Consider the following 55632-nt stretch of genomic DNA (forward strand, 5'->3'; position numbering starts at 1 on the left):
TGAACGCGGTTGCCGCCGCGCCGCTTCGCCGAGTACATGGCCGCGTCGGCCTCGCGGACCAGGCGGTGGAAGGTGGCTTTGGCCTCGTCGGCGCCGACGTCGTCGAGCGCCGCGGTCGCGGTGCCCACACTGGCCGTCACGCTGTAGGAGATCGACTCCACCGCGGCGCACAGGCACTGCGCCCACGCCGTCGGATCGGCGGATTTGACGACGTCGGCGACCAGGAACTCCTCACCACCCATGCGGCACACCAGCGCGGTCTCGGGGCAGGCGCCGGTCAGCGCGTGCGCCACCTCGACCAGCGCCTCATCACCGGCGGCATGGCCGTAGATGTCGTTGATCGACTTGAATCGGTCCAGGTCCACCAGGGCCAAGACCAGGTAGGCATCGCCTCGACGTGCCACCAGACGTCCGACGACCGCGTCGGTGAACGCCCGCCGGTTCAGCAGCCCGGTCAGCGGGTCGCGGTCCGAGCTCAACAGGTCGGAGCGCAACGCGCGCACCACCACCTGAATCGCGAACGGCACGCCCACGTTGAGTTCGAGCACCAGGAACAGTCCGGTCAGCGCGAGCACCGGTTCGCCGGCCTCGGCGACCCGGTAGGTCAGCACCGCGCCCACCGTCATCGCCAACAGGAAGTTGATCAGCATGTAGCGGGGCGTGTGGAAGAACGCGATGTAGCCCCCCGACACCGCCAGCGCGCTGCACGCCATCAACCCGATCAGCGGTTCGGCCTGCCAGAGACAACCGAGCGCGATCGTCATGCTGCCGATGGCGGCGAAGATGATCGACTCGATGCGGTTGGGCCACCGCGTCATCCACAAGACGGCCAGCGTCAGCCCGGCGATCGCCGAGAGCGCCGCGAGGATCCCGGCGAGTCGGTTGTCGACCGACGCCGGACCCCACACGGCGTTGACCGGAACCAGCGTCAGCGAGGCGGCGACCACCACCATCATGCGGCGCATCGGCCGGGCCATCCCGCGTGCCTGCAGATAGCCACTGAGCCACATGAAGTGGTCGGGTTCCCGCCACCACCTCACGATCCAGTGCATTCGCCACGTCTCCCGAATACGTTGCAACCGCAGGCCGCAAGTTCTTCTGCTGTTTGCTCACGGTACATGTGCGAGCGGCCCCGCGGAGAGCGCTCGGCGGACCGGTGCTCATTTGCGAAGCGTGAGCAACGATCGCGTGCTCGTCCCCGGGCCCCGGCCACCGCGCCGACCAGGTTTGCCGGGGCCGCCGTTTGTCAATATCCCCAGCCATGGCGGGCTTCGACGACGTGCTCGGATGGGTCAAGGAACAGGTGGCCGCGCGTGTGCCGAAAGCCGACCTCGACCAGCGCGACGCGGACTACATCCGGGAGCAGCTTCCGGGGCTGTGGCTGCTGGCCTCGTTGTATTTCCGCGCCGACGTCCGTGGGCTCGACCGCATCCCCGCCGACGGTCCGGTGCTGATGGTCGGCAACCACAGCGGCGGCAACGTCCCGCCGGACACGTTCGTGTTCACGTTGGCGTTCTGTTCCTACTTCGGTGTCGAGCGCCCGTTCTACCAACTCGCCCACAACCTCGTGGTGTCCGCGCCGCCGCTGGCGTCGCTGCGCAAATTCGGCACCGTGGCGGCCAACCCGGACAACGCGCGCCTGGCACTCGAGTCCGGGGCCGCGCTGCTGGTGTACCCGGGCGGCGACTACGAGGTCTTCCGCCCGTTCTGGGAACGCAACAAGGTCGACTTCGGCGGACGCAAAGGTTATGTGCGCCTGGCTCGCGAAGCCGGGGTGCCGATCGTGCCGATCGCCAGCGTCGGCGGCCAGGAGAGTGTGTTCTTCCTCAGCCGGGGGCAGGGATTGGCCAAGTTGCTCGGCGTCGACAGACTGTTGCGGCTCAAGAGCGTTCCGATCGCCATCGCCCCGCCGTGGGGCCTGGTGGTCGGCGACCTGACCGGACACATCCCGTTACCGTCGAAGATCGTCGTCGAAGCGCAGGAGCCGATCACCGCCGAGGAGATCGAGGCCGGCGACGACGATGCCGTCCATGACAAGGTCGAGGGCGCCTTGCAGGCCGCCGTCGACCGGCTCGCCGCCGAACGACGATTCCCGGTGCTCGGATGAGGCTGCAACGCAGCGTCGTCATCGACGCCGACCCCCACGCCGTCTGGAAGCACGTCAGCGATCCCGGCTGCTATCCGGAGTTCATGGCCAGCCTCGAGCGCTGGGAGGTCGTCACCTCCGGCGAGGTCGGGATCGGTTCGCGCTACACCGTGCACTGGAAGGTGGGCTCGGTACCGATCGGCGGTGTCGTCGAGGTCGTCGAGTTCGAGGAGGCGCGCGACCTGGCCTGGGTCGGGATCACCGGCGTCACCCTGCGCGGCCGGTTCCGGCTGCGCCCGGCTGAAGACGGCCGCACCAAGGTGACGTTCCGGCTCTCCTACGAGGCGCCCGGCGGTCTGCTCGGACTGATTGCCGACCGGGTCGCCGCCCGCCAGGTGGCCCACATCATGAACCAGACCCTCGACCGCCTGAAGGATCTGGTCGAAGGCTGAGGTGCGCGAAATCCGGCGCACGGGATAACCGAGCAAACTCGGCGATCCGCAGCGGCCGGGACGCGCCGCGCTGTCGTGCGAACCTGAGCGACCCTCCGGTAAGGGGTTCGGTATACCGTCTCGGTATGCAGAACGTGACGGTGATCACCGGAGGAGCCGGCGGCATGGGTGTCGCGACGGCCAACATCGTCGGCCGCGACCATGTCCTGGTCCTCGCCGACGTCCGCGGAGACCGTCTCGACGCCGCGACCGCGGACCTCGCCGACAAGGGCATCAGTGCGACACCGGTGCACTGCGACGTCACCGACCAGAAGGCCGTCGATGAGATGTTCGATCGCGCAGCCGCTCTGGGCCCGGTGCGCGCGGTCATCCACACCGCCGGGGTCAGTCCCAGCATGGGGGACGCCGACTACGTGATGCGCACCAACGCACTCGGCACGCTCTATGTCAACGAGGCGTTCTTCGCCCGCGCCGAACCGGGATCGGCCATCGTCAACGTGGCCTCGATGGCCGCGCACCTGGTGCCCGAAGAGATGATCCCCACGGCGAAGTTCGCGCTGGCGCTCGACGACGACGCAGCGTTTCTGGCCGAGATGCGCGCGGCATGCGAGATCGTGCCCGACGAGATGCGGTCGGGCATCGCGTATGCGTTCAGCAAGGCCTTCGTGAAGTGGTACAGCAGCTCGCAGGCCGAACGGTTCAACACCCGGACCCTGCGCATCGTGTCCGTCTCGCCCGGCTCCGTCGACACCGAGATGGGCCGGCTCGAGGAGCAGGCCGGCGCCGGTGCGCTGGTCGCCGACGCCGCCGTGCCCCGATGGGGGCGACCCGAGGAGATGGCGGAGTTGTTCGCATTCCTCGCCGGTGACAAGGCCGGCTACCTCACCGGCACCGACATCCTGAACGACGGCGGCGTCGTCGCCTCGGTGCGCGAACGTGCCCGCGTGGCCGCGCAGGGTTGACCCTTGACCGACTCGCATTACGTTACGTAACGTAATGGATATGACAGTCGGACGCCGCTGGTGACGTCACCCGAACCGGGCCGCGGTCGTCGCCGGAATCCTGCCACCGACGACGCCATTCTGGCCGCGGCGCGACGACTGCTGGTCAGCGACGGCTACGAAAGTCTGTCGATCGAAGCGGTCGCGCGCGCCGCCGACACCACGCGCCCGACGATCTACCGGCGCTGGCCGTCCAAGGTGCACCTCGTCTTCGACGCGGCCTTCGGCGACGTCGCTGCCCACGAGCCCTTCGTCGGCACCGGCCGGTTCGACGACGACCTGCGCCTGTTCGTGGAGCGGGTGGTCCGGTTCTGGACCGACCCGGTGGTCGAAGCCGCCGCCATGGGCATCCTGGCCGAGCGCCACCGGGACCCGGAACTGTCCATCCGCGCTCAGCAGCTGCTCGACGACTCCACCCGCGCAGAGTTCCTGACCCTGGTCGACGGCGGCGTCGCTGCGGGAGTTTTCCGGTCCGACGTGGACGGCGACATGCTCTACGACGTGCTGATCGGCAGCACCTTCTACGGGGTTCAGGTGCTCGGCCGCCGCGCCGACACCGACTTCGTCGACCGCATCTGTTCAGTGTTGTTGCGCGGCACCGCCGCCGGAATGGAGGACACGTGAAAACCAACGCAGGCCCGGAGCTTTCCGCAGCCTTCAATGAGCTGCTCGACGAACTGCGCGCCGTGGAACGCAAACTGCTCGACGCCGACCCGCCGCTGAGTGAACCCGACCTGCTCGACGGCTACCGCCTGACGTTCAGCCTGCTGCGGGTCACCGTCGACGCCTACGTGTGGGGCGACCGGGACAACCCCGTCCTGACCGACATCATCGGCCCGTATCTCAAATGGGGCGGCGACAATTCCGACGCCTTCTATCAACTTGCGCCGCTGGACCCGAAGCGCACCTACCGGGTCACCGGCAACCGCGGCGACGCGGTGTACCTGTCGATGACGGTGTACGGCGGACCGGGTGGTGGGCAGTACAGCAACCGCATCGTCGGGACCATGAACGACCGCACCCTGGACATCGACGACAACGGCGACTTCGAGTTCCTGCTCAGCCCCGACCCCCAGGCCGGCGCCTGGCTGCGGCTGGACCCGGACGCGGAGTTCGCGCTGACCCGCGACTACCTCACCGAGCCTCGTGCCGGCCGTCGGCCCACATGGAAGATCGAGGCGCTGGACCGGCCGTCGCGCCGGCGCGACAGCGCCGAAGACCTGACCCGCCGGCTACGTGCCGCCAAAGCCTGGCTGCGCGAACAGGTGTCGTTCCTGCCCAGCCGGATCGGACCGCCCAACGAGATCCACGAGCCGTTCCCGGTGCCCGAGCACGCCTACGGCTGGTCGGCCGCCGACGCCGCCTACGGCATGGGCGCCTACGAGCTGCAACCGGATCAGGCCCTGGTCGTCGAAGGCACCTCACCGGAGTGCGCGTTCTGGAACCTGTGCCTGTGGAATCCGTTCCTGCACACCTACGACTACACCTACGAACGCGTGACGATCAACGGTGCCCAGGTCTCCTACGAGCCCGACGGATCCTGGCGGATCGTGATCAGCGACCGCGACCCCGGCCACCCCAACTGGGTGTCCACCGCGGGTCGGAGCACCGGGCTGATCTGGCTGCGGTGGTTCCTGCCCGATCAGACACCGGCCCGTCCGCGGTGCACGGTCGTCCCGCTCGACGACGTGGCGTCATGACACGCCCGGCGCCGATCCGGTTCACCGACCTGGATGCCCCCGCGTATCCCGAAGCGGCACAACCGATGCGCGAGGCACTGGCCGCCTACGGCCGGACCCTCACCCTCACCCCGGCCGACTTGCTGGCGACGGCCGCCGCGCGCACCGGCCTCGACGACTGGGGTGACGACGGTTTCCGGGAACGTCTCGACGTGCTGTGCGCGGCGCTGCGGGACGAGGCCGGCCTGTCCGACGTCGGTGTCGCCGTAGTGTTCGAGCAGCTGGTGGGCAACCTGGTCAACCGGCTGCGTCTGGAGGCATTGATCGCCGAGCACCCGGAGATCACCAGCGTGCCGGTCGAGCGGCCGATCATCATCTGCGGGCTGCCCCGCACCGGAACCACCCACCTGCACAACCTGATCGCCGCGGATCCCGGTCTGCGGCACCTGCCGTACTGGGAGAGCCTGGAACCGTTCCCCGCGCCCGACGAGGAGACCGAAGCGCCGCGCCGCGAACGCTGTGCGGCCGGCCTCGAGCTGATCGACGCGTCGATGCCGGACTTCAAACGCATGCACGAGATGACCGTCGACCACGCACACGAGGAAATCCAGCTGCTGGCCAACGACATCTCCGGCATGCTGTTCGAAACCACCTACTACGTACCGAGTTTCGCTGCGCACTACAAGTCGCACGACCAACGACCGTCGTATGCCTACCTCAAACGCAGCCTGCAGGCGCTGCAGTGGCTGCGTGGCGGAAGCCGCTGGATCCTGAAGTCCCCGCAGCACCTCGAGCAGTTCCCCGCGCTGGCCGAGACGTTCCCGGATGCGACGTTCGTTGTCACCCACCGTGATCCGGTCGAGGTGACGCAGTCGATGGTCACGATGATCGCCTATGCCGCGCGCATGGCCACGCGTGACCCGGACCCGGAGAAGCTGGGCCGCTACTGGCTGGGTCGGGTCGAGGACCTGTTCGACGGTTGTCTGCGCGATCGCGACGTGCTGCCGGCCGACCAGTCGATCGACGTGCGGTTCGACGATTTCATGGCCGACGAGGAAGCCACCATCGCGCGGATCTACGACCTCGCGGGGCAGCCGTTCGGCGCGTCGACGCGCGAGGCGATGGCGCAGTTCCGCCGCGACCATCCCCGCGGCAGGCACGGCAGCGTCGCCTACGACGCGGCCGATGTCGGTCTGGACCCGAGCGAGATCGCCGAGCGGCTGGCGGGTTACCGTGCGCGGTTCGTCGACGACGCGTCGGTGCCGAACTCCAGCAGCGTGTAGGTACCGCGAATCTGCCTGGTGGGCTTGAACTGCCAGAACGCCGGGAAGATCTTCTCGAAGAAGAAACCCCGCCCGCGCGGCATCGGCAGGTCGTGCACCGCCTTGACCCCGGGCATCGTGTGGGTCAGATCGGCCAGCTGCGCGGGGGTCAAGCTGAACGGCATCGGAGGTATCCGGTAGCTCGCCGACGAACGCATGCCCTTCGGTGCGAACTTCTTCACCAGCACCGGAGGCAGGTCGAAGATCATCTGCGCCCCCGGGAATCGGCTGGCGCACGCGCTGATCAGGCTCATCGACTCGTCCGGCTGCAGATACATCAGCAGACCCTCGGCGGTGATGAACACTCCCTCTGCGGTGTCGACGTGGTCCATCCAGCTGTAGTCCAGCGCCGACTGGGCCAGGGTGGTGATCCGCTCCGAGGCCGGCAACAGGCGTTCGCGCAGCCGGATGACCGGTTCCAGATCGACGGTCAGCCAACGGAACTCAGGGTTGGTGATGCTGTCGCTGAGCCGCCAGAAACTGGTCTGGAAGCCCTCGGCCAGCGCGACGACCGTCGCGCGCGGATGCGCGGTCAGATACTCCCGGGCGGCGCGGTCGAAGGCCAGTGACCGCAGCGCCATCTCCTGACCCTTGCGGCGGCCGAACTTGCCGAAGTCGAAGTCGATGGAGTCGACCAGCCGGATCGCCATCGGGTCGTCGATGATCGCCTGCGGATGACGGGCCTGGAACACGCGGCCGTTGAGGGTCAGCAGCGCGGTCTCCGACACACCGGTCAGGGCGCTGGCGTCGATTCTGTCCTGCGGGTGCTTCACCCCATCGAACGTACCCGCGGCGTCAGGGGAGGGCGTCGCGGATCTGGTCGGCGACGTCGGTGGCCACCGTGCGGGTGTGCTCGTCGGTCGCCGGGAAATACCGGTCGACGGCGGCGTCGTAGCGGGCACCGGCGATCGCGCCGTGGTCGGTGGGTAACTCCACGACCCGCGCCGACCAGCCGGCGCGCTGCAGGTCGGCGCCGAACGAGCGGCTGGCCTGCGCGGGCACCACGTCGTCGTCGGTGCCGTGCAGCAGCGTGAAGCCACCGCCGACCGGCGCATCCGCCAGCAGCGTCGACAGCGGCTCCCCGGAGATCGGATCGGCCACCATGAACGCCCCGGCCAGGCAGACGGTGTGCGCAATCGGCACGCCGTACTCGCCGGCCCGGAAGGTCAGCCCGGCCGCGGCCACCGCGCCCAGCGACCACCCGAGCACCGACAGCCCGTCCCCGCCGGCCGACCAGGTGCGCGCGAACTCGGCCGAGGCCAGCAGGTCAGCGCGGCCGCGGTCGTCGGCGTGGGAGTTCCAGTCGGCGGCGACGACCCCGAACCCGCGCCCGGCGAGCAGTTCGCACAGCATGCCGACGGTGGCGCGGGCGTCGGTCTGGGTGCCGTGCCACACCAGGATCGTCGGGTCGGCCGGATCGCCGAACAGATCGGCCGAACGGTCGGGCGCATATTCCACGGTGTCCATGCCTCCAGACTGCCGAACCGGGTGCGGTTTTCGCCACGAGGGGCAGAATCGGGCCATGGGCTGCGCTCACGACCTCCTCACCGATGCTTCCGAGAGCTACGACACCGCGTTCACCGTCGACGCTTCGCGCGTCACGTTCGGCCGGGGTTGCCTGAACGAGGTGGGGGAGCGCGCCGCCGCACAAGGCATCACCCGGGCCGCGGTGTTCTCCGACCCCGGCGTGGCGCAACTGGCGATCTTCGACACCGTGGTGGCATCGCTGCGCGCGGCGGGCATCGACGCCGTCACCTACACCGAAGCCCGCATCGAGCCGACCGACGAATCCTTCCGGCAGGCAATCGAATTCGCGACCGAAACCAATGCCGACGGTTACGTGTCGGTCGGCGGCGGCTCCGTCATCGACACCGCCAAGGCCGCCAACCTCTACGCGACCCACCCCGCGGACTTCCTCGACTACGTCAACGCCCCGCTCGGCGCCGGGAAACCGGTCCCGGGGCCGCTGCGCCCCCACATCGCGTGCCCGACCACCTCGGGCACCGGCAGCGAAGTCACCGGCATCGCGATCTTCGACCTGCTCAGCGCCCACGCCAAGACCGGGATCGCCGCGCCGGCCCTACGCCCCACCGAGGCGCTCGTCGACCCCGACACCACCGACACCCTGCCGGGCCCGGTGGTGGCGTGCAGCGGGCTCGACGTGCTGTCGCATGCGCTGGAGTCCTACACCGCGCGGCCCTACCACCGGCGCAGCGCCCCGGCACAAACCGGCCGACGCCCGATGAGCCAGGGCGCCAACCCGTGGAGCGACATGGGCAGCCAGGAGGCGATGCACCTGCTCGGTGACTACCTGTTCCGCGCGGTCGCCGACGCGTCGGATCGCGAAGCGCGCGAACAGGTGATGTGGGCGGCCACGCTGGCCGGCATCGCGTTCGGCAACGCCGGGGTGCACCTGCCCCACGCGATGTCCTACGCGGTGGCCGGGCAGGTCCGTCGCTACCACCCGGACGGCTATCCCGGCACCGAACCGCTTGTGCCGCACGGAATGGCGGTCATCCTCAACGCACCCGCCGCGTTCAGCGCGACCGCGGTCAGCGACCCCGACCGTCACCTCGAGGCGGCCCGGATCCTCGGCGCCGACATCATCGACGCCGTCGCCGCAGACGACGCCGGTGACATCCTGTCCGACCGTCTGGTCGAGATCATGCGGGCGGTCAAGATGCCCAACGGTCTGGCCGGGGTCGGCTACAGCAGCGCCGATGTCGCGGCGCTGACCGAGGGCGCGCTGCCGCAACAGCGGCTGCTGAGCAACGCGCCGCTGTCGGTCGACGAGACGCTGCTGACCGACACGTTCCGCCATGCGATGCGGTACTGGTGATGGACGCAGCGCACACCGCGGCCGACTACCACTACTTCCTGCCGATCACGACACGCTGGATGGACAACGACGTCTACGGCCACGTCAACAACGTCACCTACTACAGCTACTTCGACACCGTCGCCAACCACTTCCTGATCACCGAGGGCGGTCTCGACATCCACAACGGACCGGTGATCGGGCTGGTCGTCGAATCGGCCTGCAGCTACCGGGCGCCGGTCGCCTACCCCGACGAACTGCGCGCCGGGTTGCGGGTGGACAAACTCGGCAACCGGTCGGTCACCTATGGCATCGCGATCTTCCGGGGTGCCGACGACACCGCGGTCGCCCACGGCCACTTCGTGCACGTGTTCGTCGGCCGAGACGACCGCAGGGCGGTGCCGATCCCTGACCCCGTCCGCGCCGCGCTGGCGCGTATCACGGTGGGTGCCTAGCTCTTCCACTCGGTGCCCGGCGGTCGGGGTGCGTGCAGGTTGAACCGCACCCCGAGCATCCGGATGACGAAGCACGCCCCCGCAGCCGCCAAAGCCACCGGAAGGCTGTAGACGTCAAGGGATATCGCCGCCACCGTCGCGATGGCCGCCACCATGGCCGGGATCGCGTACAACTCGGTGCGCAACACGGTCGGGACCTGCCCGACCAGCGCATCGCGGATCGTGCCGCCGCCCACCGCCGTGATGACGCCCAGCAGCACCGCCGGCGCGACACCCAGGCCGTACTCGATGGCCTTGGCGGCGCCGATGACCGCGAACACGCTCAACCCGACCGCGTCGAGCACCACGATCGGCGTCTCCAAGCGGTCCAGTCGCTGGCCGAGCAGAAACGCGATCACCCCGCCGGCGACCGCCAGCGCGAAATAACGCCAGTCCACGAAGGTGGCCGGCGGGATCGCGCCGATCAGCACGTCGCGGATCACCCCGCCGCCGAGGGCGGTCATCATGCCCAGCGTGACCACGCCGACCACGTCGAGGTGCGTGGCGCGCACCGCGGTCAGCGCGCCGTTGAGCCCGAACGCGAAGGTGCCGGTCAGGTCCAGCACGAACAGCAGCGGCGGCGGATCAGTCACAGGTGTGTGCCTACCACGCGCGGAGGTGACGCACCCTCAGTTCGCCTTCGGCAGTGGAATGCCCTCACTGGCGGCGAAATTCGCGTCCTCACTGGTCGAGAGCCCCATCGACACCACCGACCGGTCGAACACCGCGTCGGTCAGATAGGCCAGCGACACGGCCCACCGGTTGACGAACCGGGGAATCGCGTACAGATGGTAGGCGCGGGTGACCACCTTGGCTGGCAGGCCGGACAACGAGATGTTCAGCGGGTTGGCCACCGCGTACCGCGGGCCCAGGTCGACCACCAGGCCCATGTCGCGATGCTTGTAATGCTTGCGGGTGCCGTAGCCCAGGCTGGCAGCGACATTGCGCGCCAAGACTTTTCCCTGACGGGTGGCGTGTTGCGCCGTGGGCGGGGTGATCTTGCCCGGCTTGGTCAGGTCGGGCACCGCGGCGGCGTCCCCGCCGGCGAACACGTCCGGATGCCCGGGCACCGCCAGGTCCGCACCGACCTTGAGGCGGCCGCGTTCGGTGTCCAGTCCGAGGCCGTCGATCAGCGGCGCGCCGGTCACCCCGGTCACCCACGCCACGGTATGGGTGTCGATCCGGCTGTCGTCGCTGAGCACGACGTGGTCGTCGTGCACCGCTTTGAGCGTCATCCCCAACCGCACGTCGATGCCCCGTTGCCGCAACACCCGCATGGCGGCGGCACCGAGCTTCTCACCGACCTCGGGCATGACCTGCTCGGCCATGTCGAGCAGCACGAACCGGACGTCCGAGCCGTCGAAGCCCAGCTGCCGTGCCGCCGAGTCGGCCAACGCCCGCAACTGCACCGCCAGCTCGGTACCGGAGTAGGACGCGCCGACGATCACGACGGTGCGGCGGGCACGGATTCGGCGTGCGTCGTCGTCGACGTGGGCCAGCTCGAGTTGCTCGAGCACGTGATCGCGCAGGTACAGCGCTTCCGCGGTCGATTTCAGGCCGCGCGCGTGAGCGGCCAGCCCGGGGATGTCGAACAACCGCGTCACCGATCCCGGTGCCAGCACCAGCCGGTCCCAGCTCAACTGCCGGGTACGGTCCTCCGGATCGGTGTAGGTCAGCGTCCGGCCGTCGAAGTCGACGTCGGTGGCGCGGCCGCGCACCTGCGTGACCCCGCGCAGCGTGTTGGCCAGCGGGATGGTGACGAACCGACCGTCGACCACGCCGCCCGCGACGTCGGGCAGCAGCGGCGTGTAGAGCATGTAGTCCACCGGCGACACCAGGGTCACCTCGACCTCCGCGCCATCCTTGCTGTGCTTGCGCAGAATCCGGGTCAACCGGCGCGCGCACTCGAAACCGGTGAACCCGCTGCCGACGATCACGACAGACATCATCGCCCCCATCCCTTCGACGTAGGTGTCCCAGGGGTCATGAGCCCTGGCTGACGTAGCTCGCGAGCGCGGACAGCGTCTCGGCCGCCGTGAACTTCGGCCGCCACCCGAGCTGCTCGCGGGCCTTGGTGGTGTCCATCACCACCGAGGTGCGCCCCGCGTGCAGCCATTCCAGGCTCGACGGCACGAACGGCAGCCGCGCCATCACCTCCGAGGTGGCCACCGCCGCGGCGCGCGGTACCTTCAGCGGGCGGGCGCCGAGCGCGTCCCCGACCGCCGACATCGACAGCACACCGTCACCGGCAATGTTGTACGCGCCCGGCGGCGCGCTGTCGGTGGTGACGGCCAGCGTGATCGCCGAGGCGACGTCGTCGTGGTGCACCAGTTGCAGCGGGGTACCGGGGTCCGGGAACGGCGGCTTGAGCAGCGGCAACGCCTGCGACACCCGACGCACCGGGCCGGGCAGCTGGTTCCACGGCATGGCGTCGGCCAGAGCGGTGGCCTTCGGGCCGGCGACGATGCACGGCCGCAGGACGAACACCTCGAGCGCGCTGCCCGCCGTGATGTCGGCCAGCGCGGCCTCGCAGGCGGCCTTCTGCTCGGAGTAGTAGTGCTCGGGGGAGCCGCGCGGCGGGACGTCCTCGGTGATCGGGATGGGATTGTCGGAGTGGTAGCCGTAGGCGGCGACCGAGGAGGTGTAGACCAGGCGGCGCGGCCGGGCCGCTGCCACGGTCGCCTCGAACACGTTGCGGGTGCCGGCGAGGTTGACCCGCGCGCTCTCCTCGCGCGAACCCAGCACGATGAACGCCAGATGGACCACCACGTCGACGTCGGCGACCAGCGCGTCCACCGCGGCGCGGTCGAGGATGTCGCCTTGCCGGTAGGTGGTTTTCGTCCAGCCGTGGGCGGACGGATCGAACGGTCGCCGCGCCATCCCCACGATCTCGGTGACGTCGGGGTGACTCTCCAGCGCGCCGATGGTCGACAGCCCGATCTCCCCGGTGGGACCCGTGACGGCGACGCGCATGGACATACGCGTGCTGTTCCCCGTCTTCCCGACGCGAAAACGGTCGGCTGTTCCCGGGATCACGTGACGAGCAGGCGCAACCCGGGTACCGAAAGAGGATCAGACGAACGCGTGACGGCCCGTCGCGCCGCGGCGGATCGCAGAGCAGAGTGGGTGGCATGGGCGAGGGACGGTTGCTGGTCGCCGGACGAACCTGCTGGCGCACCGAGACCGCGGACCGGTTCGCCGTCATCGTCGACGCCGCGGACTACTTCCGTCAGGTCAAGGCGGCGATGTTGCGTGCGCGTCGCCGCATCATCCTGGTCGGGTGGGACTTCGATTACCGGATGACCTTCGAGAACGACGGCAAGACGCTGGCCGGGCCGAACAACCTGGACGCTCTGCTGCGGTGGTTGGTGCGGCGCCGGTCGGGTCTGGAGATCTGCATGCTCAAGTCCAACCTCCGTCTGGTGCCGACGCTGCAGGTCATCTGGCGGGGTGTGATCCCGGTGTCGTTGCTCAACCGGGTCAGCAGTGAGCGGTTGCAGTTCGCCGTGGACGGCGCGCATCCGACCGGGGCCGTGCACCACCAGAAGATCGTGGTGGTCGACGACGCCGTGGCCTTCTGCGGCGGCATCGACCTGACCATCGAGCGGTGGGACACCCCGGATCATCCCGACGACAACACTTTTCGTCGCACCGGTGACGAGCGCTACGGGCCGCGCCACGAAGTCGCCGTCGCGGTGGACGGCGCCGCGGCCCGCGTCCTGGCCGAACAGGCCCGCAACCGGTGGCGGGCAGCCACCGGCCAGTACCTGGCGCCGGTCGCCGCTCCCGGCACGGTGTGGCCACGCAGCCTGGAACCGACGCTGACCCCCGTCCGGGTCGGCGTCGCGCGCACCCTGCCCGCACTGCCGCCGGCACACGAGGCGCGCGAGGTGGAGGCGCTGAACTTCGCCGCCATCGGCGCGGCCCGCGACCTGCTCTACCTGGAGAACCAGTACCTGGCGTCGCGGGCGATCGCCGAGGCACTCGCAGAACGGCTGCGCGAACCGGACGGCCCCGAGGTCGTGGTGGTGCTGCCGCGCTGCTCGGAGAGCCCACTGGAACGCACCGCCATGGACACCGCGCGTTACGAGATGCTGCACCTGCTGTGGGACGCCGACCGCCACGGCCGGTTCGCGGCGTTCTGGCCGGTGACCGCGGGAGGGACGCCGATCTACGTGCACTCCAAGGTGCTGACCGCCGACGACCGGCTGCTGCGGATCGGATCGTCGAACCTGAACAACCGGTCCATGGGCTTCGACAGCGAGTGCGATGTGGCGATCGAGGCCGCGCCGGGCGATCCCGATGAGCAGCGGGTGCGGCGCACGGTCGCCGGTGTGCGGGACCGGCTGATCGCCGAACACCTCGGGGTACCGGTCGAGGAGTTCGCCGCGGCGGCGACGCGCACCGGGTCGGTGCTGCAGACGATCCGCGACCTCGCCGGGCACGGACGCACCGTCTGCGAGTTCACCGCCGACACCATCGCCGGCGAGGCCGGGCCGCTGGCCGAGAACGACCTGATGGACCCCGACCGCGTGCCGCCGTCGTTGGGCCGCAGCGTGCAACGCCTGTTGACCGACCTGGCGAATAGGTCCCCGTGGAACGGGTACGCCGAAACCATGTCACCCGAGGATCGAGTTCCTGACCCCGACAGCGACGACCAGCAGACCGACGTGCCTCCCGCCAACCCGGCGTATGCCACCCCGCCGCCGGAAGGCATCCCCGACGCCGACGGGTGAGAATCAGTCCGCGGCGAGCTTGCCGACGACGTAGTCGGCGGCCTGGTCGGTCAGACCGCGCACCGTGTAGGCCCCGTGCGCCCCGTTGTCACCGCCGGTGGGAGAACACACCGGATCCTCGGGGATGCAGGCGTCGAGGGTCTTGTCGACATACCGCGACCCCACGTTGATGGGCGGAGCGCCGGTGTAGATGGCCTGCAGGAAGCCGCTGGAGGGCTTGCCGAACAACGTCACCGCCGCGACCCGCTCGGCCACCTCGGGCGGCATCGGCCCGGTCATCCCCGGCGGGGGCACATAGCCGTCGGGGATCTTGTCCGCGGTGATGTAGGCCGCGACCGCGGCGCCCTGAGAGAACCCGCCGATCACCACGTCGGTCTCCGGGCACCGCGCGGCGGTGTCCATCACGCGGTTGCTGGCGTCGATGACACCTGTTGCCGCGGTGGCGAAGTCGAACGACGCGGGATAGTTCACCGGGTACACCTCGACCGACCGGGGGCCGGTGCGCGCGCGCAGCGCGTCGACGAACGCCTGGCCGGTGGCGCCGACACCGGGTGGTTCGAACGTGCCGCGCGCGAACACCACCTCGACATCCGGGCACGGCGCCGCGTAGGCCGGCGCGGCGGCGGCCACCGGTCCTCCCGCCAGCGCCACCACAGGCGCGAGCACCGCACACCAACGACGAATTCTGTTCACTGTCGACTGCCTGCTCCTCGAAGGGACCCCTGCCTGCGTGCGTCACCCATGTTGACGGAAAACGGTCCGATTTTCGACCCGCTGTCGATATTCGCCTCGGTGTCGTGCGTGCGGCGGGTGTGGTTCGAATCACCAATGGACGCAACCTGTTTGCGACCGTCCCTGCGAGCAAAGAGGCGAACCGGTTCGGCGTGGCCTGTCGCGTGGTTCAGCGAATTTCGCAGGCACGCCAGGCTTTCCGGGCACCCGTCGGCGTAACGAGGCCGCGGGTGGGCGCCGATAGACTCGTCGAGAGGTTCTCACGGCCCACCCGCCTGGTACGTCCGCATCGACGACCCCGGGGTTGAGGCCGATTCCCCACCGAGCAAAGGATTGTTGTTCTCGATGCGTGAGCCCATGGGTCGGCGCACCGCTCTGAAACTGCCGCTGCTGGCCACCGCCGGTATCGCGCTGTCCGCACCGGCGCACGGGGCGGCGCAGCGGTGGTCGGCCGAGCGGGTCCACCGCTGGTACGACGCGCAGGGTTGGCTGGTCGGGGCGAACTTCATCACCTCCAACGCCGTCAACCAGCTCGAGATGTTCCAACCGGGAACCTTCGATCCGCGGCGCATCGACAGCGAGCTGCACATGGCCAAGTGGCTCGGCTTCAACACCGTGCGCGTATTCCTGCACGACCAGCTGTGGCTGCAGGACCGCACCGGTTTCCAGCGGCGGCTGGGCCAGTTCGTCGACATCGCGGCCCGCCACCGCATCAAACCGCTGCTGGTGCTCTTCGATTCGTGCTGGGACCCCGAGCCGCGCCTGGGCCGCCAACGCGCACCGCGTCCGGGGGTGCACAACTCCGGATGGGTGCAGAGCCCCGGCGCGCACTTCCTCGACGATCGCCGCTACCGCACGCTGCTGCGCGACTACGTGACGGGCGTGCTGCGGCAGTTCCGCACCGACGAGCGGGTGCTCGGGTGGGACCTGTGGAACGAGCCGGACAACCCGGCCGACGTGTACTCCGACGTCGAGCGCGCCGACAAGGTCGACGTCGTGGCCGACCTGTTGCCCCAGGTGTTCGGGTGGGCCCGTGCCGTCGATCCGATCCAGCCGTTGACCAGCGGCGTCTGGGACGGGGAATGGGGCGACCCGGCCCGGCGCGGCGTCATCAACACCATCCAGCTCGACAACTCCGACGTCGTCACCTTCCACAGCTACGCTGGACCGCGCGAGTTCGAGGCCCGGATCGCCGAGCTGACCCCGCTGGGCCGGCCGATGATGTGCACCGAGTACATGGCGCGATCACTGGACAGCACCGTGGAGACGATCCTGCCGATCACCAAGCGACGCCGGATCGGCGCCTACACCTGGGGTCTGGTGGCCGGCAAGACGCAGACGTACCTGCCCTGGGATTCGTGGGAGAGGCCGGTGACCGGACCGCCCGGGCTGTGGTTCCACGATCTGCTGCAGCCGAGTGGCCGACCGTACCGGCCGGGCGAGGTGCACACCATCCAGGAGCTGACGGGTCGCCGCCGGCTCGGCTAGACCGACGGACGCGGACCGCGCAGCCGCCGCGGCAGGCACAGCACCGCCATGATCACCGTCAGCGCGGCGGCGACGCCGAAACCGGCCAGCACCCCGAGCAGGTCGGCGGTACCGCCGAGCACCGCGGCGGCGATGGGCCGGGACCCGAGGAACCCGACCAGCCACAGCGCCATGATCCGGCCGCGCAGTTCCTCGGGGGCTCGTTCCTGCACCAGGGTGCTCAAACCCGTCATGGCACAGCCGAATCCGAAGCCGGCGATCGCCAGGCCGGTCATCGCCAGCGGCACCGTGTATCCGACGGTGAGTGTCGCGAGTCCCGCGGCGAGCACCACGAGCCCGATCGAGGACACCATCGCCGAGGCGATCCGGCCGCGCAGCAGGGCCAGAGCGCCCATGCCGAGCGCGGCGCCCACCCCGAACACCGCCGAGAGCGTGCCGACCAGTCCGGCGCCGCCGCCCAGGTGGTCGGCCAGCGACGGCGTCAACGTGATCGACGAATCCGAGGCGATACCGACGACGGTGACCGCGGCGAGCGACAGCAACAGGGGACGGTCGCGCAGCACGTAGCGCACGGCGACGCGGACCCGGTAGTCGGCACCGGCCCGCCGCTGCGGCGGCGCCGGGAAGCGGACCACGACCAGGAGCGCGGCGAACACCAGATGCAGCACCGCGCTGACCGCGAACGCCACCTCCGGACCCAGGTGCGCGGCCAGGTACGCGCCGGTCGCCGGGCCCACGACGCGGCCGATGGTCATGGGGATGCTGTTGAGCGCCATCGCGGTGGGCAGTTCCCCGTCGCGGATCAGGTTCGGCACGATGGCCTGCATCGCGGGCCCGCCGACGACGAACCCGAAGCCCACCAGCGCCGAACCGAGCAGGATGGGCACGGCCGCGGACATCCCGGCGATGTCGGGCACCGCGAAGAACCAGGCGGCCGTGGCGCCCGAACCGGCCACGCACAGGACTCGGCCGAGCAGGATCTGGCGTGCCGGGTTGCCGGTGTCGGCCCACTTGCCGCTCATCGGGCTCAGGATCAGCTGGGGAGCGAACTGCACCACGCCGACCAGCCCGACCATCAACGCCGAACCGGTGGCCTCGTACATCACGATCGCGGCGACGATGCCGTGCGTCCAGACCGCGGCGACGGAGAAGATCTTGCCCCAGAACAGGGCCCCGAACACCGGGTCGAACATCAGGCCCAGTGCGCCGCGGCTGTGCAGCACCGGCGGTGCCGGTGTGGTCTCGGCGGTCATCGGCTCTCCGCTGACTCGAAGCGTTCGGTCAACCGGTCGAGCAGCGACACCAGCGACTCCACGTCATCCTCGGGCCAGTCGGCCACGGCCTCGGCGACCAGCTTGCGCCGCCGCCGGGTCACCGCGGACAGCGCGGCGCGCCCCTCGTCGGTGAGCAACAGCACGCAGCGGCGCTGGTCTCCGGGATCAACGGTCTTGGTCAGCAGGCCGGCGGCGACGACCGCGGCCACGGTGCGGCTGGCGGTGGACTGCTCGACGGCGAGGTAGTCGGCGACGTCGCGCACGCTGGCCCCGGCACCTTCGCACTCTTCGACCGCGCGCAGCACCCGCAGCGTGGACACCGACCGCAGCGGCCCGGCCGAGTCCAGCAGACGACGACGCCACGTCGGCCGCTGCCGCGCGATGTGGATGCGCGTCAACAGATCGTCGAGATCGTCGTACGGGGACTTCGGCACCAAATATGCATAGCACACATATCTGTTGGCTCAAATTCGTCGAACCCCGGTTTCGACCGGCCCGCAACGGCTATCACCGTCGCATGGCCACTCCAGGAACCCAGGGCAGTCCGGTCGCCGCCCCGACGGCGCTGCGCGCGCCGATCCAGCACGCGTCGGTCGCCGTTGGAGCGCTCTTCCTCGTCGTGGGTGTGCTCGGCTTCGTACCCGGTGTCACCACCGATTACGACCAGTTGACCTTCGCCGGGCACCACTCGGGCGCCGCACTGTTCGGCGTCTTCGCCGTCTCGGCGCTGCACAATGCGCTCCACCTGCTCTTCGGGGTACTCGGCGTCGCGCTGTCGGGCACCTACAACGGGGCCCGGGGTTACCTGCTGTTCGGTGCGGTGGTCTATGGGCTGCTGGCGCTGTACGGCTTCGTCGTCCCGCACGACTCGGCGGCCAATGTGGTCCCGGTCAACACCGCCGACAACTGGCTGCACGTCGTGCTGGCCCTGGGCATGTTGACGGTGCTGCTCATCTGGGGGCGTACCGCGGGCCTGACCCACGACCGCCGCCACACCTGACCGTTTGCACGGCGACACCGGGGGTATCGCGGGCGGGTGCCCGGAACAACGTCGCAGGTCGTGGTGATCACCGGCGCGAGTGACGGCATCGGCCGACACGTCGCGCTGCGCTTCGCCGCCGACGGCGCCCGGCTGGTCCTGGCCGCTCGGGACGCCGACGCGCTGGCCGCCGTGGCGGCCGAGTGCCTCGACCGCGGCGCCCGGGCCGCGCTGCCCGAGCCGACGGACATCGGTGACAGTGCCCAGGTGGCGCGACTGTTCGACCACGTCACCGAGGTATTCGGGCCGCCGGACGTCGTGGTGCAGAACGCCTCGGTGGCGGCGATCGGGGCACTCACCGAGATCCCGCTGGACGTGGTCGACGCGGTGGTACGCACCGACGTCCTCGGCGCGGTCTACGTCTCCCGCGCCGCGGTGAGCCAGTTCCGGGCCCGCGGGTCGGGCACGTTGATCGTCGTCGGATCGCTGTTCGGGCACGTGGCCGTGCCGCTGCTGGGCCCCTATGTGATCAGCAAGTTCGCGGTCACGGCGCTGATCCGGGTGCTGCGCCAGGAACTGAGGGGCGACCCCGGGATCACGGTGACCGGTATCTACCCGGGGGCCGTCGATACCGGGATCTACCGGCACGCGGCGAACCACCTGGGGCGGGTCCCGCGGGTCCCGCCGCTGGCCGACCCTCCCGAGAAGATCGCCGCGGCCGTCGTCGACGCAGCCCAGCACCGCCGCTCCGGGGAGCGGCAGATCGGGGTGGTGAACACACCGCTGCTGCTGGGCTACCGCCTGCTGCCGCGGGTGTTCGACCGGTTGGCTGCGCCCCTGGTGAAGCTGATCGGCTTCACCGGGCAACCGGAGCCACCGAACGCCGGGAACACCGGCGCCGGGTGACTCAGGTGTGCGCCGGGGTGTTGCCGAACTGATCGGTGATCGCCTGGCAGAACGCCGGAAGGTCCTTCGGGGAGCGGCTGGTGATCAGGTTGCCGTCGATGCACACCTGCTGGTCGACCACCGTGGCGCCGGCGTTGCGCAGATCGGTGCGCAGGCTGGGATAGGACGTCACCGTGCGGTCCCGGACGACGTCGGCCTCCACCAGCACCCACGGTCCGTGGCAGATCGCCGCGACGGGCTTGCCGGAGTTGACGAAGTCGCGGACGAACGACACCGCCGACTCGTCGAGACGCAGCTTGTCGCCGTTGACGGTGCCGCCGGGAACCACGAGACCGTTGAACTCGTCGACCCGGGCGTCCTTGACCTCGCGGTCGACGGCGAAGGTGCCCGCCGGTTCGAGATCGTGGTTGCGGGCGTCGATCTCACCGGAATTCACCGACAGCAGTTCGACCTGACCGCCGGCATTTCGGACGGCCTCCCGAGGTTGTTCCAGTTCCACCTTCTCGACGCCGTCGGCGGCGAGAAAGGCGATCTTGCGGCCCTGCAGTTCGTTCGGCATGGCGGCTCCTTTCCGTCGGCCCATCGAGGGACCGTTCGAGGCTCCGCTGCCGGTTACCCGCTGCGCTCCGATCGAACCTCGCCGACGCTAACCGTCGGTGTTCGGGGTCGGGCTCTGCGTGGACTCCCACTTGGACTCCAGGGACCGGGTCACCCGGGTGCCGGGTTCCAGGTCGAGCTGGAACGTCTCGGCGTTCTCGTCTTCGAAGGTGACCCGGAAGGCGGGCGCCTCGGCACCCGCTGAGTCCACGCGGTCGATGTGCACCACCTTGCAGGTGCGCGGGCCGGAACCGCGGTCGACGGCGATGAGGTCTCCGGGGGCAACGTCTTCGATGCGGTCGTCGGGCGAAACGTTGGACATCGTTGCACCGTAGCCGAACCCCGCCGGGGTCTCGCGCTGCCGGGGTGCGCCGTTTGGGCGATGGCCCGCCGGGTATTTCGAGTGCTGCGCGTTCGGTGCGCGCCGGATGCGAAGAGGAGCAGTCGATGACAGACCGGAAGACGGCGCGTACCGCCACCGCGGTGGTGTTCGGCGTGTGCGCGGCACTGATGACGGTGGCAGCGCCGAGCGCGAGTGCGCAACAGCCCTGCCCTGACGTCGAGGTGGTGTTCGCCCGCGGCACCAACGAGGCGCCCGGTGTGGGCGGGGTGGGCCAGGCGTTCGTCGACGCGGTCCGCACCGAGGCGGCGCCCCGCAGCGTCGGGGTGTACGCGGTGAATTATCCTGCCGCGGACAACTTCTCGGCGCGCGACGAGTTCGCCCGCACGGTGATCGACGGGATCCGCGACACCACCGAGCACGTGCAGGCGATGGCTGCGGCCTGTCCGGACACCCGGATGATCCTCGGGGGCTTCTCGCAGGGCCGGCGGTGACCGGCTTCGCGACCTCCGATTCCGCGCCGACGACCCGCTGGGCCGACATGGTTCCGCCTCCCATGCCCGCGGAGGTCGCCGATCACGTTGCGGCGGTGGTCCTGTTCGGCGCGCCGTCGGGTCCGTTCCTGGCACGGTACGAGGCACCCGAGATCACCGTCGGGTCCGCCTACGCCGGCAAGACCCTGCAGGTGTGCGCGGCCGGCGACACGATCTGCTCGGGCGTCCCCGACGGCGGGCCGACCCTCGCGCACTCGCTCTACCCGTTCAACGGCCAGGCCGTCGAGGGTGCCCGCTACGCCGTCGAGCGCCTCTGACGGTCAAGCGCCGGCGGGCACCGGATAGCGGTCGTTGACGTCGGCGTTGGTGTCCTTGCGCGCGCAGTGGGCGCAGCAGAAGATGCCCTCGTCGGTCTCGATGCCGTGGCCGAGAATCCGGCAGCCGCAGTGCCGGCATTCGGGAGCCAGCTGCACCGCGGCGCACTCGACGCTGTCGAACGTGGCCTCCCGGCCGTCGTGCCACGTGACGGTGAACGCCTTGTCGTAGTCGTTGCCGCACGTATCGCAGATGGCCATCAGAAGTTCCTTTCACCTCGGTTGTCGCTCTTCGGTTTCCCGTCCGGTCCGGTGACAAACGTCGTCGATCGCCCCGCTTTTCCCCGATCGAGGGTTTGACCTGCACCGAACGGGGCACAAAGGAAGGGCGACGCCGCGACGGCGTCGCGCAGACTTTCAGCGAGGAGCACCCGTGACGACCGCATACACCGATTTCGACGCCGTTGCGACACCGGTCGACGTCTATCCGCCGCAGGAGGATTCGTACCTGCTCGTGGATGCACTCGAACAGGCCGGACTGGCGCCGGGTGCCCGGGTGGCCGATCTGTGTACCGGCTCCGGCGTCGTCGCCATCGCGGCCGCGCAGGCGGGTGCGGCGGAGGTTACGGCGTTCGACATCTGTCCGAAGGCGGTACAGCACGCCCGGGCCAGCGCGGCATCGGCAGGCGCGCAGGTCTCGGTGCATCGCGGATCCTGGGCCCGCGCAGTCGAATTCGGGCCGTTCGATGTGATCCTGGCCAACCCGCCGTATGTGCCGCAGGGCCCGGCCGACGATACCTCCGACATCCCGCCCGTCGCGGGTCCCGCGCAGGCCTGGAACGCCGGCGCCGACGGCCGTCTGGTGCTCGACCCGCTGTGCGCGGCCGCCCCGCTGCTGCTCGACGAGGGCGGCACGATGCTGATCGTGCACTCGGAGTGCTCGAACGTCCGGAAGACCCTGGGCCAGTTGCGTGCTCACGGTATGCGCGCCGAAGTCGTTGCCCAGCAGATCATTCCGTTCGGTCCGGTGATGAGCGCCCGGGCGCAGTGGTTGATCCAGTCCGGGTTGCTGGCACCCGGCGCCCGATGCGAGCGGATCGTCGTGGTCCGCGCGGACGCGCCATGACCGACGAACCTGCCCGCCTGGTACGCGTCGTGCCGGGCGGGCCGGTGCTCGTCGAGGGACCGGTGTGCGTCGAACTCCCCGACGGCACGACGGTGAAGTCGGACCGGTTCATGGTGGCGATCTGCGCGTGCCGCCGGTCCAAGACCTACCCGCTGTGCGACACCAGCCACCGTCGCCGTCAGCGCAGCGACACCGAGAGCCACGACCAGACGGCGAACGCGGGCGGCGCCTGAGCGCAGCCCGCGTTTGTCGCGGCACACTGCAGCGAATCAGTCCAGCGGCCGGCGCAGCGAGGACTGACCGTCCACCCAGCACTTCATCAGGTGCTCGGCCAACCGGTCCTCCAGCAGGCCGAACGCCCGGATCCCGAACACGACGTCTGCGTTGAGTTCCGGTTCACGCGCCACGAGATCACCCACGACGTCGGTGCGCACCACCTGCTCGTGCACGGCGTCGGCCTCGACATGCTCCCGGTAGAAGCCCGCGCACTCGTCGGGGGCGCCCAGCCGCTCCAGCGCCTGCACCATGCGGCGCGAGCCGGGAGGCGAGGTCACCTCGGTGGCGGCGAAGTGGCCGACGGCCGCGCCGCGCCACCGGCGGTGCAGCCCGAACATCGACATCACGTTGACCAACGCCAGGGATTCGGCGGTCACCGCGTTCAGGTAGCCCAAATAGGTGGTGTCCAGGTCGGCGGCGGCCATCAGGTCGGCGAACAACTGCTGATGCAGTCGGGGACCCTTCCCCGCGCCGAACTCGTCGAACTCAACGGCGACGAACGACGCCTTGGCCTGGCCGGTCAGACGCGGGATCGCGAAGGCATGCGGATCGCCCTCTTTGAGGTGGTACACCGACCGGTGCACGAAGTACTCGCGCATCTGCTCCCACGTGCCCTCGTCGCGCAGGAAATAGGACGGCCCGTTGCCCTGAACCGGTTCGACGCACAGGGCGTCGAGTTCGGCGAGAGCGCTGACATCGGGGTCGATGTCGCCGACGCCGCGGCGCAGTTCGCGCAGGAACAGCTCCTCCAGTCGCCCCCGCAGATGCAGCAGACCCGGATTCCACTCCCACCCGTGATCGACACCGGCGAAGCCGCGGTAGTGCAGCTCGTAGCAGACGTAGAGCGCCAGCTGGACGTCGATGCCGACGGGGTCGGCGTCGGCCAGCGAGGTCTCCACCCGGGTCAGATAACGCAGCGGCGCGCGCTCGGCCAGCAGCTCCACCACGGACATCGAAATGGGCCCACGGGGCTCCGGCAGCGCAGGCTGAACCAAGGTCGGCATCACGATGGGCTAAGTACCCCACCGTGCCGAAGGCAAACACAGTTTCGAAGAGCCGCACCGCGGTACCCACTTCTGCGGTGGTCCTACACATCTTGCCGGGAATCTCACATGTGGCCATATCGCTCGTCAGACGGCGGCGGGACGGGTAACCGCTAGGCAGGCGCAGACGACAAATGTGCTCACCGAATCTGGTGACTAATCGCTTCGAAGGGGTGAAACACATGGCCACTACGGCCAAGAACGACAGCATCAAGAACGATCAGGCTCGAACCAACGAGACCGCGACCTTGATCACGCAGTTGCGCACTCTGCTCGATCTCACGCACACCGAGATCCAGGTCGCCGAAACGCGCGTCACGCAGGCGCGCACCGACGCGGTCCGGCGGGAGCTCACGGAGAACGCCGAGAACGCGCGTCTCCGCGCGGAGGCCATCGAAGAGGCGATCCGCAACCTGGGCGGCTTCCCCGACGTGTTCGGACCGATCCGGGGCCGCGCGGCTGCGGCGGTCAAGGCGCTGACCGAGCAGGCCGAACCGTTCGACGAGGCGCTGCTGGGCGACCTCGCGCTGGAGGGCCAGCTGCTCGACCGCTCGCGCTACCTCAAGGCGCTCGCGGTCGGCGCCAAGAACGCCGAGGTCGAGGACCTCGCGACCAAGCTGATCACCGCGCACTCGGCGACCGTCGAGTGGCTGACCACGGTGCTGGCCGAGGACGCCCTGGGTGGCCCGGCGGCACTGCGCCGGACCCCGATGCAGGCCGCGGCCGGCCTGGCGATCAAGGTCGTCAACCTGCCGCTGACCCTGTCCACGCGCGGCGCGGACCGTGCGGCCGAGGCCCTGCGTTCGGTGCGCCCGGCCCTCAGCGAGTTCGCCGACCGCAGCTCGCGCACCGGTGAGATCGCCGCCAAGGCGCTCTCCGGGGCCCGCGACTCGGCTCTGGAAGCCGCCGAGCGGATCACCCGCGAGCAGGGCGCCGAGGACGCTGCCGCCGCGATCCACGCGGCCCGCGGCGCAAGCGGCATCCTCGAAGCCGACGAGCTGCCGATCAGCGACTACGACGAGTTGACCGTCACCGAGGCCGGCAACGCGGTCAAGGAACTGACCGACCCCGCTGACATCCGGGTCATCATCGCCTACGAGGAGGCCCACAAGAACCGTCAGCGGGTCGTCTCGGCCGCGCAGACGCGCCTCGCCGCGATCGCCCAGGAGGTCGTCGGCATCAGCTGACCCTCGACCGCCGCGAACCGGTGTGAGCCTCTGGCTCGCACCGGTTCGTGCGTTTTCACCGCCCTCACCTCGGGTATCCCGCTGACCTCGACCGGCGCGCAGGCCGGTCCGCAGCACGAGGAGGCGTCGTGACGGTAGCGCGGTCGAACACTCCCGAACACGGGTGGTCTGGTGCCCTCGGTGCGATGCGCAGCCATCTGCGTCACCTCACCCATTCTTTGCGGCGCGACCCCGCGCCGGCGGCGCGCGGTTGGCAGGACCAGCCGTCGACGCCGGTCGGCTGGTGGAAAGCGCTCTGAAGCCGACCCTCGTCGCCGTACGCAGCAACGTTGCCCACTGGGAGATCCCTTGACGAAGTGTCAAACTGCCGATTAGAGAGGTTCCGTGGTGGACTGATCGAGGAGCAGGCACAGGGAGGGACCAAGGTGGGCAGACCCAGCGGTGCGCGGCCCGCGGTCGTTGTGACAGCAGTCGCGTCCACGACGTCGTTGGCGACCGACGCGGAGAACACCTGGTCGGCTCTGCTGGCCGGGAAGAGCGGTATCGGCCACATCGGTGAGTACCTGCCGGGCGACGTCGAGCTGCCGGTGCGCATCGGCGGTCGCGTCACCGAGGACTTCGACGCCGAACTCACCAAAGTCGAGAACCGCCGAAACTCCTACTTGCAGAAGATGTCGCTGGTGCTCAACCGTCGGCTGTGGGAGAGCGCCGGAAACCCGGAGGTCGACACGCGGCGACTGCTGGTCTCGATCAGCCACGCGTACGGCAGCACCCGCGACCTGTGGACGGCCTACGAGGACTTCAAGTCTCGCGGTATGCGCGCGGTGTCACCGCTGGCCGTGCAGATGCACATGCCCAACGCTCCGGCGGCGGCCGTCGGGCTGGACCGCCAGGCCAAGGCGGGTGTCATCTCGCCGACCACCGGAGACGCGTCCGGCGCGTCGGCGGTCGCCGAGGCGTGGCGGCTGATCACCCTCGGTGAAGCCGACATCGCCATCTGCGGCGGGGTGGAGTCGAAGATCGAACCGGTGCCGATCGTGGCCTTCAACAACATGGGCGCGCTGTCCACCAACAACGACGACCCCGAAGGTGCCTGCCGACCGTTCGACAAGGACCGCGACGGCATGGTGTTCGGGGAAGCCGGCGCGTTGCTGCTGATCGAGGCCGAGGAGCACGCGCTGGCCCGCGGCGCGAAACCGCTGGCCCGTCTGCTCGGTGCGGGGACCACCGCCGACGCGCACGACCTGCTGGAGCCGGACTCGTCCGGCGAGCTGGCCGCCGCGGCGATGCGCCGGGCGCTGGAGTTGGCCGACGTCGCCCCCGACGACATCGACCACGTCAACGCGCACGCCGCCGGAACGAAGGTCGGCGATCTCACCGAGGCGCATGCCCTGAACCAGGTCTTCGGGGGGCACCGGCCCGCCGTCACGGCACCGAAGGCGGCGCTGGGGCATTCGATGGGCGCGGCGGGCGCCGTCGAGGCGATCCTGACCGCGCAGGCGTTGCGCGACGGGGTCGTGCCGCCGACCCGCAACCTGGTGACCCTGGACCCCGAGATCGACCTCGACGTGGTGACGCGGGAACCGCGCCCCGGCGACTACCGGTACGCGCTGAGCAACACCCTGGGTTTCGGTGGCCACAACGTCGCGCTGGTCCTCGGCAGGTACTGAGCCGGGCCGGGCCTACCGGAACAGGTACTGCTGGCCGGGCAGGAACGACCCCACCAGGACCGCCCGGGCCCCGCACGACTGCACCACCTCGCCGAACGGATCGCCGGCGTGCATGGCCAGCATCAACGACTGCGCGCCGAACCACTCGCGGGCCACGACGTCGCGCTGCGCCGCGGCGGTGCTCTCGTTGAGCGCCCAGTTCGAGATGAACAGATCCGCGGTGACCTCGAGGTCGTCGACCAGGCCCAGCGGAACGATGTTCACCCGTCCCGACGCCGGTCGCACCGGTCCCCGGTCGTGCAGCAGCACCTGCTCCGGGCCGAGCACCGCGGACAGATACAACCACTGCAGGGCCGAGAACACCGGCGTGTCGATCAGCACGGCCGTCGGATTCCCGCGGTGGCGGCGGTGCAGCAGCCGCATCAGGCTGCCGAACCCGCCGCCCCACTCCACGACCGTGTCGACGGAACCGAGCTCCCGGCCGGTGGTGTTCTCGTAGCGCAACAGGTGATATAGCTGGTGGACGGTGTTCGACGACGTCTGCACCGCTGTTTTCGGCACCGGGACGGTCGGCGGACACCCGACCGCGTCCTCGGAGAGCAGCTCGACATCGCCGACGTGGTCGAGCACATACGGCAGCTCGTGGGCGAGCAGCTGTTCGTCGACGAACATCTGGAACCGGATGACCGGATGCCACAGGAAATCGGGCGGCGGCACCGGTGTCAGTCCGCGCTCCAGCTCGGCGTTGCGGGCCGCCCAGTCCGCGCGGATGTACCGCGGCGAGGTCAACGGGCGGACACGGTCGAGTTGCGCGGCGAAGTCCCCGGCCAGCTCCGCGTAGCCGCGCGCCGGCGTCATCGCGTGGTTCGGGTGTCCGGTCGTTCGCCGCGTGTCAGCGGCGGGAGATGCTCGAGCAGGCCGGCAGCGCGGGCCAGTCCGCCGGAGGCCTGCGCAGCCACGTGAGAGAACCTGCCCGAGGCCCGTCGGGACGTCCGGTCGAGCCGGTCGCGCAGCCGGTCGATCACCGTGAGCGGCGCGGCCGCGGCGACGTTGCCGGGTGGGCGGCGCGCGACGACGGGGTGCGGGCGGGTCGGTGCGGGCCGGCGTACCGCCTCCCACGCCCAGCCGGCCGCGATCAGCTGCCGATGGCTCAGCACCTGCTGCAGCGCGGGCAGCAGATCGTCCTCCTCGTCGCGGACGTCGTCACGGAGCAGCTCGGCGATGCGGTCCCACAACCGTCGGTGGCGCGCGTCGTCGGGCGCCGTGCGCTCGAGCTCGGTGAACAATTCGTTGATCTCCTGGTGCTCGCGCTCCACCCGCAGGGTCAGGGCTTCACCGTCGGGCAGCACCCGCCGGGCCAAGGGCCACAGCACCGACTCCTCGGCGAATGCGTGCGGAAACACCAGCCGGCACAGTTCGGTGAGCAGTTCCTGGCGCGCGGTGCCCGCGGCGGTGCCGAGCGCCGTCAGCAGGCGGTCCAGTTCCATGTGGTCACGCTTCTGGCGCGTCAGGATGCTGTGCGGTCCGCCGAGCTCGGTGGTCGTCTGGGTAGCCAGCGAGGTCATGACCGGCGATTACCCGGTATGGATGCGGCCAACCCCCGCCGGACCCGCTCAGTAGTCTGGCCCGGTGCCCATCGACTACGACGACGCGCTGCGCGACGGGATCCGGACGCGGCTGTCCGGTCACCGCCGCCGCACGATCACCGACCCGGCCAAGCGACGCGCAGCCGTGGCGGTGGTGCTGGTCGACTCGCTCGTCGGCGAGGACCGGGTGGATCCGGCGCCGGTCGAGGACTGGATCGCCGGCCGCCCGATGCCCGACGATCTCGACGGACGGATGGTGAACGTCTCCGGCGGCGCCGCGTTCTTCCTGTGCCGGCGCGCGTCGCGACTGTCGACCCATTCCGCGCAGTGGGCGCTGCCGGGCGGCCGGCTCGACCCCGGCGAGACTCCGGTCGACGCCGCGCTGCGGGAGCTGCACGAGGAGCTCGACGTCGAGCTTCCCGGCTCGGCCGTGCTCGGTGAGCTCGACGACTACCCGACCCGGTCGGGTTACGTGATCACCCCGGTCGTGGTGTGGGGTGGCGGCCGGCTGGACCCCCGGCCCGCGCCGGAGGAGGTGGTCGCGGTGTACCGCGTCGGATTGCATCAGCTGACCCGGGAGGACTCGCCGCGCTTCATCCGCATCGAGGAGAGCCCACGACCGGTGGTGCAGATCCCGCTCGGCAACGACCTGATCCATGCGCCCACGGGCGCGGTCCTGTTGCAGCTGAGGTGGCTGGGACTCGAAGGGCGACCAGATCCGGTCGCCGACCTCGAACAACCTGTTTTCGCGTGGCGATGACCCTGTAAGGGTTTGTTTGCTCGGGTGCCCGGGTAGACGTCGGGGGTCCGACCCGAACCCGACCAGGAACACCATCTGCCATGACATCTGTACAGCTCACCGGGCGTCATCGCCTCGTCGGCGACGGCGTGTCGACCCGTGGACGACTGGCGATGGCCGCGGCGATGGTCTCGGCGGGGTTCGCCGGGTGGCTGGCGGCCGAGGCGTCCGAAGAGGCCGCCCGGCCGGCTCCGGCCGTGGTGTCCGCGCCGCCCGCCGCCGCGCCGGCCGTAGCGCCGGCGTCCGCGGAGTTGCCGGCCGCGGCCGACTCGGGCACGACTGCCCACCAGTTCCAGCGCAGCGGACAGATCGTGGCCGTCTCCCACGACAGCCTGACCACGGTCACCGGCAACGAGACGACGACGTTCCGCATCACCCCGCAGACCGCCCGGATCACGATGCCCGGTGCCACCGCACCCGCATCGTTCGCCCCGCACCAGCACGTGCTGGTGCTCGGCGTGATGCACGACGGTGTCCCGGTCGCCACCGCCATCGCCGACGAGCGCGCGGTCGGACCCGACGGACCGCCGCTGGACTACCAGCTGCCCACCTGATCAGGCGCCCTCGTCGAGGGCCCGCCACTCGTCCACGGCTTGGGCCAGTCCCGTTGCCAGCAAGGGTAATTCGTCGACCAGCGCGACACACGCCAGGAACTGCAACCGGCGCGCCCGCTCCATCACGTGCAGCACCCCCGGATCGAGGGGGCGCAGACCATGTGCCTGCGCGGCCGCGTCGTACTCGGCGGTGGCCTCCGCGCCGAGAAACGCGACGTCCCACTCCACCGGTCCGCGACAGACATCCTCGAAGTCGGCGAACACGATTCCCGACCGGGTGCGGATCACGTTGTGCGACGGCGCATCCCCCTGGATCGGTTGCACGGCCAGGCCGGGGAACGCGGCGCGGAAACCGGTCTCGTCGGCCAGCACGGCGCGCAACGCGCCGAACTCCCGGCGCGCACGGGCGATGTCGGGGCCGGTCAGCAGCGCGCCCGGGGTCAGCCGGTCGAGCAGCTCGGGCACACCCTGGTTGAACGGCGCGAGGAACGGCAGCGGCGCGGGGTAGGCGGCGAGCCCGGCGTGGAGCTGCGCGCTGTAGGACACGCTCACGCCCTGATAGGGCGCGTGGTCGTCGGCCAGATCGGCGAGCTCCCAGAATGTCATCGCAAACCCGTTGTGGCGTACCGGAGTTCGAGGCACCCCACTCGCCGGTCGCACCACGGGGACATCGTGGTCGGCCAGCCACGCCGCGACGTCGAGTTCCCGTTGCTGGCGCCGGTGTTGCCGGTCGGGGTCGGAGCCGGAGATCGACACCACGGGGATGCGCGCCACCACCGGTTCGGGGTCCAGGCGCACCACGACGGAGAACGCGTCGTGCAGCACGGTCGTGCGCTCGACCCGCAGGCCCAGCGCGGTCGCGGCCTCGCGGGCCGCCTGGCTCGCGCGCCGGGTACGCTCGGCCAGTTGCTCGTCGGTCAGGGGTTCAGACACCGTCGTCACACTAGTGGGGCGGACCCGGTGTCACCGAACCCTTTTCGCGACCTTCTTCTTGATCTTCTCGGGCAGCGCCTCGGCGACCACGAGCGACGGCAGCAGCGCGGGCTCGGTCATCATCGCCCGGAAGACGGTGCCGATGGTGATGTCGTGGTCGGGCCGGTCGAGCACCGTGACCGCGTCGCCGGCCCGCACCGACCCGGGCGCGAGGACCCGGAAGTAGGCGCCGGGCAGGTTCGCCGCGGTGAAGGTCTTCATCCAGCCCGGCAGATCCAGCCATCGGGTGAACGTCCGGCACGGTGTGCGGGGACTGGTCACCTCGAGCACCACGCCGTCCGCCCCGACCGACCACCGTTCCCCGATGACGCAGTCGGTGAGGTGGATACCGGAGGTGGTCAGGTTCTCCCCGAATACCCCGTTGGTCAGCGGCCGGCCCAGTTCGGTTTCCCAGTGGTCGAGGTCCTCGCGCGCGTAGGCGTACACGGCCTGGTCGTCACCACCGTGGTAGCGCCGGTTGACGACGTGGTCGCCGACCACGCCGCTGCCCAGGCCCGTGCGCCGGTCCCCGGGCGCGCGCACCATCAGCGGCTGCGCGCTCGGTCGCTTGTCGATGCCCGAACGCAGCCGGCCCAGTTCGGCCGGGGCGGTCGCGGTGTTCACCGTCACGACGAAACCCATGCCCGTCACCTAACCGCATCGACGGCCGGTCAGTGGGGACGGGGCCCCCGAAATGCCTGCCGGTGAGCGCTATTCGAGCAATTCCCAGGAGTCGTCCTCACCGACCGGGGCCGCGGTGACCCGGACCACGCGCTCGGTGCCCGACTCGTCGGCGGCGGTGCAGTCCAGCGTGGCGCCGATGGCGACCGCGCGCAGGCCCTCACCGCAGGTCACCGTGACCGGGAACCCGAGCTGAGCGGAGAGTTCGTCGGACAGCACCGCCGAGGTGTTGGCCAGATCGTAGAGCGAGTCCAGCGTCACGAAGTCGACGTTGTAGTCGTCGTCGGTGACCGTCGCCTCCACCCGCACCTGCTGGTCGCCCACTTGCGCGGTGCAGGTCAGCTTGTCGCCCTTGCCCGGTGGGGGCTCGTTGCGCGGACAGTCCAGCGACGACACCCGTTGCGACACCGATTCGTAGGTGCGGTTGAGCTCGTCGCTGATCGCGGTTTCGAGCTTGTCGTAGTCCAGCCCGCCCGCGGACAGCGAGAACTGACAGCCCGGCAGCGCCAGCACCGCGGCGGTCAACAGCAGCGCCCGGATAGGCCGTCGTGTGCGCGTCATGGCTGCCTCGTCTCCTGGGGAGCGGATTTCAAGATCATACGCATCAGAGGCCGGTCAGGTCATCCGGAACGTCGACGGCGTACTGCTGCAGCACCGCCAACGGCACGATGTCGAGGGTGCGTTCGTGGGTCGATGCCAGCACCACCGGACAGGCCCGGCCGTCCTGGTGGGCGCGCAGCCAGTTGCGGGCCGTGACGCACCACCGATCGCCGGGCACCAGCCCGGGGAAGCGGTACACCGGCATCGGGGTCGACAGGTCGTTGCCGATGCTGCGCTGATGGTCGAGGAACTCGGCGGTCATCACGCCGCAGATCGTGTGCAGGCCCTGGTCCTCGGGGCCGGTGCTGCAGCACCCGTCGCGGAAGAAGCCGGTCATCGGGTCGGTGCCGCAGGGGTCCAGCGGCTCGCCCAGCACGTTGCGCTCGGACACGGTGTCAGTATTACGCCAACATCAGATGCTCAATCGCCGGTACCGCTGAATCCGGCGGATCCCACCGGCCGGCGCCGCCCCGGTGGTCTCGCTCAGCGCGCGACGCATCCGGGCGCGCACATCCTCGACGTCGAGGCCGACGCCGATGGCCACAAGGTTGCTGCCGGGGCCTGCCGTCGCACCGGCCGCGGTGGCCACATGCACCGAGGAACCGACCACGTTGACGACGTAGCGGCGGACCGCGTTGCGGTAGCGCACGGCGATCGTCCCCTTCATCCGGTACACCCCGGCCGGGGGTTCTTCGAGCAGGTCGAACACCGGGTCGGGATCGACGCAGCCGTCGGTGACCACCGTGACCGATTCGGCGTGGGTGTGGTGGTGGTGTTCGGTGGAATCCGGGCTGTCGTAGAGCAATTCGCGGAAACTGAGCTGCCCGGTCTCCTCGCCGCCGGCGACGTCGTAGAGCAGCGACGGGTCGACGCGGCCGGCCACCGTGCCGACCACCCGCACCTGCGGGTTGCTCTCCCGGATGCGGTCCTCGATGCGTTGCAGCACGCCGGCCCGGTCGGCTTCGGCGACCTGGTCGAGCTTGTTGACCACGACCAGCGAGCTCGCGCGGTACCGGGCCGGGGGCGCGTCGTCGCGGTCGACGGTGTCGAAATGCCGGACCGCGTCGAGCACGTCGACCACTCCGCCGGGCCGGATCCGTTCGACCCCGGAGAAGCGGATGATCCGCGCGATCGCCACCGGGTCGGCCAGGCCGCTGGCCTCGACGATGATCGCGTCGAGGCGGAGTTTCGGGTCGGCCAGCCGTTCCAGCGCGAGGTCGAGGCCGCCTTCGTCGGGCAGGCAGCAGATGCAGCCGCCCGCGATCGACGCCGGCTCGTCGACCTGCCCGGTGACCAGGGCCGCGTCGACGTTGAGCTCACCGAAGTCGTTGATCACCACGCCGATTCGGGCACCGGGACTGCGCAGCACGTGGTTGAGCAGGGTGGTCTTGCCGGCGCCCAGGTGGCCGGTCAGCGCGATCACGGGAATGGCCTGCACGGGGGGCCAGCCTACCCAGACCGGTCAGGTCAACCGGTTCTTGACGACGTGCCCGTCCTTGACGATCACTGCGAGGTTGGTCGCCGGGTCACCGAGCAGCGCGAGATCGGTCGTCGGGTCGCCGTCGACGAGCAGCACATCAGCCCACGCACCGCGGGTGACCTCGCCGAGACGCGCCGCCCGGTACGGATCACGTGGACCGGAGAGCCGGAACAACTCGGCGTTGCCGGACGTCACCATCCGCAGCGCGTCGAACGTGGACATGTACTCGCCGAGCCGCACCAGCATCGTGGACTGAACGTCGTCCCGCTCCGGCTCGAACAGCAGGTCGGTGCCCCACGCGACCTTCACGCCGTGCTTGGTGGCCCACCGGTACAGCTGGTCGGTGCCGGCGCAGATCTCGCGGTTCTTCTCGGCGCTGTCGGGGTTGAGGAAGCTGTGGTCGTGTTCGGCGAACGGCTGGGTGGACAGCCAGACGCCGCGCTCGGCGAGCATCGCGATGGTGTCCTCGTCGGCGAGGTGACCGTGCTCGATGGACGCGACGCCGGCTTCCACGGCGCGACGGATGCCGGCGACGTTGTAGACGTGGGTGGCGACGTAGGTGCCGTAATCGCGGGCGGCATCCACGGCGGCCCGCAGCTCGGCGGGGGTGAACTGCACGGTGTAGAGCGGGTCGTACAGCGACGCCGCCCCACCACCGACCATCAACTTGATCTGCGCCGCACCGGCTTTGAGCTGCTGGCGGACCGCGGCGGTCACCCGGTCGGGTCCGTCGGCCACGCGCATGAAACCGATCTGCTCGGCGCGGGACTCGGCGCCGCCCAGCGCCGTGGGCGTCTCGTAGACGAATCCGAAGTCGCCGTGCCCGGCGGTCTGGGACACCGCGGCCTGGCTGGGGTAGATGCGTGGACCGAGTTCGGGTTGCTCGTCGATGACCTTCTTGATGCCGGCGGTGTCGCCGGCCATGTCGCGGACGGTGGTGAAGCCACGCAGCAGTGTGTCTTTCGCGCGCGCCAGGGTGCGTGCCGCCAGCAGGGTCTGCGTGCCCATCGCGAGGTCGAGCAGCGTGTTGGCCATGCCGACCAGATGGACGTGGGCGTCGCTCATCCCGGGCATCAACGTGCGTCCGCCGCCGTCGATGACGGTGGTCTCGGGAGTCTCCGCGATCGGCGAGGTCTCGACCGCCGTGATCGTCGGGCCCTCGATCAGCACGTGGCCGTCGGTCAGCCGTGGTGTCAGACCGTCGAAGATCCGGACGTTCTTGATGAGCAGACGGCTCGTCGTGGCAGGCGTACCCATGCTGACCTCCTTGTCGCGCACAGGTTAGCCCGAGCCGGCAGACGCACGGCAAAAGCCGGACCCGAACAGGTCGGGCCCGGCTTCTGCGTGGTCGGTCGGGGGTTGGGACTACCGGTCAGGGATTACGGTGCGGGGATCGAGGCGCAGCCCACACCGGGGATGCAGCCCGACGCGCCGTCGGGGCCGGCCGAGCCGCCGATACCGCCCGGGCTCAGGCTGCCGCTGGCGCCGCCGGGGCCGGCGGTGCCGGAAGGCCCACCGGGAATGGCGCCGGTGGCGCCGTCAGGTCCGGCCGCACCGCCCGGTCCACCGGGGATGACGCCGCTGGCGCCGCCGGGACCGGCCTCACCGGCAGGTCCGCCCGGGATGGCGCCGGCTGCGCCGTCGGGTCCGGCAGTGCCGGCGGGACCGCCGGGCACACCACCAGTGACGCCGCCGGGACCGGCGGTGCCGTTGACCGCACAGGGGGTGCCGTCAGGGTTGAAGCACGGCGGCGGAGCCGGCTGGGCGAAGGTCATGGGCGCGGTTGCGATCGCAGTCGCCGCGGCGCCCGCAAAGACCAGGGATCCAAATGTTCCGAGTTTTGATGTCTTGTGTCGCATGACAGTTCTGTTGCCCGGTGGTCACGGAACGAAACACATTGATTGCGATTGCTAAGTAATTTTCCGGTCCGCACGGTTCGGGTCGGCGGCGCGCGAGCGGTGGCATCCTGGCCTCATGGGGTTGGTGTTCCGGCTGCTCGAGCTGCTGTTGCTGCTGGTGCCGCTGGTCGGTGTGGCCTATGCGACGTGGCGGGGCATCGTGGCGGTCCGGCGCTCCGCACCGGCGCAGATGGACGCCCCGGCGCCGGCTGACCCCACCGCGGCGCAGCGCCGGGCGGTCGCGCGCGCGGTCGAGACCCACGACCGCACCGACACCCGTTGGCTGGATTACGAACTCGACGTCGCGACGCTGCTGGAGTACCCGTTGATGACCGACATGCGCGACCCGCGCACCGAACGGTTCCACCGGGCCAAGCTGCGCGCCGACTTCCACCGGCCCGCCCACCCCGACGATCTCGTCGCCGACCGCGACGCCCGGCAGGAGTACCTCGACGCGGTCAGTGAGTACGTCACCGCCTTCGACATCGCCGAAGCCGAGGCGATCCGCCGGCGCCACACCGGGTACAGCGCCGACGAGCAGCAGCGGCTGACCCGCGCCCAACGGCTGCTGCGCACCGCCGGCGACACGGCGGCCACGCCGCAGGAGCGGGAGCGGGCCTACCGGCTGGCGCGGCGCGAACTCGACGGGCTGCTGGTGTTGCCCGAGCGTGCGCGCGCGGTGTTGGAACGCAACATCACCGGAGAACTCGACTAACCGGTGACCGCCTCGTCGGCGACCGCCAACGCGCGGTCGAGGATCGCCAGGCCCTCGCGGGCCAGCTCGTCGGTGATCACGCACGGCGGCACCACATGGATGCGGTTGTAGTTGGCGAAAGGCAAGAGGCCCAGCCGTTTACACTCGGCGATCACGGAATTCATTGCCGCACTGGAACTTCCGTATGGAGCCAATGGCTCGCGCGTCTGCCGGTCGGCCACCAGCTCCACGGCCCAGAACACCCCGGCGCCGCGCACCTCACCCACGCTGGGATGCCGGGTGGCCAGCTCGCGCAGGCCCGGACCGAGGACCTCGTCGCCGATACGGGCCGCGTTGTCGACGATGCCCTCCTCGGCCATCGCGTTGATGGTGGCCACCGCCGCCGCGGTGGCCAACGGGTGCCCGGAGTAGGTCAGTCCGCCGGGGTACGCGCGGTGGGCGAAGGTGGCGGCGATCTGCGGTCCGATCGCCACCCCACCGAGCGGGACGTAGCCGGAGTTGACACCCTTGGCGAAGGTCAACAGATCCGGGACCACGTCGAAATGGTCGATGGAGAACCACTTTCCGGTGCGCCCGAACCCGGCCATCACCTCGTCGGCGATGAACACGATGCCGTACTCGTCGCACAGTTGCCGCACACCGGCGAGGTATCCCGGCGGCGGCACCATGATCCCCGCGGTGCCGGGAATCGGTTCCAGGATGATCGCCGCGATGGTCGACGGGCCCTCCATGCGGATGACCTCGTGCAGGTGGGCCAGGGCGCGTTCGCTCTCCTGCTCGGCGGTGGCGGCGTGGAACTGCGTGCGGTACAGGAACGGCCCGAAGAAGTGCACGACCCCGGACGTGCCCAGGTCGTTCGGCCAGCGGCGCGGGTCGCCGGTCAGGTTGATCGCGGTCTCGGTGCCCCCGTGGTAGGAGCGATACCGGGACAGCACCTTGTGGCGGCCGGTGTGCAGCCGCGCCATCCGCACGGCGTGCTCGACGGCGTCGGCGCCGCCGTTGGTGAAGAAGATCCGGTTCAGCTCACCCGGGGTGCGTTCGGCGACCAGGCGCGCGGCTTCCGACCGGGCGGCGTTGGCGTGCTGCGGCGCGACCGTGCACAACTTCGCGGCCTGCTCGGCGATGGCGGCCACCACCTTCGGGTGCTGGTGGCCGATGTTGGTGTTCACCAGCATCGACGAGAAGTCCAGGAGGCGGTTGCCGTCGCCGTCCCACACATGGCAGCCCTGCGCCGCGACCAGCGTCATCGGCGAGATCTCCTCCTGAGCCGACCAGGAGTGGAAGACGTGGGCGCGGTCCAGTTCGTACGCGCGTGCGGCTTCGGCGCGGGCCGCCTCCACGGTCAATCCGTTGGGCAATGCGGCGGTGGGTCGAGAATCGGCGAGCACGACGTCGACGGTAGCCGCTTCAGCGCGTGGAGGCGCTCTCCAGGGCGTCGAGCGCCTCACCGGTGTAGACGGCCAGGCGTTGAAGACTGGGCAGTCGGTCACGGCATCCCACGAAGCCGAAGTTGATGGTGTCGGCGTAGCTCTGCAGCGTGATGTTCAGCGCCATGCCGTGGATCGGGATCGACACCGGGAACGTGGCGTCGAGGCGAGCCCCGTTGAAGTACAACGGCTCTCGTGGGCCGGGCACATTGGACACACACAGGTTGAACGTGTACGGCCACGGCGGTTCGATCCCCGTCAGAGCCCCCGCGATCTGGGCGCCGGCCGGTGCCAGCAGCGCCGCGCTGTAGGCGATGATCGCCGCCGAGGACATCTTCTGCAGCTCCCCTTTGGCGGCGGCGGTTGCCGCGGTGATCGCCTCGAGCCGCTCGACGGGGTCGGCGATGTCGGTGCCCATCGGCGCCAGGATCGCGCCGACCGAGTTGCCGCCGCCTTCGTCGCCCTGCGGACGCACGTTGACGGGCAAGAACGCCACCAACGAGCGGTCCGGCAACGCGTCCATCTCGCCCAGGAAGCTGCGCAGCCCACCACCGAGGATGGCCAGCGCGACGTCGTTGAGCGTGGCGCCGTGCCGTGAACTGAGCTTCTTGAGGCGGTCGAACTCGTACTGCTGGGTCGCGAAACGACGGTTACGGCTGATGCGGGCGTTGAGGATGCTGTGCGGTGCCGAGGCCGAACCGGCGATCAGCGCGCGTTCCCCGTCGCGCCGTAGCTGCGTGTTCACCAGCGCCGAGGTCAGCCCGGCCGCCGCCCCCACGCCGGACGTGACCGCATTACCGACCTCGCCCAGCGACCGTACCGCCGACTCCAGCGGGTTCGACGCCTGTGGACGCGGCGTTCGGGGTCGGCGCGGTTCCGGCGGTGTGGTGAAGAAGAACCGGGTGTCGCGGGCGTCGGGATCCCGCGAGAGGCTGCGCGCCAGGATGCGCATGGCGCTGTAGCCGTCGACCAGGGCGTGGTGGATCTTCATGTACAGCGCGAACCGGCCGTCCTCGAGGCCCTCGATGACGTGCAGCTCCCACGGCGGTCGGGTCAGGTCCAGGTGGTTGCTGTGCAGCCGCGACACCAGGATGCCGAGTTCACGCTGATCGCCGGGGCTGGCCAGCGCCGAACGTCGGACGTGGTAGTCGAAGTCGAAGTGCTCGTCGGTCACCCAGCTGTGTAGGGGACTGAACTGCAGGCGCGGGTGGGCCAGTTTCTGGTTCCACGGCGCCACGACTTCCTGGTCGCGGGCCTGCGCGATCGTCTCCCTCAGGAAGTTCGCCGGCGCGTCCGCGGGCGGAGTGAACTCCAGGAGACCGGCCACGTGCATCTTCGAGCTCGGCGTCTCGCCGTAGATGAACAGCAGATCCTGCAGACCGAGACGTTTGGTGGCCACTGTGTCACGTTACCCGCGACGGTCAGGTCCCACAGAAGGTCCGGAAACCGGCCGTGAACTCCTTGTCGCCGGGCTCGGCGAAGCGCTGCAGACCCGGCCGTTCGGTGTAGGGCTCGGTGACCACCGACAGCAGCTGCGTGAACGGTTCGAGGTCGCCCTCGGTGGCGGCGGTCAACGCCTCCTCGACGAGGTGGTTGCGCGGGATGTAGACCGGGTTGACCCGGTCCATCACCGCGGGGTCGGGATCCAGCGCCCGCCAGCGGGTTAACCAGTCGTCGAACCGGGCGAGATCGATGAACTCGCCGCGCACCGGTTCCGCGTCCCCGCCCGCAGCGGTGCCCGATTCGCCGCCCGCGGCGGTCCCCAGCCGGCGGTAGAACGCCGTGTGGTCGACCTGGCTCTGCTGCATCTGCTCGAGCAGATCGGTGATCAGCGGCTCGGTGACCGGGACCGGCGCATCGGGCACACCGAGCTTGGCCCGCATCCCGGCCGACCAGTGGTTCTCGTAGTGCATCTGGAACGCGCCCAGGTGGGCCTCGGCCTGCCGGATGGCCGCATCGGTGTCGTCGTCGATGAGGGGCAGCAGGGTTTCGGCCAGGCGGGCCAGGTTCCACACCGCCACCGCCGGCTGGTTGCCGTACGAGTACCGGCCCCAGCTGTCGATCGAGCTGTACACCGTGGCCGGGTCGAACGCCTCCAGGAACGCGCACGGTCCGTAGTCGATGGTCTGCCCGGAGATCGTCATGTTGTCGGTGTTCATGACGCCGTGGATGAACCCGACCAGCATCCACTGCGCCACCAGCTGCGCCTGCACCGCGATCACCGCGTCCAGCAGCGCCAGATACGGATTGCGGGCGTCGGCGGCGGCCGGATGGTGCCGAGCGATCGCGTGGTCGGCCAGCCGGCGCAGCACCTCGGGGTTCTCGGTGGACTGCGCCACCAGCGCCGCGTACTGGAAACTGCCGACCCGCAGGTGGCTGTCGGCGACCCGGGCCAGCACAGCTCCGGGCAGAATGGTCTCCCGGTAGACCGGCCGCCCGGTCGCGACCACCGCCAGCGCGCGGCTGGTCGGCACGCCGAGAGCGTGCATCGCCTCGCTGATCAGGTATTCGCGCAGCATCGGCCCCACCGCGGCCAGACCGTCCCCGCCCCGGGCGAACGGGGTGCGCCCCGAACCCTTCAGGTGCAGGTCGCGCAACCGGCCGTCGGTGTCGGTGAGTTCGCCGAGCAGCAGGGCCCGGCCGTCACCGAGGCGCGGCACGAACCCGCCGAACTGGTGTCCGGCGTAGGCCTGGGCGACCGGGGCCGCGTCGGCGGGCAGGGCGGCACCGACGAGCAGACCGACGCCGTCGGGACTGCGCAACCACTGCGGGTCCAGGCCCAGCTCGCTGGCCAGCGTCTCGTTGAGCACCAGCAGCGTCGGCTCGGGAGCTTCCTCGGCTTTCCAGCTCACCGCCAGCTCGGGCAGCTCACCGGCGAAGCGGTGGTCGAGTGCGACAGTCACCCCACCCAGACTACGGAGACTGCGACAGCACGGCGATTCCGTCGACATCCTCGCGGATCGGGAACCGCCGATCCCCGTCCTCGAAGACCAGCGTGCCGTCCGGTGCGCCGTAGCGGCCGACTTCGGGCAACAGCAGCGCGCGTTGACCGGGCGCGATCTCTGCTGTCTGCAGCGCCGACGTCGGCGGGGTGAGCTGCGCGATGTGACCGTCGGCGACCTGCCACACCAGCGGCGGGTCGGTCTGCGGCTCGCCGCACCGCCAGGTCGACAGGCTCAGCTTGGGCAGTCCCTCGGTCGGCCACCACAACCGCGTCACGCGGGACCCGGCGGCAGGGTCGGCGCCCGCGACGTCGAACGTCTCCTGGGTGCCGTCGGCCTTGGACTGGACCACCGCCGCGGTGCCGCACCCCTCGTCGGTGGCCCGGTAGACCGCGAAGGCCAGCTCGGCGCCGTCGGAGCTGAGACGGGCCACCGTCACTGAGCTGTTGGCCTCGGCCTGCCCGAGGGAGACGGGCGGGCCCGGCCCGCGGACCGCGTAGAGCGTGTCCGGACCGCCGTACGGCGACGGCGGCGCCTCGGTGCGGGCCAGCACGGCGGTGCCGCCGCGCGCGACGACCAGCCGGGGCTCGCCGGGCGGGAACCCCGCGACGGGCGGGAACTCCACGAGCTGCGCGACCTCGGGGACGGCGTCGGGGTCGGCGAGGTTCAGCCGCATCAAGCGGTTGGGCTGCTCCCACCACACCACCGCACTGTCGCCGGCGGTGCCCAGGGTGGGCCCGACCGTGACCGGCCGGACGGTGCCGCGCCGCGCTTCGACATCGAGGGTGGCGAGCTGGTTGTCGGCGGTGCGGGCGAAGACGTAGCGCCCGTCCTCGGTGGTGATCAGGTCGTTCGACGTCGGGAACGCCCCCTCCACCGTCGCGACGATGCGGGTCCCGTCGACCAGACCGATCTCGTCGGCCGCCCGGTAGGCCACCAGCGGTCCGGCCGGATCAGGGGCCGCCGTGGTGGTCGGATCGAACGGTGACGCGGTCTCGCTGCCGGTGGTGGTCCCGTCGGGGCCGGCGACCGACCCGGTACAGGCCGCCACCAGCAGGGCGACCAACGCGAGCGTCAGCGCGGCCACCGACATGCGGAGGCGGTTCGGAGTTGAGTGCGTCGAGTTCATGGGCTTCCCTCCATGTAAGCCGACACGGCACGGATGCACCGCAGCCCCGGCTGTGCGTGCCGCGCAGGCGAACGGCACGACTCGGTATGGTGATCCCCGCCGGTAGCAGGGGATTCCGGAGCCGACGAGCGGCTTTGTGCAGACCGCGCCGACGTCGAATGACAGATGTGGAGCAATCGCTGTGAGCTTGAACACCATCGCGCTGGAACTCGTTCCGCCCAATGTGGACGGCGGCCGGGAGCGCGCCCTGGAGGAAGCCGACAAGGTGCTGCGCTGCGCCGAGGAGGCCGGGGTGGCCGGCCGGGTCCGCCACGTGATGATCCCCGGAATGATCGAGGAGGACGACGACCGTCCGGTCGAGATGAAGCCCAAGCTCGACGTGCTGGACTTCTGGGAGATCATCAAGCCGCAGCTGCCCGGGATCCGCGGCCTGTGCACCCAGGTCACCGCGTTCACCGACGAGGCGGCGCTGCGCACCCGGCTGACGGCGCTGCGCGACAGCGGTTTCGAGGGCATCGCGTTCGTCGGGGTGCCGCGCACCCTCGCCGACGGTGAGGGCACGGGTGTGGCGCCCACCGATGCGTTGTCGATGTTCGACGAGATCGTCGACAACCGCGGGGTCATCCTGATCCCGACCCGGGAGGGCGAGCAGGGCCGCTTCAACTTCAAGTGCGACCGCGGCGCCACCTACGGCATGACCCAGCTGCTGTACTCCGATGCGATCGTCGACTTCCTGACCGAGTTCGCCGCCACCACCGAGCACCGCCCGGAGATCCTGTTGTCGTTCGGGTTCGTGCCGAAGGTGGAGAGCCGGGTCGGGTTGATCGACTGGCTGATCCAGGACCCCGGCAACGAGGCGGTGGCCCGTGAGCAGGAGTTCGTCCGCACGCTGGCCGACACCGACCCGGCCAACCGCCGGGCCCTGATGCTCGAGCTGTACAAACGCGTCATCAACGGCGTCGGCGAGCTGGGCTTCCCGCTGTCGGTGCACTTCGAGGCCACCTACGGCGTCAACACCGCCGCGTTCGAGACCTTCGCCGAGATGCTGGAGTACTGGTCACCGGACCGGCCGTGACGTCACAGTGGAAGGTATGACGCAAGGCCAGGAACCGGTCGGCCGGCTGGGCGCGACGTCGATCGACTGCCCGGACCCGGGCGCGCTCGCCGACTTCTACGCGCAACTGCTGGGGATGGCACGCATCGTCGAACGCCCCGACGGCAGCGTGGTCGCGATCGGTGACGGCACCGCCGTACTGGCGTTCCTGCGCGTCGACGATTACGCCGCACCCACGTGGCCCGAGCCGGGCCGGCCCCAGCAGATGCACCTGGACATCTCGGTCACCGACCTCGACGGCGCCGTCGCCGCAGCCGAGCGGCTGGGCGCCCGGTGCGCCGAGCACCAACCGCAGCCCGACGGCTGGCGGGTGATGTTCGATCCGGCCGGTCACCCGTTCTGCCTGACCACCTTCGGAGCGGACTGAATTGTCCGGACCGCCATCGTCCGGACCGGCGCGGGCCGAACTCCGGGCGCTGCGGGCGCGGCTGGACGGGCTGACGCTGCGTGACGCCGCGCGGCTGGGCCGCCGGCTGCGCCAGCTGCGCGACCCGACGACCGAACAGCTGGAGCGGATCGAGCGGCAGATCGCCACGGGGGAGGCGCTGGTCGCCACGCGCACCGCCGCCGTGCCCCCCATCAGCTATCCCGACCTGCCGGTCAGCGAGCACCGCGACGAGATCGCCGCCGCGATCGCCGCGAATCAGGTGGTGATCGTGGCCGGCGAGACCGGTTCGGGGAAGACGACCCAGCTGCCGAAGATCTGCCTCGAGCTCGGCCGCGGTATCCGCGGCACGATCGGACACACCCAGCCGCGCCGGCTGGCCGCCCGTACCGTGGCCCAGCGCATCGCCGACGAACTCGGCACCGAACTCGGCGGGGCGGTCGGGTACACCGTGCGGTTCACCGATCAGGCGAGCGACCGCACGCTGGTCAAGCTGATGACCGACGGCATCCTGCTGGCCGACATCCAACGCGACCGCCGGCTGCTGCGCTACGACACCCTGATCATCGACGAGGCCCACGAACGCAGCCTCAACATCGACTTCCTGCTCGGCTACCTACGCGAGCTGCTGCCGCGCCGGCCGGACCTGAAGGTGATCATCACCTCGGCGACCATCGAACCCGAACGCTTCGCGGCGCACTTCGCGGATGACGGTGTGCCCGCGCCGATCGTGACCGTCTCCGGCCGCACCTACCCGGTCGAGATCCGTTACCGGCCACTGGAAGTCGTCGTCGAAACCGAGGCGGGAGACGATCCCGACGATCCCGACCACGAGGTGGTGCGCACCGAACACCGCGACGAGACCGAGGCCATCGTCGACGCTGTCCGCGAATTGCAGGCCGAACCCGACGGCGATGTGCTGGTGTTCCTGTCCGGGGAGCGCGAGATCCGCGACACCGCCGAAGCGCTGCGCGGCGCGCTGGCCGACGTCCGACCACCCACCGAGGTGCTGCCCCTGTATGCCCGGTTGCCGACCGCCGAACAGCAGAAAGTCTTTGCCCCGCACCAGAACCGGCGCGTCGTGCTGGCCACCAACGTCGCCGAGACGTCGCTGACGGTGCCCGGCATCCGCTACGTCGTCGACCCCGGCACCGCGCGCATCTCGCGCTACAGCCGCCGGACCAAGGTGCAGCGGCTGCCGATCGAACCGATCTCGCAGGCCTCGGCCGCCCAGCGGACCGGCCGCGCGGGCCGCACCGCACCCGGGGTGTGCATCCGGCTGTACTCCGAGCAGGACTTCGAAACACGCCCGCGCTACACCGATCCGGAGATCCTGCGCACCAACCTGGCCGCGGTCATCCTGCAGATGGCCGCGCTCGGGTTCGGCGACATCGAGCGGTTCGGCTTCCTCGACCCGCCGGAGGCGCGCAGCATCCGCGACGGCATCGCGCTGCTGCAGGAACTCGGCGCCTTCGATACCGCCGGAGAGCTCACCGACGTCGGCCGTCGGCTCGCGCAGATCCCGGTGGACCCGCGCCTGGGCCGGATGCTGTTGGCGGCCGACGCCGAAGGCTGCGTGCGCGAAATGCTGGTGCTCACCGCCGCGCTGTCGATCCCGGACCCGCGGGAACGGCCCGCCGACCACGAAGAGGCCGCCCGCGCCAAGCACGCCCGCTTCACCGACCCGCAGTCGGACTTCCTGTCCTACCTCAACCTGTGGCGGTATCTGTCCGAGCAACGAAAAGAGCGCTCCGGCAACTCTTTCCGCCGCATGTGCCGCGAGGAGTTCCTGCACTACCTGCGCATCCGGGAGTGGCAGGACCTGGTCGGCCAACTGCGCGGCATCTGCCGCGACCTCGGCATCCGCGAATCCGACGAGCCGGCCGACCCGGGCCGCATCCACGCCGCGCTGGCCGCGGGACTGCTGTCGCACGTCGGGATGCGCGACGAGGACGGCCGCACCTACCAGGGCGCCCGGAACGCGAAGTTCGTGCTGGCGCCGGGTTCGGCGCTGGCCAAACGGCCTCCGCGGTGGGTGGTGGTCGCCGAGCTGGTGGAGACCAGCCGCCTCTACGGGCGCACCGCGGCTCGCATCGAACCCCACGTCGTGGAGCGGCTGGCCGGACATCTGGTGTCGCGCACCCACAGCGAGCCGCACTGGGACGCCGAGCGCGGCGCGGTGATGGCCTATGAGCGGGTGACGCTCTACGGCCTGACGCTGGTCGCGCGGCGCCGGGTGGGTTACGCCGACATCGACCCGGACGTCTCACGCGAGCTGTTCATCCGGCACGCGCTGGTCGAGCAGGACTGGCAGACCAGACACCACTTCTTCGCCGACAACGCGCGCCTGCGTGCCGAGCTGGCCGAGCTCGAGGAACGGGCCCGCCGGCGCGACCTCCTGGTCTCCGACGATGAGATCTTCGCGTTCTACGACGCTCGTATCCCGGCCGACGTGGTCTCGGGCCGGCACTTCGACGGGTGGTGGCGCAAAGCGCGCCACAAAACCCCGAAGCTGCTGACGATGACCCGGGATGACCTGCTACGCAGCGAATCCGGAGCCGAACAACCCGACGCGTGGGACGCCGGTGACGTCGCGCTGCCACTGTCGTACCGCTTCGATCCGGGCGCGGCCGACGACGGCGTGACGGTGCACGTGCCCGTCGACGTGCTGGCCCGCCTCGGCGGCGACCAGTTCGCCTGGCAGGTGCCCGCGCTGCGCGAGGAACTGCTGGTGGCGCTGATCAAATCGCTGCCCAAGGATCTGCGTCGCAACTTCGTGCCGGCCCCCGACACCGCCCGCGCGCTGTTGAGCTCGATCTCGCCCGACAGCGGACCGCTCCTGGACGCGGTGCAGCGGGAACTCAAGCGGCGCAGCGGGATCCTGGTGCCGATCGACGCGTTCGACCTGAGCAAGATCCCGCCGCACCTGCGGGTGACGTTCGCCGTGGAAAGCCCCGACGGCACCGTGGTGTCCCGCGGCAAGGACCTGTCGCAGCTGCAGGAGCAGCTGGCCGCACCGGCCCGCGCGGCCGTCGCGGCCACCGTCGCCGGGGACCTGGCCCGCCGCGGATTACGGTCCTGGCCCGACGATCTCGACGAACTACCCCGCGTCGTCGAACGCACGGGTTCCTCCGGGCACGCGGTGCGCGGTTACCCGGCCTTCGTCGACAACGGCAAGGGAGTCGACATCGAGGTGTTCGCCACCCCGGCCGAGCAGGAAGCCCGGATGGGGCCGGGCAGCCGGCGGCTGCTGCGGCTGGCCGGGCCCAACGTCACCAAGGCCGTGGAACGCAGTATCGACACCCGGACCCGGCTGGAGCTCGGCAACAACCCTGACGGCTCGCTGACCGCGCTGCTCGACGACTGCGCCGATGCCGCGACCGCGGTGCTGGTCCCCGCGCCGGTCTGGACCCGCGACGAATTCACCGCTGCCAGTAAACGATTGGCCGGGCAGCTGCAGGCCGTCACGACCGACGTCCTGCGCCGCGCCCACCGCGCGCTAAAAGCCTGGCGCGACGTCGAACTCGCGCTGCCGCAACGGCCCACGCCGCTGCAGGCCGCCGCCGTGACCGACATCCGCGCGCAGCTCACGCGCCTGCTGCCCACCGGGTTCGTCGCCGCCACCGGAGCCACCCGGCTCGGCGACCTGACGCGCTACCTCACCGCCATCGGTCGCCGCCTGGACCGGCTGCCGCAGGCGCCGGCTGCCGACGCGGACCGGATGGCGCAGGTGGCCGAGGTGCAGGACGCCTACGACGAGCTGCGGGCGGCGCTGTCCCCGGCGCGCGCCGCGGCCGCCGACGTCGCAGACATCGCCTGGCTGATCGAGGAGTTCCGCGTCAGCCTGTGGGCGCAACAGCTCGGCACCGCCCGGCCGGTCAGTGCGCAACGCATCTACCGCGCCATCGACGCGGTGCACAACGGCTAGGGGGCCGTCGCGGCGCTGCGCGGGTCGATGAGGATCTTGGCGTGGGTCTCCGGGTCGCGCAGCGCGTCGAACGCCGCGCTCACCCCCTCGAGCCCGACGGTGCCGCTCACCAGCGGCGACGCGTCGACCTTGCCGTCGGCGAGCAGGTACAGCGCGTCGCGGTACTCCAACGGGGTCTGCCCGAAGACGAACCGCAACTCGACCTCCTTGCCGATCGCCATCGCCGGCCGGATGCGGTCCTCGCCCATGCACACCCCGACCACCATGATCCGCGACGCCAGCGGTGCGGCCGCGATGACGCCGTCGATCATGCCGGGCACCCCGACGCACTCGAAGATCACCGGACGTTTCGGTGCGGTGCCGCCGAGGCGGTCGGCGACCCGGTAGACATGCGACCAGCCGGGGATCCTGCGCAACTTCTCCATCGACCCCACACCCAGCTCCATCAGCTTGGGCAGCTCCGTCAGGCCGCGCTGCTTGGGCGGCACCGCCTCATACGGCGAGTCGACGGCCGGGTCGACGACCACCTGGGCGCCGCAGCGGGTGGCCAGCGCGCGTCGCGCCGGGGAGAAGTCGCTGGCCACGATCGTGCGCACACCGCGTGCCTTCAGGAGGCAGATGATCGCCAAACCGACCGGGCCGCAACCGATCACGATCGCAACATCGCTCTTGGCGATGTCGCTGCGCCGGACCGCGTGTAGAGCCACCGACATCGGCTCGGTCAGCGCCGCGGTGGCCGGGTCCAGCCCGTTGGGCACGGCGAACGTCAGCGCCGCCTCGGTGATGACCTGTTCGGCGTAGGCGCCCGGCGTCAGCGGTGACAGTCCGATCAGGTGCACGCCACCACCGGCGCGGCGGATCGGGAACGACACCACCGTGGTGCCCTCGGCGAACTGCTTCGCGCCGACCTTGGGGCCGCGCTCACGGATCCGTCCACAGAACTCGTGACCCATCACCGTGGGGGTGTCCGCGCGCATGAAATCGCGGTAACCGCCCTCGGCCATGACCTCGGTGAGCTCGTCCGCGTGGTCCTTGGCGTGCAGGTCGGATCCGCAGATCCCGCACCGCAGCACGTCGAGGACCAACTGTCCTTCGGCGGGCCGCGGATCGGGCAGGTCGACCACCTGCAGGGCACCGTGGGAACAGCTGACTGCTTTCACCCGGCCATCGTCGCACGGTAGAAACGAACGGTATGACCCGCGACCGGACGAAGTGGCGCCTCTGGGCCGCGCTGCTGCCGCTGACCTGGCTGCTCGGCGCGGGGGTGCCGTTCGCGTACGCCGGTCCCGCCGCGCCGGTGATCCAGCCACAGGTGCTCGGCGAGCTCCGCCACGACCCGTCGGCGTTCACCCAGGGGTTCGAGATCGTCGACGGCGTCCTCTACGAAGGCACCGGCCTGGCCGGCGCCTCGCAGCTGCGCGAACTCGACCCCGCCGGCGGGGACCTGCGGCGCGCGGTCGACGTGCCCGGCGCGTACTTCGCCGAGGGGATCACCGTGGTCGGGGACCGGATCTGGCAGTTGACCTACCGCGACGGCGTCGCCGTCGAATGGGATCGCGGGGGCCTGACGCCCCTGCGCGAGGTGCCGATCGCGGGGGAGGGCTGGGGCCTCTGCTTCGACGGCACCCGCCTGGTGCGCAGCGACGGCAGTGCTCGGTTGCGCTTCCACGACGCGGCGAACTTCGCCGAGACCGGCGGGCTCGACATCACCCGCGACGGTCGCCCGGTCACCGGACTCAACGAACTCGAGTGCGTCGACGGGCACGTCTGGGCCAACGTCTGGCCCACCGACACCATCGTGCGCATCGACGTCGCCTCCGGGACCGTCGACCTGGTGGTCGACGCGGCCGGATTGCGCGAACGCGGCATCCCGGCCGACGCGCAGGTACTCAACGGGATCGCCCACGTCGAGGGCGACGAGTTCCTGCTGACCGGCAAGAACTGGCCGACGACGTTCCGGGTCCGGCTGGGCGAGCCCTCGTGACGCAGCCCCGCGTGCTGATCGCCGGGATGGGCGACACCGGGGTCCTGACCGCGATCGGGCTGGCGCGCCACGCCGACGTCGTCGGCGTCTCCGTCAAGCCCGCGCTGGTCAGCGGGCAGGAGCTCGGGTGGCGGCTGGCCCGTCCCGACGACTGGGCGCGCCACTACCGGATCGGCTACGGACGCTTCCGCGGCCTGGACCGGGTCCGCACGGTGCACGCCCGGTTGACCGGCCTGGACCCCGCAGAGCGCTGCGTCACCGTCGCCCTGCCCGACGGCTCGTCCACCGCGCTGGGCTACGACGCGCTGGTGATCGCCACCGGCGTACGCAACGGGTTCTGGCGGCAACCGACGTTGCAGACCGCCGCGCAGATCGACGAGGAGATCCGGCACGCACACCGCCGGGTCGCCGACGCCCAGTCGGTGATCGTCGTCGGCGGCGGCGCGGCCGCCGTCAGCAGCGCCGCCCAGATCGCACTCGCCTGGCCGGACAAGCGCGTCGATCTGTACTTCCCGGGGTCCCGCGCGCTGACCGGACACCACGCGCGCACCTGGAATGCGGTGCGGCGCAGACTGATCGACGCCGGTGTCGGCATCCATCCCGGTCACCGGGCGCAGCTGCCGCCCGGTTTCGCCGCCGACGAGCTGACCGGCGGGCCGGTGCACTGGAGCACGGGCCAGCCGCCGTCGTCGGCCGACGTGGTGCTGTGGACGATCGGCCGGGTGACACCGAACACCGCATGGCTGCCGGACGAGTACCTCGACCCCGACGGGTTCGTGCGCGTCACCGACACCCTGCAGGTGCCCGGCCACCCGGACATCTTCGCCGTCGGCGACGTCGCGGCCACCGACCCGTTGCGTAGCTCGGCGCGCAACCGCGCCGACGGCCTGGTGGTGCACAACGTGCGGGCGTTCTTAGGTGGGGCGTCGATGCGCCGCTACCGGCCGCCGGCGCGGCGCTGGGGTTCGGTCCTGGGCCTGCAGCCCGACGGGTTGGAGGTGTTCACACCGAACGGGCGCGCCGTCCGGGTGCCGGTGTGGGCGTTCGAACCGGTGCTGATGCGCGCGATCGTGCGCCGGGGCATCTACCGCGGGATCCGCGGCCGCGAGAGTGCCGTCAAGGTAGTGAACGGACCGGCGGAACTACGGTGAGTGCACTCCCGCCGATCAAGCGATCCGCGGGATCTCGGCGTTGATCCGGTCCAGCAGCGCGGGATAGCGGCCGGCTTCGGGGTGACGGCCCGGTTTGCCGCTGCTGACCACGGCCACCGACAGCGCGCGCGACGGGTCGGCCCACACCGCGATGTCGGTCAGGCCGGTGTGCCCGAACGCGGCCGCGTTGTCCCGGCCGAACGGTCCGAACCGCCGCGAGCCCAACATGTACCCCAGCCCCCAGCGCATCGGCATCAGCCCGGTCGCGATGTCGGGCCGCAGACGACGGCACTCGCGGGTCGCGGCGTGCAGAGTCTGTTCCGAGAGCACCCGGACCCCGTCGAGTTCGCCTCCCCGGCAGAGGATCTCGGCGAACCGGGACAGCTCGTCGGCGGTGGAGACGGTGTTCGACGACGGGATCACCCCGGTGAGGAACCGCGGCGTATTCGAGAACGGGATGATCTGGGTCATCGTGCCGCCGACAGCGGTCTTGAACGCCTTGGCGATCGGCGCCGGCAGCGGCTTGCCGGTGACGTGGCTGGGCGCCACCGCGGGCACATCCTCGGGCGCGACACCGAAGTTGGTCCACCGGAAGCCCAGCGGCGCCAGGATCTCGTCGTGCAGGATGTCGCGGATGTTGCGTCCTGTTGCCGCGGAGATGATCTCGCGCATCAGCGGGCCCCACGTCACGCCGTGGTACATGTGTACCAATCCGGGTGGGTACAGCGGTTTGAGCCGGCCGAGCAAGTCGCGCGCGTAGTCGCTGTCGTCCATGCGCTTGAGGTCCGGCCGCGGACCGGTGGCGAACGGCACACCGGCACTGTGGGTCAGCACGTGCCTGATGGTGGTGCGGTCCTTGCCGTGGCTGGTGTAGTTCGGCAGGTAGTCGCACACGCGGTCGTCGAGAGAGAAGTGTCCGCGTTCGACCAGCATGTGCGTGACCGTGGTGGTGACGGCCTTGGCGGCCGAGTACACGCAGAACGGGGTGTCGGTGCGCACCGGCACCTGCGGGGTGCCGGGCGGGTCGGCCGGACCGTTGCCCCAAGCGTGGCCGATGGCGCGGTTGAGGATCACCCGCCCGTCGCGGCGCAGACACACCTGGATCGCCGGATGCATCCCGGCCGCGTACCAGTGCCGCGCGGCGCGCCAGATCCGTTCGACGGCGTCGGGGGCGACGTCGCCGGGTTCCTCCGGCCCGATCACGGTGACCGCGTCGAGGTCGTGGGGAACGTCGATCCGGCCGTCGGTCAGCGCGGCCCTCCGTTGAACATGCCGCTGCCGATCACCTGGGTCAGTTGCCCGAGCAGTTCACCCGGGCCCGCCGGTGGTGGCGGTGGGGTGTTGGTCAGCTGCCAGGTCTGGCAGTCATTCGTCGAGAACGTGGTGTCGGTCGCCTCGACGTGCACGATGGCAGGCTTCTTGGTCAACGCGTTGTCGACGAGTTTCTCGCCGGAGGTGCGTTTCCAGTAGCAGGCGCCGTCGTCGATCGGTCCCGCGGACTGGTAGAAGCCGGGGACGATCTGGGTCCCGACGGCGTAGGTGCCGTCGCCCTCGATGACGGTCTTCGGCGCTTCGGCCGCTTCGGCGGGGGCCGGTGGTGCGGGCTCGGCGGAGGCGTCCGGTTGGGCCAGCGCCGACGGCGCCAGGGCGCACCAGCCCGCCAGGACCGCCGCGCTCGCCGCGGCCGCTCGTGTGAGCTTCATAGGAAGTCAGTCTAAGTGCTGCGGCGGCGGGTGGTCACCCGCCGCCGCAGCCATCAGATTCCGTCGAGGTCAGCCGGCCATGAAGGTGTCGTAGGCCGACTGCAACTCACCCGGCAGCACCGCGATGTTGCAGGCACGCTGGGTCTCGCCGAGCGGTGCCAGGATGCCGCGCAGGTCGTAGTACTGCGTCGGGTTGGCGTTGAAGTAGCCCCGCAGGTTCGCCTCGGCCTCCGGCCGCGGCTGGCTCATCGCCGCGGTGACGGCCTGGTTGGCACCGGGGTTGGCGTCGAGGTACTGCCGAGCCGCACCGGTGACGTTGCTGACCGTGTTGGAGACCGCGCTGGCGGTGCACTGCTGAGCCGGCTGCGCGAGCGCGGTCGGAGTCGCCAGGGTCGCGACGGCCAGACCGCCGAACAGACACGCCGCCCCGACGCCGGCAAGTGCGCGACGCGAAGTCGGCACGGTGAAACCATTGGAATTCATGTTGATTGGTCCTTCGAATTGTCGAGCATTGATTTACAGATCCCCGCCCGCGATCCAAAGTAGCCGTGTTTTCCGATGATCAAACGCCGCCGAATTGCGTTGTCACCGCGACTGCGTGGTGTTACAGGTCAGCGGCGTGACGTTCGCCTCAAAAAGGTCGGTTACCGTTCGCTGGAGGCGCAATCGGTCAAGCGCACCCTGAGATTTCTCAGAATGCGGCCGGACCCCTTAAATGATCGTGATCTGTGCTGTTTCCGAATCGTTATCGACGATCTTGAATGGCGGACGTGGAGGGCGCCGCAAGTCGCCCGCTAGCGTGGAGCAGGTGAAGCGCGTTCTGCTGATACCGGGCCTCGAGGTGGGTTCGCTGACCACCGCCCCCGCGGCCACGGTGGCGTTCTCCGAGTCCTTCGGGCCGCTGTGAGCTACCCCTACCAGTCGGGCGGGCAACCGCCCGCCCCGACGTGCTACCGCCATCCCGACCGTGCCACCTGGGTCCAGTGCACCCGGTGCGGGAGGTTCATCTGCCCGGAGTGCATGCGCAGCGCCGCGGTCGGGCACCAGTGCGTCGACTGCGTCGGCGCCGCCGCACGCACCGCGCCGGTGGTACGCACCCCGCTGGGTGGTCGCCGCCCCGAGTCGGGTGCACCGGTGCTGACCTACGCGCTGATCGCGATCAACGTCGTCATGTTCATCCTGCAGTCGACGTCCGCGACGCTGGAGCGGGACCTGGTGCTGTGGACGCCGGCGATCGCCGACGGCGACTTCTACCGGCTGCTGACCGCGGCGTTCCTGCACTACGGCATGGTCCACCTGCTGTTCAACATGTTCGCGCTCTACATCGTGGGTCCGCCGCTGGAGATGGCGTTGGGGCGCCTGCGCTTCGGCGCGCTGTACCTGCTCAGCGCGCTCGGCGGCTCCGTGCTGGTCTACCTGCTGTCATCGATGAACGCCGCGACCGCGGGTGCCTCCGGCGCGATCTTCGGCTTGTTCGGTGCGACGTTCGTGGTGGGCCGCCGGCTGAACATGGACGTCCGCGGCGTGGTCGCGATCATCGTGCTCAACCTGGTCATCACCTTCGTCATCCCGCTGGTGAGCTCGCAGAACATCAGCTGGCAGGGTCACCTCGGCGGCTTGGTCACCGGCGCCGCCGTGGCCGCCGCGTATGCCTACGCGCCGACCCGTGGGCGCAACGCCGTGCAGGCCGCGGCCACCGCCGCCGTCGTCGTGGCGTTCGCCGCGGCGATCATCTGGCGTACCGCCGAGGTGCGGGCACTGTTCGGTCTCGGTTGACCGCAGGCCGGGTCAAGATCGGCGCGAGCGGGTAAGAAGAGGGGGATGCTGGGCTTACCCGATCGGATCCGCGCGTGCCTCTTCGATCTCGACGGTGTGCTCACCGACACGGCCAGCGTGCACCGGCGCGCCTGGAAAGCGATGTTCGACGAGTTCCTGCGCGAGCACACCGGACCGGACTTCACGCCGTTCGACGCGGGCGCCGACTACGAGCACTACGTCGACGGCAAACCGCGCCTCGACGGCATCAGGTCCTTTCTGGCCAGCCGGGACATCTCGGTCGACGAGAAGACCGTCGTCACCCTCGGTGACCGTAAGAACGAACTGTTCGGCCAGGTCCTGCGTGACCATGGCGTGACCGTGTTCGACGGTTCACGCCGCTACCTGCAGGCCGCCCTGGAGTCCGGGCTGCGCCGCGCGGTGGTGTCCTCGAGCGCGAACACCGAAGCGGTACTCGCCCTGACCGGCCTGGACACCTACATCGAACACCGCGTCGACGGGGTCACGCTGCGCGAGGAGAACATCGCGGGCAAGCCCGCACCGGACTCGTTCCTGCGGGCCGCCGAGCTGCTCGGCGTCACCCCGGAGGAGTCGGCGGTGTTCGAGGACGCGATCGCCGGCGTCGCCGCCGGACGGGCCGGCGGGTTCGGCATCGTGGTGGGCGTCGACCGCGGCGGTCAGGCCCAGGCCCTGCGCGAGAACGGAGCCGACATCATCGTCACCGATCTGGGAGAGCTGCTCACACCATGATGATCAAGGACGCCGCATTCCCGGTCGAACCGTGGCAGGTGCGCGAGACCGAACTGCACCACGATCTGCTGCCGCAGACCGAGTCGCTGTTCGCACTGTCCAACGGCCACATCGGGTTACGCGGCAACCTCGACGAGGGCGAACCGTACGGCCTGCCCGGCACCTACCTGAACGCGTTCTTCGAGATCCGTCCGCTGCCCTACGCCGAAGCCGGCTTCGGCTACCCCGAGGAGGGTCAGTCGATCGTCAACGTCACCAACGGCAAGATCATCCGGCTGCTGGTCGACGACGAGCCGTTCGACACCCGCTACGGCGAACTGCTGGCCCACGAACGCATCCTGGACATGCGCGCCGGGGTGCTGCACCGCACCGCGGAGTGGAAATCCCCGGCGGGCAAACGCATCCGGCTGAACTCGGTGCGGATGGTGTCGCTGGAACAGCGGGGCCTGGCCGCCATCGAGTACGTGGTCGAGGCAGTCGGCGACCCGGTGCGGGTCACGCTGCAGTCCGAACTGGTCGCCAACGAGGACCAGCCCTCGCCGTCGGACGACCCGCGGGTGGCGGCGGTGCTGAAGAATCCCCTGGAGCCCGTGCAGCACGAGGTCAGCGAGCGCGGCGCCATGCTGGTGCACCGGACCCGGTCCTCGGGGTTGATGATGGCCGCGGCGATGGACCACCACGTGATCGACGCCCCGGGCCGCCTCGAGGTCAGCGGGGATGCGGGTGAGGACTGGGCCCGGACCACCGTGGTGTGCGGGCTCCAACCCGGGGAGCGGCTGCGGGTGGTCAAGTACATCACCTACGGATGGTCGAGTCTGCGGTCGCGCCCGGCGTTGCGCGACCAGGTCGCGGCGGCCATCGCCAGTGCGCGCTACACCGGTTGGGAGGGGCTGCTCGCCGAGCAGCGCAGGTACCTCGACGACTTCTGGGACTGTGCCGACGTGGAAGTCGAGGGTGACGACGACTGCCAGCAGGCCGTGCGGTTCGCGCTCTTTCACGTGCTGCAGGCCAGCGCGCGCGCCGAAGGTCGTGCCATCGGCGGGA

58 protein-coding genes and 1 pseudogene (2 of these 59 cut by a window edge) are annotated in these 55632 nt (G+C 70.2%); 29 read left to right on the plus strand and 30 right to left on the minus strand.

Annotation, left to right across the window (positions count from 1 at the left end; translation table 11 throughout):
* Positions 1–1052: the 5' portion of a diguanylate cyclase gene (locus ACAG25_RS05210; protein ID WP_370487225.1), read on the minus strand. The gene continues 25 nt to the left of window position 1, outside the view; the window shows 1052 of its 1077 coding nt (coding positions 1–1052); its start codon is at positions 1050–1052; its stop codon lies beyond the left edge, outside the window.
* Positions 1053–1261: 209 nt separating this feature from the next.
* Here ACAG25_RS05210 and ACAG25_RS05215 point away from each other — a divergent pair, with 209 nt between their 5' ends.
* The 6 genes from ACAG25_RS05215 to ACAG25_RS05240 all read left to right on the plus strand — a co-directional run bounded on the left by ACAG25_RS05215 (position 1262) and on the right by ACAG25_RS05240 (position 6501).
* Positions 1262–2107: a lysophospholipid acyltransferase family protein gene (locus tag ACAG25_RS05215; RefSeq protein ID WP_370487226.1), complete on the plus strand. Its 846-nt coding sequence runs from the start codon at positions 1262–1264 to the stop codon at positions 2105–2107.
* Positions 2104–2538: an SRPBCC family protein gene (locus ACAG25_RS05220; protein ID WP_370487227.1), complete on the plus strand. Its 435-nt coding sequence runs from the start codon at positions 2104–2106 to the stop codon at positions 2536–2538. The genes ACAG25_RS05215 and ACAG25_RS05220 overlap by 4 nt, the downstream gene beginning before the upstream one ends.
* A gap of 125 nt (positions 2539–2663) precedes the next feature.
* Positions 2664–3500 (plus strand): SDR family oxidoreductase, encoded by an 837-nt coding sequence (locus tag ACAG25_RS05225; protein ID WP_370487228.1) that lies wholly within the window; start codon positions 2664–2666, stop codon positions 3498–3500.
* 60 nt (positions 3501–3560) lie between these two features.
* Complete coding sequence (locus ACAG25_RS05230) at positions 3561–4163, plus strand: TetR/AcrR family transcriptional regulator (RefSeq protein WP_370487229.1); 603 nt, start codon at positions 3561–3563, stop codon at positions 4161–4163.
* Positions 4160–5239, plus strand: coding sequence for a DUF1214 domain-containing protein (locus tag ACAG25_RS05235; RefSeq protein WP_370487230.1), 1080 nt, complete (start codon positions 4160–4162; stop codon positions 5237–5239). The genes ACAG25_RS05230 and ACAG25_RS05235 overlap by 4 nt, the downstream gene beginning before the upstream one ends.
* The gene (locus ACAG25_RS05240; RefSeq protein ID WP_370487231.1) at positions 5236–6501 is read left to right on the plus strand and encodes a sulfotransferase; all 1266 of its coding nucleotides are present in this window, start codon (positions 5236–5238) and stop codon (positions 6499–6501) included. Before ACAG25_RS05235 ends, ACAG25_RS05240 begins: the two co-directional genes overlap by 4 nt.
* Here the strand turns inward: ACAG25_RS05240 and ACAG25_RS05245 are convergent.
* Together ACAG25_RS05245 and ACAG25_RS05250 are read right to left on the minus strand one after the other, a co-directional pair.
* Positions 6447–7313 carry a class I SAM-dependent methyltransferase gene (locus tag ACAG25_RS05245; RefSeq protein ID WP_370487232.1) on the minus strand — a complete coding sequence of 289 codons (867 nt, stop codon included), beginning with the start codon at positions 7311–7313 and terminating at the stop codon, positions 6447–6449. The genes ACAG25_RS05240 and ACAG25_RS05245 overlap by 55 nt on opposite strands.
* 22 nt (positions 7314–7335) lie before the next feature.
* Complete coding sequence (locus tag ACAG25_RS05250; protein ID WP_370487234.1) at positions 7336–8007, minus strand: esterase; 672 nt, start codon at positions 8005–8007, stop codon at positions 7336–7338.
* 55 nt (positions 8008–8062) lie between these two features.
* Here ACAG25_RS05250 and ACAG25_RS05255 point away from each other — a divergent pair, with 55 nt between their 5' ends.
* Complete coding sequence (locus ACAG25_RS05255; RefSeq protein ID WP_370487235.1) at positions 8063–9379, plus strand: hydroxyacid-oxoacid transhydrogenase; 1317 nt, start codon at positions 8063–8065, stop codon at positions 9377–9379.
* Entirely contained in the window at positions 9379–9813 is a 435-nt protein-coding gene (locus tag ACAG25_RS05260) for an acyl-CoA thioesterase (protein ID WP_370487236.1), read from the plus strand. Before ACAG25_RS05255 ends, ACAG25_RS05260 begins: the two co-directional genes overlap by 1 nt.
* Here the strand turns inward: ACAG25_RS05260 and ACAG25_RS05265 are convergent.
* Genes ACAG25_RS05265 through ACAG25_RS05275 form a run of 3 tightly spaced genes read right to left on the minus strand, consistent with a single transcriptional unit; the run spans position 9810 to position 12831 of the window.
* Positions 9810–10445, minus strand: a complete 636-nt coding sequence (locus ACAG25_RS05265; RefSeq protein WP_370487237.1) for a trimeric intracellular cation channel family protein — start codon at positions 10443–10445, stop codon at positions 9810–9812. The two genes, ACAG25_RS05260 and ACAG25_RS05265, sit on opposite strands and share 4 nt — an antisense overlap.
* Before the next feature lie 36 nt (positions 10446–10481).
* On the minus strand, positions 10482–11801 hold the full coding sequence (locus tag ACAG25_RS05270) for an NAD(P)/FAD-dependent oxidoreductase (RefSeq protein WP_370487238.1): 1320 nt from the start codon (positions 11799–11801) through the stop codon (positions 10482–10484).
* A gap of 34 nt (positions 11802–11835) precedes the next feature.
* Positions 11836–12831, minus strand: coding sequence for an NAD-dependent epimerase/dehydratase family protein (locus ACAG25_RS05275; protein WP_370487239.1), 996 nt, complete (start codon positions 12829–12831; stop codon positions 11836–11838).
* Positions 12832–12983: 152 nt separating this feature from the next.
* On the opposite strand from ACAG25_RS05275, the gene ACAG25_RS05280 reads away from it, so the two are divergent.
* On the plus strand, positions 12984–14588 hold the full coding sequence (locus ACAG25_RS05280) for a phospholipase D-like domain-containing protein (protein WP_370487240.1): 1605 nt from the start codon (positions 12984–12986) through the stop codon (positions 14586–14588).
* Between the two features lie 3 nt (positions 14589–14591).
* Here ACAG25_RS05280 and ACAG25_RS05285 read toward each other — a convergent pair whose 3' ends face one another.
* The gene (locus tag ACAG25_RS05285) at positions 14592–15281 is read right to left on the minus strand and encodes a cutinase family protein (protein ID WP_370487241.1); all 690 of its coding nucleotides are present in this window, start codon (positions 15279–15281) and stop codon (positions 14592–14594) included.
* Between the two features lie 396 nt (positions 15282–15677).
* On the opposite strand from ACAG25_RS05285, the gene ACAG25_RS05290 reads away from it, so the two are divergent.
* Positions 15678–16808 (plus strand): 1,4-beta-xylanase, encoded by a 1131-nt coding sequence (locus tag ACAG25_RS05290; protein ID WP_370487412.1) that lies wholly within the window; start codon positions 15678–15680, stop codon positions 16806–16808.
* Here ACAG25_RS05290 and ACAG25_RS05295 read toward each other — a convergent pair.
* Positions 16805–18061 carry an MFS transporter gene (locus ACAG25_RS05295; RefSeq protein WP_370487242.1) on the minus strand — a complete coding sequence of 419 codons (1257 nt, stop codon included), beginning with the start codon at positions 18059–18061 and terminating at the stop codon, positions 16805–16807. The two genes, ACAG25_RS05290 and ACAG25_RS05295, sit on opposite strands and share 4 nt — an antisense overlap.
* Positions 18058–18534, minus strand: a complete 477-nt coding sequence (locus tag ACAG25_RS05300; RefSeq protein ID WP_370487243.1) for a MarR family winged helix-turn-helix transcriptional regulator — start codon at positions 18532–18534, stop codon at positions 18058–18060. Before ACAG25_RS05300 ends, ACAG25_RS05295 begins: the two co-directional genes overlap by 4 nt.
* A 65-nt stretch (positions 18535–18599) precedes the next feature.
* Here ACAG25_RS05300 and ACAG25_RS05305 point away from each other — a divergent pair, with 65 nt between their 5' ends.
* Together ACAG25_RS05305 and ACAG25_RS05310 are read left to right on the plus strand one after the other, a co-directional pair.
* A complete protein-coding gene (locus tag ACAG25_RS05305; RefSeq protein WP_370487244.1) occupies positions 18600–19082 on the plus strand; it encodes a DUF4383 domain-containing protein in 483 nt (160 codons plus the stop codon).
* A gap of 36 nt (positions 19083–19118) precedes the next feature.
* A complete protein-coding gene (locus ACAG25_RS05310) occupies positions 19119–19967 on the plus strand; it encodes an SDR family NAD(P)-dependent oxidoreductase (RefSeq protein WP_370487245.1) in 849 nt (282 codons plus the stop codon).
* Position 19968: 1 nt separating this feature from the next.
* On the opposite strand, the gene ACAG25_RS05315 is transcribed toward ACAG25_RS05310, so the two are convergent.
* Positions 19969–20526: a type 1 glutamine amidotransferase domain-containing protein gene (locus ACAG25_RS05315; RefSeq protein ID WP_370487246.1), complete on the minus strand. Its 558-nt coding sequence runs from the start codon at positions 20524–20526 to the stop codon at positions 19969–19971.
* Between the two features lie 87 nt (positions 20527–20613).
* A complete protein-coding gene (locus ACAG25_RS05320; protein ID WP_370487247.1) occupies positions 20614–20886 on the minus strand; it encodes a hypothetical protein in 273 nt (90 codons plus the stop codon).
* 125 nt (positions 20887–21011) lie between these two features.
* On the opposite strand from ACAG25_RS05320, the pseudogene ACAG25_RS05325 reads away from it, so the two are divergent.
* Positions 21012–21715: pseudogene (locus tag ACAG25_RS05325) on the plus strand (cutinase family protein).
* Positions 21716–21718: 3 nt separating this feature from the next.
* Here the strand turns inward: ACAG25_RS05325 and ACAG25_RS05330 are convergent.
* On the minus strand, positions 21719–21973 hold the full coding sequence (locus ACAG25_RS05330) for a hypothetical protein (protein ID WP_370487248.1): 255 nt from the start codon (positions 21971–21973) through the stop codon (positions 21719–21721).
* A 172-nt stretch (positions 21974–22145) separates the two neighbouring features.
* Between ACAG25_RS05330 and ACAG25_RS05335 the strand changes: the two genes are divergently transcribed.
* Together ACAG25_RS05335 and ACAG25_RS05340 are read left to right on the plus strand one after the other, a co-directional pair.
* Positions 22146–22838, plus strand: coding sequence for a HemK2/MTQ2 family protein methyltransferase (locus ACAG25_RS05335; RefSeq protein WP_370487249.1), 693 nt, complete (start codon positions 22146–22148; stop codon positions 22836–22838).
* Positions 22835–23071 carry a CDGSH iron-sulfur domain-containing protein gene (locus ACAG25_RS05340; protein WP_370487250.1) on the plus strand — a complete coding sequence of 79 codons (237 nt, stop codon included), beginning with the start codon at positions 22835–22837 and terminating at the stop codon, positions 23069–23071. Before ACAG25_RS05335 ends, ACAG25_RS05340 begins: the two co-directional genes overlap by 4 nt.
* Positions 23072–23107: 36 nt before the next feature.
* Here the strand turns inward: ACAG25_RS05340 and ACAG25_RS05345 are convergent, their stop codons facing one another.
* Positions 23108–24118: an iron-containing redox enzyme family protein gene (locus ACAG25_RS05345; protein ID WP_370487251.1), complete on the minus strand. Its 1011-nt coding sequence runs from the start codon at positions 24116–24118 to the stop codon at positions 23108–23110.
* A gap of 221 nt (positions 24119–24339) precedes the next feature.
* Between ACAG25_RS05345 and ACAG25_RS05350 the strand changes: the two genes are divergently transcribed.
* From ACAG25_RS05350 to ACAG25_RS05360, 3 genes are all read left to right on the plus strand, one after another.
* Positions 24340–25344 carry a ferritin-like domain-containing protein gene (locus tag ACAG25_RS05350; protein WP_370487252.1) on the plus strand — a complete coding sequence of 335 codons (1005 nt, stop codon included), beginning with the start codon at positions 24340–24342 and terminating at the stop codon, positions 25342–25344.
* Positions 25345–25472: 128 nt separating this feature from the next.
* The gene (locus tag ACAG25_RS05355) at positions 25473–25643 is read left to right on the plus strand and encodes a hypothetical protein (protein WP_370487253.1); all 171 of its coding nucleotides are present in this window, start codon (positions 25473–25475) and stop codon (positions 25641–25643) included.
* Between the two features lie 126 nt (positions 25644–25769).
* The gene (locus ACAG25_RS05360; RefSeq protein ID WP_370487254.1) at positions 25770–27014 is read left to right on the plus strand and encodes a KasA/KasB family beta-ketoacyl-ACP synthase; all 1245 of its coding nucleotides are present in this window, start codon (positions 25770–25772) and stop codon (positions 27012–27014) included.
* Between the two features lie 12 nt (positions 27015–27026).
* Here the strand turns inward: ACAG25_RS05360 and ACAG25_RS05365 are convergent, their stop codons facing one another.
* Positions 27027–27872, minus strand: coding sequence for a hypothetical protein (locus tag ACAG25_RS05365; protein WP_370487255.1), 846 nt, complete (start codon positions 27870–27872; stop codon positions 27027–27029).
* Positions 27869–28579, minus strand: coding sequence for a hemerythrin domain-containing protein (locus ACAG25_RS05370; protein ID WP_370487257.1), 711 nt, complete (start codon positions 28577–28579; stop codon positions 27869–27871). The genes ACAG25_RS05365 and ACAG25_RS05370 overlap by 4 nt, the downstream gene beginning before the upstream one ends.
* Positions 28580–28643: 64 nt before the next feature.
* On the opposite strand from ACAG25_RS05370, the gene ACAG25_RS05375 reads away from it, so the two are divergent.
* Both ACAG25_RS05375 and ACAG25_RS05380 read left to right on the plus strand, forming a co-directional pair.
* Positions 28644–29360: a CoA pyrophosphatase gene (locus ACAG25_RS05375; protein WP_370487258.1), complete on the plus strand. Its 717-nt coding sequence runs from the start codon at positions 28644–28646 to the stop codon at positions 29358–29360.
* 80 nt (positions 29361–29440) lie between these two features.
* Complete coding sequence (locus ACAG25_RS05380; RefSeq protein ID WP_370487259.1) at positions 29441–29953, plus strand: hypothetical protein; 513 nt, start codon at positions 29441–29443, stop codon at positions 29951–29953.
* On the opposite strand, the gene ACAG25_RS05385 is transcribed toward ACAG25_RS05380, so the two are convergent.
* The 7 genes from ACAG25_RS05385 to ACAG25_RS05415 all read right to left on the minus strand — a co-directional run bounded on the left by ACAG25_RS05385 (position 29954) and on the right by ACAG25_RS05415 (position 35545).
* Complete coding sequence (locus tag ACAG25_RS05385; protein WP_370487261.1) at positions 29954–30886, minus strand: phosphotransferase; 933 nt, start codon at positions 30884–30886, stop codon at positions 29954–29956. It abuts the gene before it with no gap.
* Between the two features lie 30 nt (positions 30887–30916).
* Positions 30917–31567 carry an MOSC domain-containing protein gene (locus tag ACAG25_RS05390; protein ID WP_370487262.1) on the minus strand — a complete coding sequence of 217 codons (651 nt, stop codon included), beginning with the start codon at positions 31565–31567 and terminating at the stop codon, positions 30917–30919.
* A gap of 69 nt (positions 31568–31636) precedes the next feature.
* Complete coding sequence (locus ACAG25_RS05395) at positions 31637–32167, minus strand: DUF4333 domain-containing protein (protein WP_370487263.1); 531 nt, start codon at positions 32165–32167, stop codon at positions 31637–31639.
* 43 nt (positions 32168–32210) lie between these two features.
* Positions 32211–32597: a DUF2237 family protein gene (locus ACAG25_RS05400; RefSeq protein WP_370487264.1), complete on the minus strand. Its 387-nt coding sequence runs from the start codon at positions 32595–32597 to the stop codon at positions 32211–32213.
* Positions 32598–32618: 21 nt separating this feature from the next.
* Positions 32619–33644, minus strand: a complete 1026-nt coding sequence (locus ACAG25_RS05405; RefSeq protein ID WP_370487265.1) for a GTP-binding protein — start codon at positions 33642–33644, stop codon at positions 32619–32621.
* 24 nt (positions 33645–33668) lie between these two features.
* Positions 33669–34943 (minus strand): amidohydrolase family protein, encoded by a 1275-nt coding sequence (locus tag ACAG25_RS05410; protein ID WP_370487266.1) that lies wholly within the window; start codon positions 34941–34943, stop codon positions 33669–33671.
* 122 nt (positions 34944–35065) lie between these two features.
* A complete protein-coding gene (locus tag ACAG25_RS05415) occupies positions 35066–35545 on the minus strand; it encodes a hypothetical protein (RefSeq protein WP_370487267.1) in 480 nt (159 codons plus the stop codon).
* 115 nt (positions 35546–35660) lie between these two features.
* Between ACAG25_RS05415 and ACAG25_RS05420 the strand changes: the two genes are divergently transcribed.
* Positions 35661–36299 (plus strand): hypothetical protein, encoded by a 639-nt coding sequence (locus ACAG25_RS05420; RefSeq protein ID WP_370487268.1) that lies wholly within the window; start codon positions 35661–35663, stop codon positions 36297–36299.
* On the opposite strand, the gene ACAG25_RS05425 is transcribed toward ACAG25_RS05420, so the two are convergent.
* From ACAG25_RS05425 to ACAG25_RS05440, 4 genes are read right to left on the minus strand one after another with little or no spacing between them, the layout of a single operon-like run.
* Positions 36296–37687: an aspartate aminotransferase family protein gene (locus ACAG25_RS05425; protein ID WP_370487269.1), complete on the minus strand. Its 1392-nt coding sequence runs from the start codon at positions 37685–37687 to the stop codon at positions 36296–36298. The genes ACAG25_RS05420 and ACAG25_RS05425 overlap by 4 nt on opposite strands.
* 19 nt (positions 37688–37706) lie before the next feature.
* Positions 37707–39125 carry a wax ester/triacylglycerol synthase family O-acyltransferase gene (locus tag ACAG25_RS05430; RefSeq protein WP_370487270.1) on the minus strand — a complete coding sequence of 473 codons (1419 nt, stop codon included), beginning with the start codon at positions 39123–39125 and terminating at the stop codon, positions 37707–37709.
* A 22-nt stretch (positions 39126–39147) separates the two neighbouring features.
* Positions 39148–40677: a YdiU family protein gene (locus tag ACAG25_RS05435; RefSeq protein ID WP_370487271.1), complete on the minus strand. Its 1530-nt coding sequence runs from the start codon at positions 40675–40677 to the stop codon at positions 39148–39150.
* Entirely contained in the window at positions 40640–41797 is a 1158-nt protein-coding gene (locus ACAG25_RS05440) for a hypothetical protein (RefSeq protein ID WP_370487272.1), read from the minus strand. The genes ACAG25_RS05435 and ACAG25_RS05440 overlap by 38 nt, the downstream gene beginning before the upstream one ends.
* 181 nt (positions 41798–41978) lie before the next feature.
* Between ACAG25_RS05440 and ACAG25_RS05445 the strand changes: the two genes are divergently transcribed.
* The 3 genes from ACAG25_RS05445 to hrpA are packed head-to-tail and all read left to right on the plus strand — an operon-like array spanning position 41979 to position 47224.
* On the plus strand, positions 41979–42872 hold the full coding sequence (locus ACAG25_RS05445) for a mycobacterial-type methylenetetrahydrofolate reductase (RefSeq protein WP_370487273.1): 894 nt from the start codon (positions 41979–41981) through the stop codon (positions 42870–42872).
* Positions 42873–42888: 16 nt separating this feature from the next.
* Positions 42889–43278, plus strand: coding sequence for a VOC family protein (locus ACAG25_RS05450; RefSeq protein ID WP_370487274.1), 390 nt, complete (start codon positions 42889–42891; stop codon positions 43276–43278).
* Between the two features lies 1 nt (position 43279).
* Positions 43280–47224 (plus strand): ATP-dependent RNA helicase HrpA, encoded by a 3945-nt coding sequence (gene hrpA / locus ACAG25_RS05455; RefSeq protein WP_370487275.1) that lies wholly within the window; start codon positions 43280–43282, stop codon positions 47222–47224.
* On the opposite strand, the gene ACAG25_RS05460 is transcribed toward hrpA, so the two are convergent.
* The gene (locus ACAG25_RS05460; RefSeq protein ID WP_370487276.1) at positions 47221–48384 is read right to left on the minus strand and encodes a zinc-binding dehydrogenase; all 1164 of its coding nucleotides are present in this window, start codon (positions 48382–48384) and stop codon (positions 47221–47223) included. The genes hrpA and ACAG25_RS05460 overlap by 4 nt on opposite strands.
* 32 nt (positions 48385–48416) lie before the next feature.
* Here ACAG25_RS05460 and ACAG25_RS05465 point away from each other — a divergent pair, with 32 nt between their 5' ends.
* On the plus strand, positions 48417–49208 hold the full coding sequence (locus ACAG25_RS05465; RefSeq protein ID WP_370487277.1) for a glutaminyl-peptide cyclotransferase: 792 nt from the start codon (positions 48417–48419) through the stop codon (positions 49206–49208).
* Positions 49205–50359, plus strand: coding sequence for an FAD-dependent oxidoreductase (locus ACAG25_RS05470; protein ID WP_370487279.1), 1155 nt, complete (start codon positions 49205–49207; stop codon positions 50357–50359). Before ACAG25_RS05465 ends, ACAG25_RS05470 begins: the two co-directional genes overlap by 4 nt.
* A 15-nt stretch (positions 50360–50374) precedes the next feature.
* Here the strand turns inward: ACAG25_RS05470 and lipE are convergent, their stop codons facing one another.
* From lipE to ACAG25_RS05485, 3 genes are all read right to left on the minus strand, one after another.
* A complete protein-coding gene (lipE, locus tag ACAG25_RS05475; RefSeq protein WP_370487413.1) occupies positions 50375–51610 on the minus strand; it encodes a lipase LipE in 1236 nt (411 codons plus the stop codon).
* Positions 51607–52062, minus strand: coding sequence for a hypothetical protein (locus tag ACAG25_RS05480; RefSeq protein WP_370487280.1), 456 nt, complete (start codon positions 52060–52062; stop codon positions 51607–51609). The genes lipE and ACAG25_RS05480 overlap by 4 nt, the downstream gene beginning before the upstream one ends.
* A gap of 69 nt (positions 52063–52131) precedes the next feature.
* Positions 52132–52545, minus strand: coding sequence for a heme-binding protein (locus ACAG25_RS05485; protein WP_370487281.1), 414 nt, complete (start codon positions 52543–52545; stop codon positions 52132–52134).
* A gap of 420 nt (positions 52546–52965) precedes the next feature.
* On the opposite strand from ACAG25_RS05485, the gene ACAG25_RS05490 reads away from it, so the two are divergent.
* The 3 genes in view from ACAG25_RS05490 to ACAG25_RS05500 are tightly spaced (at most 45 nt apart) and all read left to right on the plus strand, a layout consistent with a single transcriptional unit that may run on beyond the window.
* Positions 52966–53838 carry a rhomboid family intramembrane serine protease gene (locus ACAG25_RS05490; RefSeq protein ID WP_370487282.1) on the plus strand — a complete coding sequence of 291 codons (873 nt, stop codon included), beginning with the start codon at positions 52966–52968 and terminating at the stop codon, positions 53836–53838.
* Between the two features lie 45 nt (positions 53839–53883).
* A complete protein-coding gene (locus ACAG25_RS05495) occupies positions 53884–54588 on the plus strand; it encodes a beta-phosphoglucomutase family hydrolase (RefSeq protein WP_370487283.1) in 705 nt (234 codons plus the stop codon).
* A protein-coding gene (locus ACAG25_RS05500; RefSeq protein WP_370487414.1) for a glycoside hydrolase family 65 protein crosses the window boundary here: on the plus strand, positions 54588–55632 show its 5' portion. It continues 1328 nt past the right edge of the window; only the first 1045 of its 2373 coding nucleotides appear in the window; the start codon lies at positions 54588–54590; its stop codon lies beyond the right edge, outside the window. The genes ACAG25_RS05495 and ACAG25_RS05500 overlap by 1 nt, the downstream gene beginning before the upstream one ends.

It is taken from the genome of Mycobacterium sp. pV006, from assembly GCF_041287115.1.
In the GTDB taxonomy this organism is placed as follows: domain Bacteria; phylum Actinomycetota; class Actinomycetes; order Mycobacteriales; family Mycobacteriaceae; genus Mycobacterium.

Bases quoted from the DNA above. Each gene is read 5' to 3' on its own strand.
- ACAG25_RS05320 (WP_370487247.1), bottom strand. From the start codon at position 20,886: ATGTCCAACGTTTCGCCCGACGACCGCATCGAAGACGTTGCCCCCGGA.
- ACAG25_RS05260 (WP_370487236.1), top strand. From the start codon at position 9,379: ATGGACGCAGCGCACACCGCGGCCGACTACCACTACTTCCTGCCGATC.
- ACAG25_RS05290 (WP_370487412.1), top strand. From the start codon at position 15,678: ATGGGTCGGCGCACCGCTCTGAAACTGCCGCTGCTGGCCACCGCCGGT.
- ACAG25_RS05305 (WP_370487244.1), top strand. From the start codon at position 18,600: ATGGCCACTCCAGGAACCCAGGGCAGTCCGGTCGCCGCCCCGACGGCG.
- ACAG25_RS05240 (WP_370487231.1), top strand. From the start codon at position 5,236: ATGACACGCCCGGCGCCGATCCGGTTCACCGACCTGGATGCCCCCGCG.
- ACAG25_RS05345 (WP_370487251.1), bottom strand. From the start codon at position 24,118: ATGCCGACCTTGGTTCAGCCTGCGCTGCCGGAGCCCCGTGGGCCCATT.
- ACAG25_RS05330 (WP_370487248.1), bottom strand. From the start codon at position 21,973: ATGGCCATCTGCGATACGTGCGGCAACGACTACGACAAGGCGTTCACC.
- ACAG25_RS05250 (WP_370487234.1), bottom strand. From the start codon at position 8,007: ATGGACACCGTGGAATATGCGCCCGACCGTTCGGCCGATCTGTTCGGC.
- ACAG25_RS05495 (WP_370487283.1), top strand. From the start codon at position 53,884: ATGCTGGGCTTACCCGATCGGATCCGCGCGTGCCTCTTCGATCTCGAC.
- ACAG25_RS05225 (WP_370487228.1), top strand. From the start codon at position 2,664: ATGCAGAACGTGACGGTGATCACCGGAGGAGCCGGCGGCATGGGTGTC.
- ACAG25_RS05410 (WP_370487266.1), bottom strand. From the start codon at position 34,943: ATGGGTACGCCTGCCACGACGAGCCGTCTGCTCATCAAGAACGTCCGG.
- ACAG25_RS05465 (WP_370487277.1), top strand. From the start codon at position 48,417: ATGACCCGCGACCGGACGAAGTGGCGCCTCTGGGCCGCGCTGCTGCCG.
- ACAG25_RS05485 (WP_370487281.1), bottom strand. From the start codon at position 52,545: ATGAATTCCAATGGTTTCACCGTGCCGACTTCGCGTCGCGCACTTGCC.
- ACAG25_RS05215 (WP_370487226.1), top strand. From the start codon at position 1,262: ATGGCGGGCTTCGACGACGTGCTCGGATGGGTCAAGGAACAGGTGGCC.
- ACAG25_RS05295 (WP_370487242.1), bottom strand. From the start codon at position 18,061: ATGACCGCCGAGACCACACCGGCACCGCCGGTGCTGCACAGCCGCGGC.
- ACAG25_RS05315 (WP_370487246.1), bottom strand. From the start codon at position 20,526: ATGCCGAACGAACTGCAGGGCCGCAAGATCGCCTTTCTCGCCGCCGAC.
- ACAG25_RS05435 (WP_370487271.1), bottom strand. From the start codon at position 40,677: ATGTCGACGGAATCGCCGTGCTGTCGCAGTCTCCGTAGTCTGGGTGGG.
- ACAG25_RS05220 (WP_370487227.1), top strand. From the start codon at position 2,104: ATGAGGCTGCAACGCAGCGTCGTCATCGACGCCGACCCCCACGCCGTC.
- ACAG25_RS05350 (WP_370487252.1), top strand. From the start codon at position 24,340: ATGGCCACTACGGCCAAGAACGACAGCATCAAGAACGATCAGGCTCGA.
- ACAG25_RS05450 (WP_370487274.1), top strand. From the start codon at position 42,889: ATGACGCAAGGCCAGGAACCGGTCGGCCGGCTGGGCGCGACGTCGATC.
- ACAG25_RS05275 (WP_370487239.1), bottom strand. From the start codon at position 12,831: ATGTCCATGCGCGTCGCCGTCACGGGTCCCACCGGGGAGATCGGGCTG.
- ACAG25_RS05480 (WP_370487280.1), bottom strand. From the start codon at position 52,062: ATGAAGCTCACACGAGCGGCCGCGGCGAGCGCGGCGGTCCTGGCGGGC.
- ACAG25_RS05415 (WP_370487267.1), bottom strand. From the start codon at position 35,545: ATGCGACACAAGACATCAAAACTCGGAACATTTGGATCCCTGGTCTTT.
- ACAG25_RS05390 (WP_370487262.1), bottom strand. From the start codon at position 31,567: ATGGGTTTCGTCGTGACGGTGAACACCGCGACCGCCCCGGCCGAACTG.
- ACAG25_RS05280 (WP_370487240.1), top strand. From the start codon at position 12,984: ATGGGCGAGGGACGGTTGCTGGTCGCCGGACGAACCTGCTGGCGCACC.
- ACAG25_RS05370 (WP_370487257.1), bottom strand. From the start codon at position 28,579: ATGACCTCGCTGGCTACCCAGACGACCACCGAGCTCGGCGGACCGCAC.
- ACAG25_RS05365 (WP_370487255.1), bottom strand. From the start codon at position 27,872: ATGACGCCGGCGCGCGGCTACGCGGAGCTGGCCGGGGACTTCGCCGCG.
- ACAG25_RS05270 (WP_370487238.1), bottom strand. From the start codon at position 11,801: ATGATGTCTGTCGTGATCGTCGGCAGCGGGTTCACCGGTTTCGAGTGC.
- ACAG25_RS05340 (WP_370487250.1), top strand. From the start codon at position 22,835: ATGACCGACGAACCTGCCCGCCTGGTACGCGTCGTGCCGGGCGGGCCG.
- ACAG25_RS05255 (WP_370487235.1), top strand. From the start codon at position 8,063: ATGGGCTGCGCTCACGACCTCCTCACCGATGCTTCCGAGAGCTACGAC.
- ACAG25_RS05380 (WP_370487259.1), top strand. From the start codon at position 29,441: ATGACATCTGTACAGCTCACCGGGCGTCATCGCCTCGTCGGCGACGGC.
- ACAG25_RS05440 (WP_370487272.1), bottom strand. From the start codon at position 41,797: ATGAACTCGACGCACTCAACTCCGAACCGCCTCCGCATGTCGGTGGCC.
- ACAG25_RS05395 (WP_370487263.1), bottom strand. From the start codon at position 32,167: ATGACGCGCACACGACGGCCTATCCGGGCGCTGCTGTTGACCGCCGCG.
- ACAG25_RS05420 (WP_370487268.1), top strand. From the start codon at position 35,661: ATGGGGTTGGTGTTCCGGCTGCTCGAGCTGCTGTTGCTGCTGGTGCCG.